The organism is Nonomuraea candida, from assembly GCF_000725485.1.
In the GTDB taxonomy this organism is placed as follows: domain Bacteria; phylum Actinomycetota; class Actinomycetes; order Streptosporangiales; family Streptosporangiaceae; genus Nonomuraea; species Nonomuraea candida.
Map to the genome: position 1 here is coordinate 56,290 of NZ_JOAG01000032.1, position 56,219 is coordinate 112,508.

The following is a 56,219-nucleotide window of genomic DNA, read 5'->3' on the forward strand; positions in this document are numbered from 1 at the left end:
GGGCTCCGGCGTGTCATGCCACGGTCATCGGGCCGCGCAGTCGGTAAGGTTCGCGCCAGCCTTCGGACAAGGAGCCAGCGCCCGCCCCCTCACGCGACTACCTTCGGCGTTCGTCAGATCACCGAAATCGATCGGGGGGACGATCAGTGTCATTCCAGAGGATCCGGAGCACGATTGCGGTGGCCGCTCTGACCGCGGGTGTCAGCTGGCTGTTCGCGAGCTCCTCGACCGCCGAGACCTGCTCCGACCTCGATCCGGGTCTCCTGACTCCCGCCCTGCAAACCAGCTACTGCGACACGCCCGGCGAGCTGCGCCTGAGCGACAACACCGGCGGCAGCCGCATGATCGCCGAAGAGGCCAACCGACTGGCCATGGAGGCCGGGCGACTGGCCAGGCAGCTCGGGCTGACCGGCCTGGCGACGGTCAAGGACGTGATGGGCATGGCCGACCTGGGCGGCGTGGCGGCCACCTGGCACATGCCCTCGCTGACCGCGGCGTCGCCCGCGGTGCTCCCCATGCTGCCGGCGCCGGTCGGGATGGCGGATCTGAACACCATGTCGGCCATGCCCATGCTCCCCACCCTGCCCGCGCTGCCCATCCTGCCGCAGACGCCGCGGCTCCCCCAGCCCCGGTACGAGAGCGCCGAGCCGGGCAAGTCCGCCGCCGACCGGCCCCCCTACGAGGGCAACATCGCCGGCCACGGCATCGGCTCGCCGCTGGACGTCCAGCAGCCGGTCCAGGAGATCGGCGAAAAGGTCCTGAGCGAGCTGCTGCCCAAGGTGGCCGAGGCCGTCAAGGGCAGCTCGGTCCTGCCCGGCGGCGAGGCCATGGGCGGCGGTGGCCTGGGCGGCGGCCTGCTGCCGGATCTCGGACTCGACTGAGCCACCTCGCCGGGCGTGGACCGTGCCTGCCGCGCCCGGCCTCCCTCAGGCGAGGGGCCGCGGTCGCCCGGCCGCGGCCCCTCGCGCCCTGACCACCCGGAACCCGTGCCCGCTCAGGACGTGGCGCGGGACCGGTCCGGCGGGCACGGAACGGGGCGACCACGGGCCACGCCCCCGGGCACGAGACAGGGCCGCCCACGGGCACGTCCGGGCATGGCTCAGCGGGCCCTGCCCGCCGTGGGGCGGGCGGGCCCGGTGCCGGCGGCGGTCGTCAGGAGACCAGCTCGTCCAGCTCGTCCTCGGGGAGACCGAGATCGACCCTGATGCGATAGCGGGTGCGCAGCAGCGCCACCTGCTCCGGGTCGTTCTCGTCACACCGCAGGGCGGCCTGAGTCGCCCATTCGAGCCCTCCTTGGAGGTCTCCGTAGGCGACCAGGGTCTCGGCGATCGTGTGAGCGGTCGCCGTGGAGACGTTCCCCTCCGCGCGTATCGTCTCGATGACCTCCCTGGCCTCATCGGGCCTGTCGAGCTCGAAGAGGGTGTCGGCAATGCCTGCACGCGGGTCGAAGCCCGCCTCGCCGCCGTCCTCGACCGCGCGCTGGAAACACTCCATCGCACGGGCGGGCTGGCCCGCCGCCCGCCACTCCTCGGCGGCCAGGACCAGGATCGATGCCCTGGACACGTCTCCGGAGGAGTAGTCGAGCGCGACGTCGTACAGCCGACTGGCCAAGGAACTGTGGTCGTCGGCCAGCAGGGCCTGCTCGAGCAGATGATCAAGGTGCTCACGGGTCACATGCGCCACACCGCGAGACTACCGAGCCGCCCCGTTCTCCGTCCGGTCAATTGCCATCGCCGGTCTTGCGCAGTTTCGGTCACGGCTTGTGCAAAGATCTGCACAGTACGCGTGTCCGGGCAGGTCACGGGGCATACACCAGTCACTTTGCCGCCACGCGAGCGGAGGGACTGTGATGGCCATGTCCAAGCAGCTGACCTTCATGCTGGCCTGTGCCGTCGTGTTGTCGGCCCTCGTCCCCGGTGTCGCCGGCTATCTGTCGGCCCGGATGGAGTCCATCGAAGCCGCCGAGCGCAACCTGCGGGCGCTGGAGGCGCGGCTGCGGGTCCGGGAGGCCAGGGACGCGCGCCCGATCTCATATCCCGCGCCCTGCCTGCGCACGCCCGGCGCGCCGCTGCCGCCGCGGTTGCAGCAGGTGCCCGCGACGGCGCTCGGGGAGCGCGCGCACGACAGGCGGTGGCTCGGCGACGTGCCCGCCTGGCCGGCCGTCCCGTCGAAGGCCCTGGAAGAGCCCGGCGGCCACTGACCGGCACCACACCGCGCGCCGGCCCGGCCCTGGAGCCCGCTCCAGCGCGGGGATCAGGCCCTGAGCGCGGGGATCCAGGGTGTCAGCGCGGGGACCAGGATCTGAGCTGGCGGGCCAGGAAGCCTCTGATGAGCTGCTTGGCGGCGTCGATCATCTCAGGCCGGCCCTCGGGGTCGCGGCGGAAGGCCAGCTTCAGCACCGCGTCGCCCGCCTCGACGGCCACGAGCACGGCCAGGTCGAGCTCGGGGCTGTCGGCCAGGCCGAACTCCTTCAGCAACAGCCCGCGCAGCCGTCCGGCGATGACGGTGTTGTTGTCGGAGTCGGAGTCGAGCAGGTTGAGGTCGACGGCGTCGCCGAAGTGCAGGCTCTTGAACCCGGCCACCGTCCTGTGCATGTCGACGTAGATGTCGATGATCGCGTCCACGGCCTCCCACCAGCCGCGGTATTCCTCCTCCAGGAACGTGCGGTCGACCCTGCGGACGAACTCCTCGACGTTGCGCCGGGTGAGCTCCTGGGTGATGGCCCGCTTGTCGGGGAAGAACTGGTAGACCGAGCCGATCGCCACGCCCGCCCGCTCGGCTATGCGGGTGGTGGACAGGGCCTCGTAGCCGGCCTCGTCGAGGAGTTCGGCGCACGCGTCGAGCATGCGCTCGACCCGCCGGGCGCTGCGGCGCTGCGCGGGCTGCCGCCTGAGGGCTTTGGGGTGGACGCACTCGTCGTCCATTTGCGGCGAAGACACGGATTCATCTTCTCCTGTATGGGCGATCATTACCCGCCAATTTACGGATTTCCCGGAGGTGCGCTCAACCTGGCCAGCCCGCGCATGATGCGGGGCGATATACGCGATAGGGCATACCCGATTTTCCCCTCCAGATTGACCGGGACGACGGCCTGATTTCTGTGCACGGCCCGCAGAATGTGCGCGGCCACGCGCTCGGGTGGATATCCGCGCCGCGCCAGCGCCCTGACGGCCGCGTCGCGCAGCCCCTCGTCGGTGTACGCGGCGTTGCCCGCGATGCCCGTGGAGACGAACCCCGGGCAGATGGCGCTGACCCCGATGCCCCGCCCCGCCAGCTCGGCCCTGAGACAGTCGCTGAGCATCTTCACGGCGGCCTTGGACACCGAGTACGCGGGCAGCGCCCTGGAGGGCGCGAACGCGGCCAGGGAGGCGACGTTGACGATGTGCCCGCCTTCGCCGCGCTCGGCCATGGCCGCGCCGAAGAGGCGGCAGCCGTGGATGACGCCCCAGAGGTTGACGTCGAGGGTCCTGCGCCAGTCGTCGAGGCTGTGGTCGAGGACCCCACCGGCGACCACGATCCCCGCATTGTTCACCACAATGTCCGGCACGCCATATTCGGAGATGATATTTTGCGAAAAATCTTCCATCTCCTGGGCATCCGCCACATCGACCCGCATCCCCCAGGCCGTACCGCCGAGCTCCCTCTCGATCGCCTCGGCGGCTCTTTTCGCAGCATCAAACGCTATATCTGCGCAAATCACTTCTGCCCCATGCGCCGCGAACGCCCGCGCGGTCGCCCGCCCGATCCCCGACCCCGCCCCGGTCACCACCACCAACCGCCCGCCGAACGCCCCACCGGGTCCCCCGCCGGCCCGCCCGTAGGCGCGCGCCCGCCGCAGCCCCCGGCTCTCGGGCGCGCCCTCGACGTGCTCGACGAACTCGGCGATCATTCCGGCCACCGCCTCGGGCCTGCTCCGGTGCACCCAGTGCCCGGCCGCGATCCTGCGCCGCCAGAGCCGGGGCGCCCACCGCCCCAGCTCCGCCGACAACGCCGGCGTGACGTACGCGTCCCGCGTCGCCTCCACGACCTGCACCGGCACATCGGGCACCCGCGGATCAGACTCATCCCCGCCCGGTACGCCCGCGCCACCCGGCCGGTCCCGCCGCGACCCGTCGCGCCCGCCTCCGGCGCCGCGCCGCCGCCCGTCGCGCCCGCGCAGCAGGCCCGCCAGGTTGCGCCGGTAAAGCCACAAGCCGTTGCGCCCGTCCCGGCCCAGGGTGCCCGCCGGATGCCCGGGGCGGGGCACGACGCCCTCGCGCCGCAGCGCACGGCGTACGATCCCCGGCAGCACCGTGCGCCAGGCCAGCTCGGGCAGCACGGGAAGCTGGAACGCCCCGATGTGCCAGGCCCTGATCCGCTGCGCCATGACGTCGCGCCACCGCCCGTGCCGCATGAAGTGCCCCGCCTGGCGCGGCCCGGGACCGCCGAGGCCGGTGAACGAGGCCAGCCGGTCGCGCGTCTCCTGCCTGCCGAGCGCCTCCCAGCCCTGCATCGAGCCCCAGTCGTGCCCGACCAGGTGCGCCCGGCGCAGGCCCACGGCGTCGAGCACGGCGACCAGGTCGTCCATCAGCCGGTCGAGGCCGTAGTCGCGCCGGTCTCGCGGGACGCTCGACTCGCCCGCCCCGCGCACGTCGTAGCGCACCACGTGGAACCGGTCGCGCAGCAGCGCGGCCACCTCGTCCCAGACGCGGTGCGTGTCGGGATAGCCGTGCAGGAGCAGCACGGCCGGCCTGCCGGGGTCGCCTTCCTCGAAGACCGCCAGCCGCACGTCACCGGACTCGACCCACCGCATGGCGACCTCCTATTGGACGAGTTGTCCAGTAGGATAGATCGTTCAGGGCCGGGCGGCCAGCCCCGTGCAGGCGCGCAGCGCCTTGAAGTCGGCCACCGCCTGGGTCCGCGCGGAGCCCGTCATCGGGATCGGCACGCCGCCCTGGATGGTGGCCGGGGTCCAGGCGTCCTTGAGGATCTTGCGGCCGTTGATCGTCAGCGTGAGCACGCCGGTGCGGCCGGTGGTGTTCGGCGTGGAGTTGTAGAAGACGAAGTTGCCCATGCCGTAATGGACGTAGGCGTTGTCGAGGTAGCCGCCGCCGAGCAGGATGTGCGCGTGCCCGCCGACCACCACGTCGGCCCCGGCCTCGACCAGCTTGGGCGCCAGTGAGCGCTGCGCCTCGTTGGGGCACTTCTGCAGCTCGGTGCCCCAGTGCAGGTGGACGATCACGGTGTCGGAGTTCTTGCGCGCCTGCCGTACCGCGCGCAGCAGGGCCGGCTCGTTCTTCGCCGAGGCCAGCCCGCCCTTGTCGGCGGTGGCCGTCCAGGCCGAGATGAACTCGGCGTCCAGCACCTGGGTGGCGCCGATGATGGCCACCCGGTTGCCGTTCACCGTCTTGCGGAAGGGCCGGTACGCCTGCGCCGCGTTCTCCCCGATCCCCACCACGGGGAACTTGGCCCGCCTGGCCGCCGCCAGCGAGTCGGCCAGGCCGGTCTCCATGTAGTCCATGCCGTGGTTGTTGGCCATGGAGGCGACGTCCACCCCGGCCCCCTTCAGCGCGGTCAGCGCGCTGGCCGGCGCCCGGAACGTGAACTGCTTGCCCGGCGCGGGCGTGCCGCCCGTGGTGATGGCCGTCTCCAGGTTCACCATCGCGAGGTCGGCCTTGCGCAGCACGCCGGCGATGGGCCCGAGCGCCGTGCGCGGGTTGGCCAGCCGCCCGCGCAGCATCCCCTCGAAGTGCACGTCCCCGCCGAAGGCGATCGTGAACGGCCGCCGCTCGGGCGTCGGCTTCTTCGACGGCTCGGCGCTCGCCTGCCGACGGGCCTGCTGCTCGCGCTGAGGCTCCGTCTCCGACGCCGCCGACGAGCACGCGACCAGGGATGCGACGACGGCGATCATCGGGAGGGCACGGGGGAGTCTCATATGCCGCACTTCCGCTCGAATCCTGTTTTACAGAGATTGAGCATGCCATGCAGGTCGTATTACCGTGCAGCCCCCCGGCTGCCCATCAACGCGAGCGGACCCCCCGATCACTCACCAAAGTGGACATCACACGACGGGTCCGGTCGTCGATGGGCGTGTAGACGATCAGCCGGATCTCCGGCACGGCCGTCAGGCTCGTCGTGCTGAAGCGCAGCACCCCGTGCTCCACGTGCTCGAACCCCTTGACCCGCGGCCCCGGGTCCGCCACGTCCTGGCGGGCCCACAACCGGGCGAACTCGGCGCTCTCCGCGCTGAGCCTGCGGATGAAGTCCTGCCAGCAGGGGGAGTCCGCGTGGCGGCTGTAGGCGCCCCTGAAGACGGCCACCATCCGCGCCAGCTCCTGGTCACGCTCCATCAGCCGGGTGGTGGGCGTGCGGTTCAGGCAGGTGTGCCAGAGGGAGTTGCGCTCCCCCTCGGGCGCGCCGACCAGCTCGGGGAAGAGCGCCGCGTACGCGTCGTTCCAGGCCAGCGCGTCGCACCGGCTGTTGGCCACGCAGGCGGGCATCTCGCCGAGCCGGTCGAGGATCTCCCGCATCTCGGGCGTCACCTGACCCGAGTCCGCCGGCACCGGGTCGGCGATCTGCCCGGCCAGCCGGTAGAGGTGGTGCCGCTCGGCGCTGTCCAGCTTGAGCGTGCGCGCGATCGCGTCGAGCACCTGCGTGCTGGCGTTGATCGGGCGGCCCTGCTCCAGCCACGTGTACCAGGTCACGCCCACGCCCGCGAGCTGCGCGACCTCCTCGCGGCGCAGCCCCGGGGTCCGCCTGCGCGGGCCGGGCGCGAGGTCCACCATCTCCGGCGTGATCCGCTCCCGGCGGGTACGCAGGAACGCCGACAGGTCGGTACGCCTTGCCTCTGCCACCGTCATTCCTCCACTATGGGGGCACAAGGCGACATTAACCAGTTACCCTCAATACCAGTATAAAGAGGCTCTCGTTACTGGTACTGACCCTGCGGCAGACTGGCCACCATGTCGCAAACTGCCGCATTCTCCCCTCCTGTGAACACCCAGTCACAGGAGGCGGTTCCCAAGGCCAGCGGCCTGCTCCTGGCGATCATCCTCGTGGGGCAGTTCCTGGCGATCCTGAACGTCAACATCGTGAACGTGGCCACCCCGACCATCGAGGCCGACCTGCACTCCTCGGGCGCCGGACTGCAGATGATCGTCGCGGGATACACCATTGTCTACGCCGTCCTGTTGATCACCGGGGCCAGGGTCGGCGACCTGTTCGGCTACCGCAACGCCTTCCTGGGCGGCCTGGCGGTCTTCACGCTCACCACGCTGGGCGCGGGCCTGGCGCCCACGACGGGCTGGCTGGTGGCCGCGCGGCTGGTGCAGGGCGCCGGGGCCGCGATGATGATGCCGCAGGTGCTGACGCTGATCCAGCGCAACTACCACGGCGCGGCCAGGGGGCGGGCGATCGGCCTGTGGTCTCTGGTGATCAGCGGCGGCATCGTGGTCGGCCAGGCGCTCGGCGGGATCCTGCTGGGCATCGGCCTGGGCTGGCGGATGGTCTTCCTGGTGCTGGTGCCGGTCGGGGCGCTGCTCCTGGTGGCCGGGCTGCGGGTGCTGCCCGCCGACGAGGGCGGCGGCCGGGCCGGGCTCGACCCGCTGGGCCTGGTGACCCTCTCGGCGGCCGTGCTGCTCTTCGTGGTGCCGCTGGTGCTCGGCCGCGACCTCGGCTGGCCCCTGTGGGGCTGGATCTCGATGGGGCTGAGCGTGGTGACGTTCCTGGTGTTCGTGCGCGTCGAGCGGTGGGTGACCGGGCGGGGCGGCCGTCCGCTGGTGGACGCGCGGGTGCTGCGCGCGCCCGGCATGCGGCCCGGCCTCGCGGTCCTGCTGTTCGGCCCCGCCACGTGGGGGGCGTTCCTGTTCACCTCCGCCCTGCACCTCCAGGGCGACCTGCACCTGTCGCCGCTGGCCTCCGGCATGATGCTGGTGCCGTGCGCGCTGGCCTTCGGGCTGGTCGGGCTCGCCTGGCCGCGCCTGCCGCAGCGGCTGCAGCGGCCGCTGGTGCCGTTCGGCTACGTGGTGGCCGCGCCGGCCTACATCGGGCTGGGGCTGGCCGCCGGGGGCGGGCTCGCGTACGCGGTCATGAGCGCCCTCATCGGCGCGGGCCTCGGCGTGCAGGTCGCGGTGACGAACATGGCGACCGAGCGGGTGGAGGACGCGTACGCGGCCGACGCCAGCGGCGCGCTGCTCACCGTGATGCAGCTCGGCCAGGTCATCGGCGTCTCCACCGTGGGCACCCTGTTCATCGCCCTCGACCAGGGCGCGGCCTCGTCGGCCTCGGCCTCGCTGACGACCGCCCTCGCCATGGCGGGCCTGGCCGTGCTGGCCGGCCTGAGCTCGATCTTCCTGGTACGCCGCCGCGCGCCGATCGCCGCCTAGAGTTGGAGAGTTCGTTTTCTTGAATCATTCAGATTTAGGGTAGCCTGGCAGCCATGGGGGACGACGACCTGCTCCGTCAGGCCGGCCTGCGGGTGACCGCGGCCCGGCTGGCGATCATGCGAACGGTCCGCGCCGGCGACCACCCGGACGTGGACGACGTCTATCGAGGCGTGCGTGACCGCGTGGGGCAGGTCTCACTCCAGGCCGTCTACGACTCGCTGCACGCGCTGCACCGGGCCGGTCTCGTACGCAAGATCGAGCCCATGGGCAGCCCGGCCCGCTACGAGGCGCGGGTGGGCGACAACCACCACCACCTCGTGTGCCGGAAGTGCGGCGCCGTCACCGACGTCGACTGCGTGAAGGGCGAGCCGCCCTGCATCACGCCCGTCGACGCGGCCGGCTATGCCGTGGACGAGGCCGACGTCACGTTCTGGGGCGTCTGCCCGAGCTGTCAATGATGATCATTCGGAGGATCGCGCTATGACGACCAGGCCTGTCACGACCGATGACGCGGGCATCCCCGCGCCGAGCGACGCCCACTCGCTCTCCGTCGGCCCGAACGGCCCCCTGCTGCTTCAGGACCATTACCTGATCCAGAAGATGGCCCACTTCAACCGGGAGCGCGTCCCCGAGCGCGTCGTGCACGCCAAGGGCGGCGGCGCCCACGGCATCCTGCAGATCACGGAGGACGTCAGCCAGTTCACCAAGGCCAAGCTCTTCCAGAAGGGCGTCGAGACCCCGCTCTTCCTGCGCTTCTCCACCGTCGCCGGCGAGAACGGCAGCGCCGACACCGCCCGCGACCCCCGCGGCTTCGCGCTGAAGTTCTACACCGAGGACGGCAACTACGACATCGTTGGCAACAACACGCCGATCTTCTTCATCCGCGACCCCAGCAAGTTCTCCGACTTCATCCACAGCCAGAAGCGGCGCGCCGACAACCACCTGCACGACCACAACATGCAGTGGGACTTCTGGACCCTGTCGCCCGAGTCGGCGCACCAGGTCACCTTCCTGATGACCGACCGCGGCACCCCCGCCACCTGGCGGCACATGCACGGCTTCGGCTCGCACACCTTCCTGTGGTACAACGCCGCCGGCGAGAAGTTCTGGGTCAAGTACCACTTCAAGACCGAGCAGGGCATCCAGAACCTCACCGCCGCCGAGGCCCTGGCCCTGCAGGCCACCGACCCCGACTACCACACCCGCGACCTGTTCGAGGCGATCAAGCGGGGCGACCATCCGTCGTGGACGGTCAACGTGCAGATCATGCCGTTCGAGGCCGCCGCCGACTACCGGTTCAACCCCTTCGACCTGACCAAGGTGTGGCCGCACGGCGACTACCCCGAGATCACGATCGGCCGCTTCACCCTCAACCGCAACCCCGGCAACTACTTCGCCGAGGTCGAGCAGTCGGGCTTCGAGCCGTCGAACCTGGTGCCGGGCATCGGCGCCTCCCCCGACAAGATGCTCCAGGGCCGGCTGTTCTCCTACCCCGACGCGCACCGCTACCGGATCGGCCCCAACTACCTGCAGCTGCCGATCAACCAGCCGCGCAACCCCGTCCACAGCTACAACTTCGACGGCCCGATGACCTTCCGCAACCCGCAGGACCCGGTCTACGCCCCGAACACGGCCGGCGGCCCCGCCGCCGACCCGTCGCCGTACGAGGGGGAGCACTACCACGTCACCGGCGAGATCATCCGCTCCGCCTACACCCTGCACGCCGAGGACGACGACTACAGCCAGCCGCGCGCCCTGTGGGAGAACGTGCTGTCCGACACCGACCGCACGAACCTGGTGAGCAACGTCGTCGGTCACGCCTCGGCCCCCGAGGTCACCGGTGACATGAAGAGGCGAGTCGTGGAGTACTGGACCAACATCCACAAGGACCTCGGCCAGCGCGTCGCCCAGGGCCTCGGCCTGGCCTGACCACGACGCGGCGCCCCGGAGCCTCGTCATGGTGACGGCACGACAACGGCCGGCGTCCCCTTTTGCGGGGGACGCCGGCCGTTTCGTGTTCCGGTCGTCGGCCCGGGAAATCCGGCTCCCCGGGAAACGGCGCTTTCCGGTGAACCGCTCGTTCGCGGCCGGGAAAGGATTTCCACCGGAAGGCCGCGCCGCGCTTTATGTGCACGTTATGTGCACGGCCCCGCGAGTCGCGCCCGCCAGGGCCGTCCGGCGTTATGCGCCGGCTACGCGCGCGGCGGCCAGGTCGAACTCGCCACTACGCACCCCGGCCGTGAACGCGTCCCACTCCGCCGGCGTGAAGACCAGCACGGGACCGTCCTTCTCCTTGCTGTCCCGCAAGGCGACATTGCCGTCGGCCAAGGGGGCGACCTCGACGCACGCTGCCGCACCGTTGCAGAAGCTGCTCTTCCGCCAGGCCACCGTCTTAGTGTGGTTGTACATTTGCTCCCCAAATGGTTAAAGGGGCACCGTTGCCCCTTTCTGAGGTTTTGTCGCTAACGTCGCCACAACATGGCTTTACGCTGAATGAGGACGCGCGACTCGTCCTCGTCCAGCGCCTCCGATCGGATGTTATCGAAAGCCGCTTCGTATCCCGCCACCAGCTCGAGGTCTTCGACGAAGTGGGCGCTGTAAAGCTGCTCCAGATAGACGACATCATCAAAACCAGAGAACTTCAGATGAATGAACGCGCCGGTGTTGACCGGATGGAGCGAATCTAGCGTAAGAACCTGCACACTCACATGCGGCAGCATGGAGAGCTCCAGGAGATGCTCCATCTGCTCGCGCATGACCGACGGCTCGCCGAAGCGCCGCATCAGCGCCGACTCGTCGAGGACCACGGTCAGGGCACAGGGATCGGGCCGGCGCAGCACGCGCCGCTGCCTGTCGAGGCGGGCTTCGACCCGGCTCCTGACACCGCTGTGCGTGATGCGGGCGATGCCGCGGGTCGCCAGGATCACTTCCCTGGCGTAGTCCTCGGTCTGCAGCAGGCCAGGCACGATCTGGGGTTCCCAGTCGCACTGGAATGTCGCCTCAGCCTCCAGCCCGAGAAATCTTGTGTACTCCCCGGGCAGGGTGTCCTCGTAATCCTCCCACCACCCACGCTGCTCCGCATCCCGCAGGAAACCGAAAAGCTCGTCAAGCTTCTCCCCGTCCACGCGGTAGAGCTGCGCGAGGGCCTTGATGTCGGCCGAGCTGGGCATGGTCTTGGCGGCCTCGATGCGGCTCACCTTGCTGGGGGACCAGCCGAGGTCCTTGGCGACCTTGGAGCCGGTGAGCTTCCTGCGCTCTCTGAGGAGGCGTAGCTCCTGGCCCAACCGGAGTCGCCGAACTGTTGGACTGCCCTGCTGCGATGGCACCGTCCACACTCCTTCTCGGGAATGAAGGTGTAGCCGGAAGGGACCGTTTGGAGCCCGGCCGTTTGGGCCGTTCGTCCAATCTTACACTGCAAGTTGCATGTACCGTGCCGCACAGCCTTGCCAGAAGGCTTTCATGGGCGGAGCGTAGGAGCAAGGACGAGCTCCACGCCATCGCGAGATCGGGGAGCTTACCCCTGCACAACCCACCCGCGAGGTTTGTCGTGCAAGTTGCACAGCAAGGGACGAAGAAAAGGAAATCTTCCCTTGCTCGATGTATTGCAGCATTGACGGCCACGGGGGACGATCAGAGCGGAAGGTTCATCCAGTGGGGAGGAGGCCGGAGATGACGACACGGCCCACCACGGCGAGCCTTCCCGTCACGCTCGCGCGCCCGCTCCAGGGCCGCATCCCCGGCAACGTCGCCGTCCCGGAAACGAAACTCCACCCCAGGGAGGCCACTTGCCGGAAGGATCTCGACACCGCCTGAAGCACATCGCGCGACGTCGCTCGTACGAGCACACAAAAGCCGGGCCGAGGCTGACCACCACCTGCCGCATCTGGGCTGCCACCCTGCGGCGAGACCGGTCATCAGCCGTCGGACCGGCGAAGAAGCCACCTCTAAATGCCGCGAAAGGGGTCTTCTATGTACACACAAGGTACCAAGGGGCTCAGGCGAATCAAGTCCTGGATCCAGGATCTCGTCGCGTCGGCCGACTACCGCATCTGCGTGGAGCCTGACGAGTTCGCCTATCGCATGAGCTGGACCGTGACCAAGACGGGATTCGGCTCGCGACGCTACCGGGACCCGCGCTTCGACCAGCTCCGCCTGCCGAGCAAGGTGACCGAGGAGGTGTCCTGACATGTCGAGGAATCCGCGCAACCAGATCTACCCGGCCAACGAGGACCTTCCCGCCGCCGGCCGCGCCGGCGGCCCGGTCAGGCTCTGGCGGGCCCGCGCGGAGCTGATGCTGCTGGCCGGGCTGGCGCTGTTCGTCATGACCCTGCTGGGGGCCGCGCAGGAGGGCCGGTGGATGCCCTTCGTCCTGCTGACCAGCGCCGTCTCGGTGCCGGCCGCCACCAGGATCGGCCGCAACTGGATCACGGCCCACTTCTGGTGCGTGGTCTCCCGGCACCGCCTGCAGCGGGTCTGCCTGGAGACCACCATGCACACCAGGGCCGGCCGCATCCCGCTGGTGCTGTGGATCACGCCGACGACCACCGGCGAGAAGGCGCTGATCCTGGTCAGGGCCGGCATCAGCGCCGAGGAGTTCGAGGCGTACGGCGAGGAGATCGCGGCGGCCTGCTGGGCCCGCGGCGTGAACGTCTACCGGCACCGCACGCGCGCCCAGTTCCTGATCGTGGAGATCGTCAGGCGCGACGAGGCGCCGGGCGCGGTCTCCCCCGGGCTGGACCGCCTCTACGGCCGGCGGGCCTGGGTCTCGGTGAGACCCGACCTCGAGGAGCCGCCTGATCTGCGCGCCGGGGTGGCGCTGCCCCAGGCGGGCTGAAGACCGGGGAACCGGGACATTCCCTGGATCGCAAGCCCCGGAGACCGCGGGGGCTCCGGGGCTTGCCCATGCCCGGACACCGGAAGCCTCGCGCCGGAAGCCCGCTGCGCCCGCCGCCGGAGACCGGCCGCCGGAAGTCCCCCCGTGCCCGCCCGCCGGAAGTCTCCCCCGTGCGCGCCCGCCGGAAGTCTCGCTGTACCCGCCCGCCAGGGGCTTCCCCGGGGCCGTGGTCCGCGCCAAGATGAGTTCATCTGGCGAACTCAGGAGTCGTGATGACGTCGACCGTGCACCGGACCTGCCCCCTCTGCGAAGCCGTCTGCGGCCTGACCCTCACCCTCGACGCGGGCGGACACGTGACCAGCGTCCGAGGAGACAAGGACGACCCGTTCAGCAAGGGGTTCATCTGCCCGAAGGGGGCCAGCCTCGGCCGGCTCGACGAGGACCCCGACCGGCTGCGCAAGCCGCTGATCAGGGAGGGCGACCTCTGGCGCGAGGCCGGCTGGGACGAGGCGTTCGCCGCCGTGCGGGCCGGGCTCGACCGCGTCGCCGACCGCGCCTCCGTCGGGGTCTACCTCGGCAACCCGAACGCCCACACCATGGCGGGCGCCCTGTACGCCCGGCCGCTGATCAGGGCGCTCGGCACCCGCAACGTCTTCTCCGCCAGCACCGCCGACCAGATGCCCAAGCACGTGGCCAGCGGGCTCATGTTCGGCCATCCGATGGCCGTCCCGGTGCCCGACCTCGACAGGACCGACCACCTGCTGATGCTGGGGGCCAACCCGCTGGAGTCCAACGGCTCCCTGTGCACCGCGCCCGACTTCCCCGGCAGGCTCAAGGCGCTGCGCCGGCGCGGCGGCCGGCTGGTCGTGGTCGACCCGCGCCGCACGCGCACCGCCGCGCTGGCCGACGAGCACGTCTTCATCCGTCCCGGCACGGACGCGTACCTGCTGTTCGGGCTCGTCCACACGCTGTTCGCCGAGGACCTGGCCAGGCCCCGGCACGAGGTCAACGGGCTGGCCGAGGTGCGTGAGGCGGCCAAGCACTTCCCGCCGGAGGTCGTGGCCCGGCGTACGGGGGTGCCGGCCGAGGTGGTGACGCGGCTGGCCAGGGAGCTGGCCGCGGCGCGCACGGCCGCCGTGTACGCCAGGATGGGCACGTGCACGGCCGAGTTCGGCACGCTGGCCCAGTGGCTCGTCGACGTGCTGAACGTGCTGACCGGCAACCTCGACCGGCCGGGCGGGGCTATGTTCGCCAAGCCCGCGACCGAGTTCGCCGCGCGCCGCCGGCCGTACACGATGGGGCGGTGGAAGAGCCGGGTCAGGGGGCTGCCGGAGGCGAACGGCGAGCTGCCCGTGGCCACGCTGGCCGACGAGATCGAGACGCCCGGCGCGGGCCAGATCCGGTTCCTGCTCACGATCGCGGGCAACCCCGTGCTGTCGGCGCCCCACGGCGACCGCCTGGACGCGGCCTTCCGGGGGCTCGACTTCATGGTGAGCGTGGACCCGTACCTGAACGAGACCACCAGGCACGCGAACGTCATCCTGCCCCCGCCCCGGGTCCTGCAGTCGGGGCACTACGACTTCACGCTGCTCGGCTTCGCGGTGCGCAACTACGCGCGCTACTCGCCGCCGCTGCTCCCGCTGGACGAGCGGCCGTCGGAGGCCCAGATCCTGGCCCGGCTGACCATGATCGCCTCGGGACGGGAAGGCGACCCGGACGCGTTCGTCATCGACGACCTGCTGGACAAGGCCACGCGGACGCCCGGCTCCGGGGTCGAGGGGCGCGACGTCGCGGAGCTGCGCGACCTGCTGGACGGCGAGACGGGCGGCGAGCGGCGGCTGGACCTCATGCTGCGGCTCGGCCCGTACGGCGAGTGGGCCGGCAAGGGCGACCTGTCGCTGCGCAAGCTGCTCGACCACCCGCACGGCCTGGACCTCGGCCCCCTGGAGCCGCGCCTGGACGAGGTGCTCACGACCGCCTCGGGGCTGATCGAGCTGGCGCCGCCGCAGCTCATGGAGGACGTGGAGCGGCTGCTCGGGAAGCTGGCGGAGGAGCCGCCGGAGATGGTCCTCATCGGGCGGCGCCACCTGCGCTCCAACAACAGCTGGATGCACAACGTGGGCCCGCTGGTCGGCGGCAGCAACGCGTGCACGCTGCAGATCCACCCGGCCGACGTCGCCCGGCTCGGGCTGGCCGGCCAGGCGGTGGTGCGCTCGGCGAAGGGCCAGGTCACGGTGCCGATCGAGGCCACCGACACGATCATGCCGGGCGTGGTCAGCCTGCCGCACGGCTGGGGCCACGCGGGCAGCGCGCAGAGCGTGGCGGCCGAGCACGCGGGCGTCAGCGCCAACGCGCTGACCGACGAGAGCGCCGTCGATATCCCCAGTGGTAACGCAGTGTTCAACGGAGTTCCGGTCACGATTTCACCAACCGGGGTGATCACCGCACATTAGGGTGTCGCGCGTGACTATCGCACCAGAAGAGGACCGCCTGAACGCCCAGATCGCCTTCGCCATCGAGATCGACAAGTTGAAGCGGATCATCCGCCGCAACCATCTCATCGACGGCTCGCGACGGGAGAACACCGCTGAACACTCCTGGTACGTGGGCACGTTGGCGATGGTCCTCGGAGAGCACGCCCCACCCGGCACGGACCTCCAGCGGGTGGTGGCCATGCTCCTGGTGCACGATCTGGTCGAGATCGACGCCGGTGACACCTTCATCTATGACGCGGTGGCGGTGACGGCCCAGGCCGAGGCCGAGCGGGCCGCCGCCGACCGCATCTTCGGCTTGTTGCCCGCCGAGCAGGGCGCGTGGATGCGCGAGTTGTGGGACGAGTTCGAGGCCAGGAAGACGCCGGAGGCGAGGTTCGCCAAGGCGCTTGACCGTTTTGCCCCGATCCTGGCCAACCACCACACCGACGGCGGCACGTGGCCGCTGTTCAAGGTGACGGCGACGCAGGTCAAGGAGAAGGTGCGGATCATCGAGGAGGGCTCGCCGTCGCTGGGCGCGTACGCGCTGGAGCTCGTCGAGCTGTCCGTGGCCCGGGGGCACCTGTCCGAGTGATCCCCACATGGCGGGGGTAGGGGACTTGTCGTGAAAGAGACAGTACGAGCGAGACGTCGGCAATTGCGGGGTTTCGCCGGGCCGGTTGCCATCGCCGATCGGCTCGAGAAGTCGAAGGTCATGGACAAGCCGATCAGAGGGCTGGCCAAGGCGGTGCGCCAGCGGCTGCGCCAAGGCCGCCTGCGCGACCTGCTGCACGGCGTGCCACTCGGGGAGCCCGTGCACCCGCCGCTGGCCACCGTCAGCCTGGGGTGCTGGCTCTCCACGGCCGTGCTGGACCTGGCGGGCGCCGATCCGCGCGCGGCCCGGCTGCTGCTGACCACGGGCCTGGTCAACGCGCTGCCCACGGCGGCGGCCGGGCTGACCGACTGGTCCTCCCTGCACCGGGAGCAGCAGCGGGTGGGCTTCGTGCACATGGCGGCGAACCTGACCGCGCTCAGCCTCTTCTCCGCCTCCCTGGCGGCCCGGCTGCGCGGGCGGGAGCGGCCCGGACGGCTGCTCTCCTACGCCGGCCTGGCCGTGGGCGGGCTCGGCGCCTACCTGGGCGGCCATCTGGCCTACCGGCAGGCGGCCGGGGCCAACCACGCGCCGCAGGTGACCCACCTGGTGCCGCTGGGCTGGCACGACCTGTGCCCGCTCAAGGACCTGCCCGACGGCCGTCCGGTGGCCAGGCGGCTGGGCTACATCCAGCTCTTCGTGCTGCGCCAGGGTGACGGCGTGAGCGTGCTGGCCGACCGGTGCCCGCACCTGGCGGGCCCGCTGCACCAGGGCCGGCTCGTCATGGAGGACGGGGAGGCGTGCGTGGTGTGCCCGTGGCACAGCAGCACGTTCCGGCTGGCGGACGGCTCGGTCAAGCACGGCCCGGCGACGGCGCCCGCGCCCGTGTTCGAGACGCGGATCAGGCGCGACGGCACGATCCAGGTGCGGCCGGGGTTGACCTGAAGTTTAGTTGAGGTCCTACGGTCGTCGCATGGGCAAGATTCTGGTGACCGGCGCGACCGGCAATGTTGGCAGGCATGTGGTGACCCAGCTGGCGCGGGCCGGGCTGGAGGTGCGGGCGCTGGCCAGGCGTCCCGAACGGGTCCCGGCGGGCGTCGAGGCCGTGCAGGGCGATCTGACGGTCCCCGAGACGCTGGAACCGGCGTTGAAGGACGTCGAGAGCGTCTTCCTGCTCTGGCCGGGGCTCTCCACGGGCAACGCCGCCGAGGTGGTCTCGGCGATCGCCGGGCAGGCGCGGCGGGTGGTCTACCTGTCGGCGCACGTGCCCGGCGGTGAGAACGCCGCCGGCCACTATGGCGACATCGAGCGGCTCATCCGGCACTCGGGGCTCGGCTGGACGTTCCTGCGGCCCGGCGGTTTCGCGGCCAACACGCTGGGGTGGGCGGAGCAGATCAGGACGTCCGGGGTGGTGCGCTGGCCGTACGGGGAGGCGTCCCGGGCGCTGATCCACGAGAAGGACATCGCGGCGGTGGCCGTGCACGCGCTCACCTCGGCCGGGCACAACGGGGCCGCCTACACCATCACGGGCCCCGAGGAGCTGACCCAGGCCGAGCAGGCGCGGGTGATCGGCGAGGCCATCGGGCGCGAGGTGCGCTGGGAGGAGCAGCCCGCGGAGGAGGCCCGCGAGCGGCTCCTGGCGGCCTGGGGGGACGCGGAGTTCGTCGAGAGCGCGCTGAGCGCCTGGAAGAGCTTCGTGACCAGCCCCGAACGGGCCACCGACACCGTGCGGCTGCTGCTGGGCAGGCCCGCGCTCTCCTTCCGCCAGTGGGCCGAGGACCACGCCGCCGACTTCCGCTGAGCCGGCTTCCCCTGAGCGGGGAGGCCCGGCTGCGGACAGGCCGGCTGTGGGGAGGCCCGGCTGTGGGGAGGCCCGGCTCTGGGGAGGCCCGGCTGTGGGGAGGGTCAGCTCTCGTCGGCCGGGTGCTCGACGAGGGCGAGGACGCGGCTGGACATGAACCGGGCGGTGCGCACCGGCGTGCCGCTCCGGGTGACCTCGCTCACCTCCACGAGCCCCCGCCGGGTGGCCACCTCGACCCGGCGGCCGGCGCGGGTGGCCGTGATCTCGTAGGTGCGGGGCGACGATCCTCCCGCGTCGATGACGATCTCCACCCGGTCACCCTTCATGCCGGATATATACCCATCGACGGCTATCCGTACACCAGTACGATAATCGCCGCGACCCCCACGCAGACGATGACCGCACGCAGGATCAGCGGCGGGATGCGCCGGCCCAGCCGCGCCCCCAGGAAGCCGCCGACGATCGCGCCGAGCGCCACGCCCGCCACGGCCTGCCAGTCCACCTCGGCGACCACGATGAAGAAGGCCGCCGCCACGCCGTTGACGATCAGCGCCAGCACGTTCTTGGCGGCGTTCACGCGCTGGATGCCGTCGTCGAGGAAGATCCCGAGCAGCCCGATCAGCAGCACGCCCTGGGCGGCGCCGAAGTAGCCGCCGTAGACGCCCGCGCCGAGCACCCCCAGCCACAGGGCCGCGCCGCCGTGCGGGCGCGGCTCGGCGCGCCGCGCGGCCACCCAGGCGTTCAGCCTGGGCTGCGCCACCACCAGCACGCAGGCCAGCAGGATCAGCGCCACGACCACGACCTCGAACACGTCGGGGTCGAGGAACAGCAGCAGGATCCCGCCGATGAGCGCGCCCACCGCCGAGGCCGCGCCCAGGCGCAGCAGCCGCTCGCGCTGCCCCCGCAACTCCGCGCGGTAGCCGTAGGCGGCCGTGAACGAGCCGGGCACGAGGCCGACGGTGTTGGAGACGTTGGCCGTGACGGGATCGACGCCCAGCGCCACCAGAGTGGGGAACGTGATCAGCGACCCCGAGCCGACCACCGCGTTGATGGCGCCGGCCACCACGCCGGCGAGACACACCGCGGCGAGCTCCCACGCGGTCAAGAGACCCTCCTGCTGCCGCCGGTGCCATCCGGTCAGGGACCGCGGCGGCGGGCGGGGTTCTACCGGTCGTCCTGTCCCTTGGGGGGAGTGAACAGGCCGCCCAGGTTCTCCAGGACCTTGCCCATTTCAGAGGGGACGATCCAAATCTTATTGGCGTCGCCCTTGGCGATCTCCGGCAGGGTCTGAAGGTATTGGTAGGCGAGGAGGTGCTGGTCCGGTTTGCCCTCGTGAATGGCCCTGAACCCCACGCCGATCGCGTCCGCCTGGCGCTGCCCCTCCGCGGCCGGCACGGCGGCCCGCCTGTCGCGGTCGGCGCGCATCTGCTTCTCCATGGAGTTGGTTTCAGTTATGAACGACTTTATCGGGATAAATGACGCTTCAGTGCGCGCGGGCGTACCAGCGGCCCTGCGCGCCGCGCTCCAGCGAGAGCGGCACCCCGAACGTCTGCGAGAGGTTGTCGGAGGTCATCACGTGCTCCAGCGGCCCCTGGGCCACCACGGAGCCGTGGCGCAGCAGCAGCCCGTGCGTGAACCCGGCGGGCACCTCCTCGACGTGATGCGTCACCAGCACCAGCGTCGGCGAGCGGTAGTCGCCCGCCAGCACCGACAGGCGGCGCACGAGGTCTTCCCTGCCGCCCAGGTCGAGCCCGGCCGCCGGCTCGTCGAGCAGCAGGATCTCGGGGTCGGGCATGAGGGCGCGGGCGATCTGCACGCGCTTGCGCTCGCCCTCCGACAGAGTGCCGAAGCGGCGCCTGATCAGATGGGCCGCGCCCATCATGTCGATCAGCTCGACGGCCCTGGTCACGTCGTTGGAGTCGTATTCCTCCGTCCAGCGGCCCATGATCGCGTATGAGGCCGTCAGCACGAGGTCTATGACCTTCTCCTCCGGCGGGATGCGCTCGGCCAGCGCGGCGCTGGCCAGCCCGATCCTGGGCCGCAGGTCGAACACGTCCGCCTGCCCCAGCCGCTCGCCCAGCACCTCGACCACGCCCTCGGTCGGATACAGCAACGTGGCCGCGACCTGCAACAGCGTGGTCTTGCCCGCGCCGTTCGGGCCGATGACGACCCACCGCTCGTCCTCGTTGACCGTCCAGTCGATGCCGCGCAGGAGGGCCGCTCCGTCGCGCCTGACGGCGACGTCCTGGAGCCGCAGCACCTGACCACCCATCCCCGAACCTCCTTTTGGAGTCACCCTCGGGACAAACCTATTGCAGGGCGAGCGCTTATCGTGGACCGGTGCGCCCTGAATCGACTGTCTGTCCATCCCTGGTCGCCTGGGGGAACGCGTGGCTGGCCGGTCACGTGGGCCTCGACGAGGCGGCTGACCACGTCGAAGCCGCCGGCGGGCCTGCCGTCGCGGGCGACGAACCCCTTCGTAAATACCTCGCAAACCTGCGCTCCGAGGGGCTGCGCGAGTTCCGGCTCGCGCTGCCCGCGCCCGGAGACCCGCTGGGGCTTTCCGGGCCGCCGCCGTTCAACGCGGCCGCGCTCGACGCCGGCCAGGCCGTGATCGCGGTGCTCGCCGACCGCAACCTCGGGCTGGTGCCCCGGCCCGACCGGCGCGGCTCGTCCTACGTCGGTGTGCTGCTGGAGGTGCACGACGCCGGGCCCGTCCGCCACGACCTGCCCTCCCTGGCGGAGGCCGAGCGGGAGCTGTCCGACGCGATGCGCTCGGCCACCGAGGCGCTGACCTCGGTGGAGGGGCCCGCGCAGAGCCGCCCGGAGGGGGTGGCGCGCGGCGGGGAGCTCGCGCCCGGCTATCCGGGCCGCGCGCACCGGGTCTCCACCCTGGCGACGCGGCTGGGCTCCGTGCTGCGCCTGGCCGACGACCGGGGGCTCACCTCGGGGCAGCTCGCCGTACGCGACGCCGCCCTGCGCGAGCTCGACCGCGCGGTACGCCGTGCGCTCGTCGCCGCCCACCACGCCATCTTCGAGCCCGTCAGGAACCAGTAGGCCCACGCGTCCGCGGGTGCGGCGGGGCCGGGCCAGCCGTGGCGGGTGCGGCGGTCAGGCCAGGCCGTGGCGGACGGCGTACAGCGCGGCCTGGGTGCGGTCCTGGACGCCGAGCTTCATCAGCACGTTGGAGACGTGGGTCTTGACCGTCTTCTCCGCCACCGCCAGGCTCCTGGCGATCTCCCGGTTGGAGCGGCCCGCCGCGATGAGCGCCAGCACCTCGCGCTCGCGCTCGGTCAGCGGCACCGGCGCGGGCGCGGCGCCGCCCGCCGGCGCCGCCATCATCGCCTCGGCGGCCTCGGGGGCCAGCAGCACCTGCCCGCCGTGCACCGCGCGGACGGCCTGCACCAGCGCGGGCGGATCGACGTCCTTGTAGAGGAACCCGGCCGCCCCCGCCCGCATCGCCGGCCCCACGTCGGACGGATCGCTCACCGAGGTCAGCACCACGATCCTGGTCGCCACGCCGGACAGCCGCTCCAGCGTGCCGAGCCCGTCCAGCACCGGCATCTTCAGGTCCAGCAGCAGCACGTCGGGGCTCAGCTCCCCGACCAGCTCCACGGCCTGCGCGCCGTCCGCCGCCTCCCCGACGACCGTGATGTCGTCCTGGAGGTCGAGGAACGTCCGCAACCCCTGCCGCACCACCGGATGGTCGTCGGCGATCAGCACCCGGATCACCGGCTCACCTCCCGGCCGGCCCGTCCCCGGACCGCGCGCCACCGCTCCTGGATCACACGCCCACCTCCACGCGTACGGTGGTGCCCGCGCCGCGGATCGACTCCACCGCCATCACTCCCCCGACGGACTCGGCCCTGTCACGCATCGACACCAGGCCGAGCCCGTGCGAGTCCGCCTGCTCGAACCCGCTCCCGTCGTCGTGCACGCTCAGCGCCAGCTTGCCGTCCTCGCAGGCCAGGCGGACCGAGACCGTGCCGGCGCCGGAGTGGCGCAGCGCGTTGTGCAGCGCCTCCTGCGCCACCCGCAACATCGCCACCTCGACGGCCGACTCCAGCGGCGGCAGCTCGTCGCACTCGAACGTGACCACCGCCGGATGGAGCCGGTCCAGCATGCGCACGTGCTTGCGCAGCGTCTCGGCCAGCCCGTGCCGGTCGAGCTCGGCCGGGCGCAGCTCGACGATCACCGCCCGCAGCTCCGACAGCGCCTCACCGGCCAGCCGCTGGACGCGTTCGAGCTCGGCGGCGGCCTGGCCGGGGTCCTTGTCCAGCAGGGCGCCGGCGGCCTGCGCGGTGAGCCGGAGCGAGAAGAGCTTCTGGGTGACCGCGTCGTGCAGCTCCCTGGCCATCCGGTTGCGCTCCTCCAGCATGGCCAGCTCGCGGCCGCGCTCGTAGAGCCTGGCGTTGATCAGCGCGATCGCGGCGTGCGCGGCGAACAGCGTGAGCAGCTCCTGGTCCTCCTGGGTGAAACCGCCCGAGGTGCGCTTGTTGGCCAGGAAGATGATGCCGAGCACGCACTCGCCGTCGCGGATCGGCACCCCGAGGAAGTCCTTCATCACCGGATGCGCCTTGGGCCACCACTCGAACCTGGGGTCCTTGCGCAGGTCGGGCAGCCTGACCGGGGTGCCGTCGCGCAACATCGCGCCGAGCATGCCGTGCTGCCTGGGCAGCGGCCCGATCGCGTCCCACTGCTTGTCGGTGAGGCCCTCGGCGACGAACTCGGCGAACGAGCCGTCGTCGTCGGGCACGCCGAGCGCGGCGTAGCGGGCGTCGAGGAGGCGCTGTGCCGAGCGTACGATGACCTGGAGCACCTCGCGGACCGACAGATGGCGGGTCACCGCCAGCACGGCGGAGCTCACCGCCTGCAAAATCTCGTCCCGGTCGGAGGTCACTGCCCCACTCTATGGGGCCGTGACCGGCGGCCGGCCGGTCCTAGGACGATGTGCCGAGGCGGGCGCGGGCCCTGAGGCCGATGTGCGGCGCGGGCGGCGAACCTAGCGTCGGTGACATGACGAACACCGCAATCATCACCGGCGCCTCCCGGGGGCTCGGCCTCGCCTTCGCCAGGGTGCTGGCGGGCGCGGGCTGGCACCTCGTGCTGACCGCCCGCGGGGCCGAGGAGCTGCGGCGGGCCGCCGACGAGCTGGGCGCGACCGCGATCCCCGGCGACGTGACGGACCCCGGGCACGTGCGACGGCTGGCCGAGGCGGCGCCCGGGCTCGACCTGCTGGTCAACAACGCCAGCGACCTGGGCGTGACGCCGCTGCCGCCGCTGGCGGGCTATCCGCTGGAGGCGTTCAGGGCGCTGCTGGAGACGAACGTGACCGCGCCGCTCGCCCTCGTCCAGGCCACGCTGCCCGCGCTGCGCGCCGCCGGCGGCTCGATCGTGAACATCACCTCCGACGCCGCCACGGGGGCGTACGAGGGCTGGGGCGGCTACGGCGCCACCAAGGCCGCGCTGGAGCAGCTGTCCAACGTGCTGGCGGCCGAGGAGCCCGGGGTGCGGGTCTGGTGGGTCGATCCGGGCGAGATGAACACCCGGATGCTCGCCGACGCCGTGGGAGCGGAGGAGGCCGCCGGCGCCGCCGACCCGGCCAAGGTGGCGGCCGCGCTGCACGACCTGGTCGCCTCCCGTCCCGCCAGCGGGAAAGTGAGCCTGCAATGACCCCCGCACTGGACCGGCGGGAGAGCGAACCCACGACGCCCGCCGCCTTCGACCGGCGGGAGAGCGAGCGCGCGACGCCGGCCGCGTTCGACCGGCGAGAGAGCGAACCCGCGACGTCGGCAGGCTTCTCCGGGTTGGAGCGGCGGGGGGCCGGGCCCGAGGTGGGCGGGGGGCTGGACTTCGTGCTGCCGCCGGGGCTGTCCGCCCGCGAGCCGCCGGAGGCCAGGGGCATGGCCAGGGACGCGGTGCGCCTGCTGGTCTCGCGCGGCGACCAGGCGCCGAGCCACCACCACTTCGGCGACCTGCCGGAGCTGCTCGAACCCGGCGACCTGATCGTGGTGAACAACTCGGCGACCCTGCCCGCGGCCGTCCGGCTCGACCGGCTGGCCGTGCACTTCTCGACCGCCAGGCAGGACGGCACGTGGCTGGTCGAGCTGCGCCGCCGCACCGCCAGGGCGTCGGAGCCGTACGCCGGAGGCGAGCCCGGCGAGTGGCTGCCCCTGCCGGGCGGGGCCACGCTGCGGCTGATCGAGCGGGAGACGCCACGGCTGTGGCGGGCGGCGCTGGATCGGGACGTGGAGGCGTACCTGCAGGCGCACGGGGCGCCGATCCGCTACTCGTACGTGACGCGGGACTGGCCGATCGAGGCGTACCAGACCGTGTTCGCGACCGTGCCGGGCAGCGCGGAGATGCCGAGCGCGGCGCGGCCGTTCACCGACAGGCTGGTGACGGCGCTGGTGGCGCGCGGGATCGGGATCGCCCCCATCACGCTGCACACGGGCGTGGCCTCGCCGGAGAAGGACGAGCCGCCCTACGCCGAGCGGTACGAGGTGCCGCCCGCCACCGCGCGCCTGGTCGACCTGACCAGACGGAACGGCGGCCGGGTGGTGGCGGCGGGCACCACCGTCGTACGGGCGCTGGAGACCGCCGCGGGCCCCGACGGCCGGGTCAGGCCCGCCCGCGGCTGGACCCGGCACCTCGTGACACCGCGGTCCGGCGTGCGCGCCGTGACGGGACTGATCACCGGACTGCACGAGCCGCGCTCCAGCCACCTGCTCATGCTGACCGCGATCGCGGGCGAGCCGGCGCTGGCCCGCGCGTACGAGGAGGCGCTGCGTGCCGGATACCTGTGGCACGAGTTCGGCGACACGCACCTGATCCTGCGGAAATAACCTTTACCCGATCTTTGCGGAGGCGATGCGGAGCAGCGCGGGGCCGTCGCCGCCCGCCGCGCCGCGCACGCTGCGCCCGTGGCGGAAAGCCCAACCTGCTTCACGAGCATCGACCCGGGCGCAGTACCGTGGCTGGATGTGGACCAGCGCACCCTCCTGATCACACTCACCGGCCCCGACCGCCCGGGCGTCACTTCCCGGCTTTTCTCCGTCCTGTCACGCTTTCCGGTGACAGTCTCGGACATCGAGCAGGTCGTCATCCGCGGCCGGCTCACGCTCGGCGTGCTCGTCACCTACGCGGGCGGCCCCTCGACCGGCACCGGCACCACGCTCGGCGCCATGTGGACCGCCGTCGAGCGGGTGGCCGAGGACCTCGGCATGGAGGTGGAGCTCTCCACCGGATCGCAGGCCAAGGAGCAGCGCCGCCGCGGCCGCCTGTCCGTCAGCGTGCTCGGCGCCACGCTCCAGCCCGCCGCCATCGCGGGCATCGCCGGCCGCATCGCCGCCGCCGGCGCCAACATCGACCGCATCGAACGCCTCGCCCAGTGGCCCGTCACCTGCATCGAGCTGTCCGTGTCCGGGGCCGACCCCGACGCGCTGCGCGTGGAGCTGGCCGCCGAGGCCGCCGCGCAGGAGGTCGACGTCGCCGTCCAGCGCACCGGCCTGTCCCGCCGGGCCAAGCGGCTGATCGTCATGGACGTCGACTCGACCCTCATCCAGGGCGAGGTCATCGAGCTGCTCGCGGCCCACGCCGGCTGCCTCGACGAGGTCGCCAGGGTGACCGAGGAGGCGATGCGCGGCGAGCTCGACTTCGCCGAGTCGCTCAAGCGCCGCGTGGCCCTGCTCGAAGGGCTGCCCGCCGAGGTGTTCGAGCAGGTGCGCAAGGAGGTCGTGCTCACCCCCGGCGCCCGCACGCTGGTGCGCACGCTCAAGCGGCTCGACTACCGCTTCGCCATCGTCAGCGGCGGCTTCACCCAGATCACCGACGGGCTGGTGCAGGAGCTGGGCATCGACTACTCCGCCGCGAACGTCCTCGAAGTCGTCGACGGCCGGCTGACCGGGCGCGTCGTCGGCGAGATCGTCGACCGGCCCGGCAAGGCGCGGGCGTTGGAGAGGTTCGCGCGCGAGGCCCGCCTGCCGATCTCCCAGACCGTGGCCATCGGCGACGGGGCCAACGACCTCGACATGATCGCGAGGGCCGGGCTGGGCATCGCCTTCAACGCCAAGCCGGTGGTGCGGCAGGCGGCCGACACCGCGGTGAACACGCCGTACCTCGACTCGATCCTCTACCTGCTGGGGATCTCGCGGGACGAGGTCGAGGCGGCCGACGCGGAGGACGGCGTCCTGACCCCGCGCTGAGCGCTCCTCGGGTCAGCGCTCCTCGGGTCAGTTTTCCTCGGGGCGCTCCTCGGGTCAGCGCTCCTCGGGCTCGTGCTCCTTGGGGTCCCAGTGCGTGACGAGGTGTCCCTGGCCCGGCCAGAGGTCCTCCCACGCCGGCTCCACCCGGATCACCGCGAACGCGCCCGGCCGGAACACGTAGTCGCCCCCGGCCAGCCCCAGGGCCAGCTCGTGCACGCCCGGATTGTGCCCGCACAACACGACCGTGCCCAGGTCGGGATCGGCCCGCCGGACGATCTCCAGCAGCTCCTCCGGGTACGCCTCGTAGATGTCGCGTTCGTAGCTGATCTCCACCCCGGGGAAGGCCAGCTCGGCGGTGCGCCGGGTCCTGAGCGCCGGCGAGCAGAGCACCACGTCGGGGTCCAGGCCGGCCGCCCTGATCTCGTCGCCGGCCCGCGCGGCGTCCCGCTCGCCCCGGTCGGTCAGGGGACGCTCGCGATCGGCCAGGCCGGGCACCTGGGCGGCTTTCGCGTGCCGCAGCAGGATCAAGGTACGCACGCGCTCATCCCGTCCTCGACGCCCAGATGGACAGGGCGATGATCACGGCCAGGACCCCGACCATCGCCAGGAGGATCAGGCCCAGGGTCTTGCCGCCGCTGGGCCGGTTCTCATCGTTCACGCAGCCCAGTTTCCCACCGGAACCCTCCGGTCCCCACGCCCACCCTCAACCGGCCTTCACCACGAACCCCGGCCGGCCGTCACGCGGCGAACGTCCGACCGTTCGGCCCCCTTCGCGCACGCGAACGCCCGCTCCCCGAAGGGCCGGGAAGCGGGCGTCGGTCGAACCGGGGCCGGGGCTACGAGGCCACGGGCTCGTGCTCGCGGTTGTTGTCGCTGGCCGGCTCGCTGGCCACCGACCGCCGCTTGGAGACGATGATGGCGCCGACCACGACGGCCACCGCGGCCACCGTGATGCCGATGCGCAGGGCCGGGTTGCCCGCGTACAGCACCACGGCGGGCGCCACCAGCAGCGCGACCAGGTTCATCACCTTGATCAGCGGGTTGATGGCGGGACCGGCGGTGTCCTTGAACGGGTCGCCGACCGTGTCGCCGATGACCGTGGCGGCGTGCGCCTCGGAGCCCTTGCCGCCGTGGTGGCCGTCCTCGACGAGCTTCTTGGCGTTGTCCCAGGCGCCGCCGGAATTGGCCAGGAAGACGGCCATCAGGGTGCCGCAGGCGATGGCGCCCGCCAGGAACGCGCCCAGCGGCGCGTACCCGAGCGCGAACCCGACCGCGATCGGCGTCATGACCGCGAGCAGGCCGGGCGTGGCCAGTTCGCGGAGCGAGTCGCGGGTGCAGATGTCCACGACGCGGCCGTACTCGGGCTTCTGGGTGCCGTCCATGATGCCCGGGTTGTTGCGGAACTGGTCGCGTACCTCGAAGACCACCCGCATCGCGGCGCGTCCGACCGCCATGATCGCCAGGCCCGAGAACAGGAACACGACCGCGGCACCGATGATCAGCCCGACGAGCACGCTGGGGTTGTCGATGCCCAGGTTGAAGTTCTGGAACTCGCCCAGAGCCCCCTTGATCGCCGCGTCCGCCCTGGTCAGCTCCGTCTCCACCGCGGTGCGGAAGGCGCCGAACAGCGCCGTCGCCGCCAGCACCGCGGTGGCGATGGCGATGCCCTTGGTGATGGCCTTGGTGGTGTTGCCCACGGCGTCGAGGCTGGTCAGCACGCGGGCGCCCTCGCCCTCGACGTCACCCGACATCTCCGCGATGCCCTGGGCGTTGTCGGAGACGGGGCCGAAGGTGTCCATCGAGACGATGACGCCGACCGTGGTCAGCAGGCCGGTGCCGGCCAGGGCCACCGCGAACAGGGCCAGCGTGACGTTGCCGAAGCCCAGCAGGAACGCGCCGTAGACCGCGCCGCCGATGATCAGGGCGGAGTAGACGGCCGACTCCAGGCCGACGCTGATGCCGGCGAGGATGACGGTCGCCGGGCCGGTGCGCGAGCTCTCGCCGATCTCGCGTACCGGGCGCCGGTTGGTCTCGGTGAAGTAGCCGGTGAGCAGCTGGATCGCGCTGGCCAGCACGAGGCCGATCAGCACCGCGCCGATGGCGATGATCCTGGGGTCGGCGTCGGACTGCACGGTCGCGCCGGTCAGGCCGGCGAAGCTGCTCGGCAGGTACCAGAACGCGGCCGCCGTCACCAGCACGGCCGAGATCGCCGCGGAGATGAAGAAGCTGCGGTTGATCGCCGCCATGCCGTTGCGGTCGCGGTCGCGCATCCCGGTGACGAAGATGCCGATGATCGCCGTGATGACGCCGATCATCGGGACGATCAGCGGGAAGATCAGCCCTTCCTCGCCGAAGGCCGCCCTGCCCAGGATGAGGCTGGCGACCAGCATGACCGCGTACGACTCGAACAGGTCGGCCGCCATGCCGGCGCAGTCGCCGACATTGTCGCCCACGTTGTCGGCGATGGTCGCGGCGTTGCGCGGGTCGTCCTCGGGAATGCCCTGCTCGACCTTGCCGACCAGGTCGGCGCCGACGTCGGCGGCCTTGGTGAAGATGCCGCCGCCGACTCGCATGAACATCGCCAGCAGCGCCGCACCGAACCCGAACCCTTCGAGTACGGCGGGCGCGTCGCCCTGGTAGATGAAGACCACCACGGCCGCGCCGAACAGGCCGAGGCCCACGGTGAACATGCCGGCCACGCCGCCGGTACGGAAGGCGATGCGCATGGCGCGCTTCTCGCCCGAGTCGTTGGCCGCGGCGGCCACACGTACGTTTCCGCGCACGGCCAGCCACATGCCCATGAATCCGGTCAGTGCGGAGAAGACCGCCCCGACCACGAAGAAGATGGAACGCCCGATGCGTTCGTCCATCTCTCCGGGCAGCAGGAGCAACAGGAAGGGGATCACGACGACGAAGATCGCCAACGTGCGGAACTGTCGCGCGAGATAGGCCGCGGCGCCCTCTTGCACGGCGCGCGCGATGTTCTGCATTCGTTCGGTGCCCTGGCCGGCGGACAGCACCTCGCGCACCAGCCCGCCTGCGACGGCTAGCGCGATCAGTGCGACCGCGGCGACCACGATCACGATGGTGAGATTGTTTCCGCTCAGAACCAGATTGGACGCTGGCTCCGCTGCCAGCATGTGCCTGCTCATCGTTCTCCTCGGCAAGACCGGTCGTCCTGCCCGGGCGGTGCTGCAGTTTTCCTCGGCGGGTGTTGCGGCACCATCCGGGTTGTGGGTGCCGCTTCCGGTTGAATCCGCGTTCCGCCGGATCACCTTGGCCGGTGCCGGGAGTCTACGCAGGCACTCCACGGATATGAAGGCTCTCGCGGTCGCTAATTGTGCGAGTGTCCGGCAATCCCCTGCCAGCGACCCGGTTTGGGTTCTGACAAGCGGAATTTCCGCGTGTTTACGGTCAATGCAAGATCGCGAATCGGCCTGACCGGAATCAGGTTTCAGGTGAGGATGGTTCGAAGGTCTGGTGGTTTATGGGCGGGAAAGCGCGCAGGCGGGGAGAACGCGCGACACCCGCTCCGCCCCACGTCGTCGCCGCGGCCGCCGGCGCTCCTGGTCCCACGCTGCGGCCCCAGAGAACGAGGCTTCTCTAGGAGCTGTTTCGTGGATCCGTTATCGCCGCCTCCGGCGCAGCGCCGGAGGCCTTGTCTTCGCCTCGGAAGGCCGGCGCCAGCGCCAGGAGGAACACGGCGCCCGCGATGGGCGCCCGTGGCAGGCTGAGCGACGGAAGGAAGCTCGCCTCGAGTCCTGCCCGGTCGAGCACGGCCTCCACGGCGCGACCGGACAGCACGGGACCGAGCACATTCGAGACGAGCACAAGAGCGGCGACCCAGGCGATCCGGGCAGCGTTGCCCCTCCCGAAAGACCACCCGCGTACCAGAGAACTCAGCAGAAGGGCGGCCACGCCTGCGCAGACAGCGCTCGGCAGACGTCTGCGCGGGAGAGCACCTGTTCGGTGACGGTGGAGTCCCATACGTTCAGGGAGAGCTCTCCCTCGCCGAGCACGACGCCAGGGGGAAGCTTCACCCGTTCACCCGCAGGCGATCAGCGGCTTCCAGCGTGGGCACGACGCGTATGGTGATCTGTCCGGGAGCCTGGGTGGCGCCGTTGACTGGCCCAATGCCCCCTGGCCCCAAACCCAGGCAGCACTCAGGGCACCAGACACTCACGCAGCCAACCAGCCAGCCAGCCACCCAGGCACCGCCGGGCGGTGACCCGGCCGCCGAACGCGATAGACCCGACCGCCAAGCGCGGTGCCCCGCAGAACCCATGACACGGGTTCAAGGACCGCAGGACCCTGCGGACGCGCCTCGACGGGCCCACACAAGCCTCAGGGAGTCGGGCACCTTCATCCCTGCGGAAACCGCAGACGACGCTCCAAACCTGACAGGGGACTCATCAGAGGCCGTTCTGAGGCCGGGAGGCCCCCCGCGCCCTACGGCCGCGTCACCAGATCACTCGGCCCCTCACCACCGAGCCCTCACGGCCGGTCTCCCGTGGTCGGCCTCCCATGGTCGGACCAGACCCCATGGTGACATCGCGAACGACTGCCACCAAGACCATGAGAGACCACGAGGAGACGCGGCAGCACGCCTGGCGTACCCCATCGGGCGCTCGCCTACGGCGGCGGCCAGGCACGGAGGCGCCACCAGCGGCGGCGGTCAGACACCGACGGCGGCCGGCCAGCTCATGCGGATGTTCGTCCCCTTAGGGCTGGGAAACACCTCGACATCGTCGGCCAGACCTTCGATGACGGCCAGCCCGAAGTTCGACATGAACGAGTCGGAGAGCATGCCGAGATCGAGGGGCCGCTCCTGCTTGATCTCATCGCTGGGGGCTTGGTCACTGACCGTGACCTCGAAACGCCCGGAATCGTCCCGCAGCTCGATGCGGATGGGCTCGCCCGGACAGTGGGCTCGATGTGCCTCGACTGCCCGGGAGCACGCCTCACCCACGGCGAGCCTGACCTCGTCCAGCAGGGACTCCTCCACGCCGGTGCGGCGGGCTATCGCCGTCGCCACCAGCCGGGCGGTCCGCACATGCGCGGGGAGAGCGCTGAACGTCAGCTCGACGGTAGCCATGCTACTTGTCTTTGCCGTGAGCTTCCTTGGCCTCGTCGACCGAAGCGTAGATCCCGAAGACCTTGGTCAGACCGGTGATCCGGAAGATCTTGAGGATGCGCTCCTGCGTGCAGACCAGCTCCAGGGAGCCGTCGTGCGCGCGTACCCGCTTGAGCCCCCCGACCAGGACACCGAGGCCCGTGGAGTCGAGGAAGTCGACCTTCTCCATGTTCACAAGAAGGTGGAAGTTGCCCTTGTTGACCAGGTCGATGAGGAGCTCACGCAATCTCGGCGCCGTGTAGACATCGATCTCACCCTCGACCTCCACGATGGTGAGTCGGTCTTCGGTGCGGTGATCCAACTTCAGATCCACAGATCCTCCAGCGCCTCGCCTGCGAAAGTACTCTTGCGGGCCTGGCAATCTGGAGCGTGGCCCCAGACTGTCCGACCCTGACGCGCGGCATTCAACCACGCGCCTGGCTTGTGTCTATACGAAATCACGATTCCCGGCGACTTTGCCCATCGATGCAAGACTGGAAACAGTGACTTCCTCCGCATCCTCCCCACAACAGGCAGGTCCACTCCTCCACCACCTGCTTGGCGTTCCCGCACGTCATGAGCGTGTCACCCATGTGGAGCATGTTCCAGCACGTCAGGCGGGTCAAGTCCGTTGGCCCAAATGGACGCCTGAAGTCCTTGTTACGCGCTTGGCGAACCGCGGGGTGACAGGACTCTGGCCCCACCAGTACGAAGCCGCGGACCTGGCCCACCGTGGCCGAAACGTGATCATCTCCACGGGCACGGCGTCCGGGAAGTCGCTGGCGTACCTCACGCCGGCGATCGCCTCCTGTCTCGACGGCGGCACGATCCTTTACCTGACGCCGACCAAGGCTCTGGCCGCCGACCAGCTCCGCAGCCTGCGCGAGCTGCGCATCACCCAGGTGCGCGCGGCCTGCTTCGACGGCGACACCCCCTTCGAGGAGCGCGCCTGGGTCCGCCGGCACGCCAACTATGTGCTGACAAACCCGGACATGCTCCACCGCAGCATCCTCCCTCGTCACGCTCAGTGGTCGTCGTTCTTCCGCCGGCTGCGCCTGGTCATCGTGGACGAGTGCCACGGCTACCGCGGCGTGTTCGGCTCGCACGTCGCCCAGATCCTGCGCCGCCTGCGCCGTGCCTGCGCCCGTTACAGCGCGCACCCCACGTTCCTGCTCGCCTCGGCGACGGCAAGTGAGCCGGGGGTGTTCGCGACGAGGCTGACGGGGCTTGAGATGGACGAGGTGACGGTGGACGCCTCGCCCAAGGGCTCCACCACCATCGCGCTGTGGGAGCCGCCCCTGACGGAGCTCCGGGGCGAGGGAGGCGCTCCCGTGCGCCGGACGGCGACGGCCGAGGCCGCGGACCTCCTGGCGGATCTGGTGCTCGCGGACGTACGCACGCTCGCCTTCGTACGTTCCCGCCGAGGCGCCGAGACGGTCGCCCTGTCCGCCCGCGCCAAACTGGCCGACGTAGCCTTCTCGATCTCCGCCCCTTTCCCGCCCCACCACCCGAGCCCGCAAACCACCACGCAGGCTCCGAAGCACTACGAAGGCCCCGCCACCGGCGAACCGGCCACCTCCAGCGCGCCCACCACCCAAACCCCAGCCCAGAACGAACCCACCACCCCACCCAAAGCCCCCGCACAACCCCTCACCCGGAACGAAGCCGCCGCAACCGGCAAACCCGCCCCACAGACGACCACTCAGAACGAAGCCGCCACCGCTGGCGAAACCACCCCACCAGCAACCGCCCGGAACGAAGCCGCCACCATCGGCCAAACACCCCCTGGAACAACCGCCCAGAACGAAGCCGCCACCACCACCAGAGAAACCGCCGCACAGGCCGCCATCCACCACGAAGTCGTCACCAGCGCGAACGAGGCCGCCGCTCAAGCACCGTCGCCCGCCCGGAGCGAAACGACCTTCACGCGCGAGAGCGCCGCACAAACCCGGGCTCGCGACGGCCTCGCCACCACGCCCTCAACACCACCTACGGCACATCCAGGACAAACCACACCGGCAGAATCGGCAGCTCCCGAGGCCCCGGCCTCGGCCCTCACGTGGGCGCTCCCGGAGCCTCCCGACTCAGACCTCGCCGATCTTCCGAACAAGATCGCCGCCTACCGGGCGGGCTACCTCGCCGAGGACCGCAGACTCCTCGAAAAGGCACTCCGCGCCGGCACCATCATGGGCCTGGCCACCACGAACGCCCTCGAGCTCGGCGTCGACGTCTCCGGTCTGGACGCCGTGCTGATCGCGGGCTGGCCCGGCACCCGAGCCTCGCTGTGGCAGCAGGCCGGCCGGGCGGGCCGCGACGGCCAGGACGCCCTCGCCGTACTGATCGCCAGGGACGACCCGCTGGACACCTACCTCGTCCACCATCCGGAGGCCCTGTTCGGCAGGCCCGTGGAGGCGATCGTCCTCGACCCGGACAACCCGTACGTCCTGGGGCCCCACCTCTGCGCCGCGGCGGCCGAGATCCCGCTGACCGAGGAAGATCTGCCGATCTTCGGCCCCACCACGCCGAAGGTCCTGGCGGACCTGGTCGCCCAGAACCTGCTCAGAAAGCGTCCGGCGGGCTGGTTCTGGACCAGGCGCGAGCGCGCCACCGATCTCGCCGACATCCGGGGCGGCGGGGGCAACCCGATCCAGGTCGTGGAGGCGTCCACGGGCCGTCTCCTGGGCAGCGTGGACGAGCCCTCGGCGCACACCACCGTCCACACCGGCGCGATCTACCTCCACCAGGGCGAAACCTTCCTGGTTGAGCTCCTGGACCTGGAAGCCGGGGTGGCCCTGGTCTCAAGCGCCAATCCGGACTACACGACGTTCGCCCGGGACATCACCGACATCTCCGTCCTCTCCACCGAACGCTCCCAGTCCTTCGGCCCCGGCACGCTGCACTTCGGCGAGGTCGAAGTGACCCGCCAGGTCGTCTCCTACCTCAAACGCCGCCTCCAGTCAGGCGAAATGCTCGGCGACGAGCCCTTGGAGCTGCCGCCCCGCACCCTTCGCACCCGCGCGGTCTGGTGGACGCTGCCCGCCTCGTCCGTCGCCCCGCTCGCCGAGGCCGGCATCGACCTGGGCGGCGCGGCCCACGCCGCCGAGCACGCCGCCATCGGCCTGCTCCCGCTGTTCGCCACCTGCGACCGCTGGGACATCGGCGGCGTCTCCACGGAACTGCACGCCGACACGGGTCTGCTCACCGTCTTCGTGTACGACGGCCACGAGGGCGGCGCCGGCTTCGCCGAACGCGGCTACGCCCGGGCCACGGACTGGCTGACGGCCACCCGCGAGGCGATCCTGTCCTGCGAGTGCGAACGAGGCTGCCCTTCCTGCATCCAGTCCCCCAAGTGCGGCAACGGCAACGAACCCCTGGACAAGCGCGGCGCCATCCACCTCCTCAACACCCTCCTGTCCCCGCAATAGACAAAGCCGGCGGCGGCGACCGAGCCAGCAGCATTGCCCAACCCAACGGCATTGCCCAACCCGACGGCATTGCCCAACCCAACGGCATTGCCCGACCCGACGACGTTGCCCGACCCGACGACGTTGCCCGACCCGACGACGTTGCCCGACCCGACGACGTTGCCCGACCCGACGACGTTGCCCGACCCGGCCCAGCCGACGACATTTCCCAGCCGACGGCATTGCCCAGCGGCCCGGTGAACTCTCCCGAGAGCCCATGGGGCTTCAAGGGCATGTCTTGACCGGATTGGGCTCGAACACCGGTGAACCCTACCGACAGCCCATGAGCCCCCACTCGGGCCTAGAACCCGAACGCAACAAAAGCACTTTGCCCACCAAAGAGAGCACTTACCTGCTACCAGCGAAGAACTACCCGGCACACCCACGCCACAGAAATTTCCGCTCTCAGTACGTGACAGGAGCCGATTACCTGGCCAAAGAATGCTTTGACCACCACGCGCAGAAGAACTGTATAAGCCTTCTGCGCACCACCGGCCTGTCCCCTCGGTAAGGCGACAGCGCCATCCGTCTGCAGCGCGACAGCCCGCTTCACGGCAACGACACCACCGTCACAAGACAGCCACCCCGCTCCTTTCCTGAGCGACAACGCCCCCGTTACAAGACGGCGACCCCGCCTCCTTCCAGAGCGACAGCGCTACTCGTCCACAGGACGATGACCGGCACCGCTCTCGTCGTTCTCCTTGCCTGCACCGTCACGACCGCCGTGGCCATGGCGATCCCCGTGACCGTAGGCGTCGTCGTAACCGGGAGCGTGGCGGTCACCTTGGGCGTGGCGGTCACCTTGGGCATTGTCGTCATCGTCAGGAGCCCAGAAGTCGGTTGCTCCAGGTTGGGGGCGTTCCCAGAACCCGCTGTCCTCCATCGACCGCGGCGACGGCGGCAGATAGTCGTCCCACCGCTCCTCCAGGCGTACGGCGGGTGTGACCCTTGGAACTGCATGCCCGGGAACATCCGTGACCGCCGAGCTCGGCAGCGCGATGTGAACCGGCCCGGGAGGTGCGCCCTGCGCCTCCCGGCCTTCCCGTCCCCCTCGTAAGCCGTCCGCCTGGTCACCGCGCGGAGGCCCCGGCAGTCCCTCCGGCGCGGGCGACGACGGTCCGGCAGCCGGCAACGAATGCCAAGCCCGGGAACGCGATGCCAAGCCGGCAGCCGATGCCGCATCGGCACGCTCAGGCGCCAGATTCCGACCGCCAGACTCTGAGCCGATCCTCCTGGAGGTCGGTTCCCCCTCCCCGCTGAGCGCCGTCTCCATCCGCCGCTCAGTCCTCCCCCGGCCATCGAGCCCGAGTCCCGTCTCCCCCTGAGACGGGTCTCGGCCATCGAACGCCGACCCCATCTCACGATCAGGCCGCCCCGGGCTCTGAAGCCCGGACCTCGCCTCTCCCCACTCGGACCGTCCGCCACCATCGAGCGCCGGCCCCCTCACACCATCAGGCCGCCCTCCGCCGCCAAGCCCGGAGCTCGCCTCCTCCCGCTCAGAACGCCCTCGGCCATCGAGCGCCGGCCCTGTCGCACGATCAGGCCGTCGCCGTCCCGCAAGCTCGGAACCCGCCTCTCTCCGCTCGGACCGTCCTGGGCCGTCGTGGGTGAGGTCCGGCTCTCGGCCGGGTTGGGCAGGTTCGCCAGGCAGTGCTGGACCGAGTGCCCGGCCGGGCCGCCGCTCCCGATCGTCGTGGGAAGGTGACGGATCCGGTTGGTGGTACGGCCGGCGGCCCGAGTGCCGGGATGGCCGCTCTGGCGGAGACTTGGGGTGATCGGATTGACCGGGCTGGGCGGGGGCTCGGGTCTTGGCTACGGCCAGGATGACAGCGGGTCGGCGTACGACTGCCGGAGTCTGCGAGGTGGTGCCGTCCACCGGCTTGACCTGTGCCCCGTGGGTGGTCTTCAGGTTCTGTGCGCCGGCCGGTGTACCCGTGTCGGGGGAGGACGAGGTCGCGGGGGCAGGGCCTCCTGACTCGGGGGCGAGCGAGCGGCGTCGGGCCCAGGCGCCGGCGTGCGCGCCGAGCAGCAACAACAGGATGCCTCCCGCGACGTAGAGGCCGTACTGGCCGAGGTTGCCGATCGGTGACTCGTTCGACTGGGCCTTCACCCCGTCGCTGCGCACCGGAGCCGAATCGGCGCCTTCCTTCGCGTCCGCCGGAACCAGGTCCTGGTTCTCGCCCTGCTCATCAGCGCTGGGAATCGGAAGGTTGCCGCTGGGATCGGCGTCGGGTATGTCCGGGAGTTTCGTGGTGGCCGGCCGGCTCGTGGCCGGTTTGCGCTTGGTCGGCTTGCTCGAAGGGACGGCCTGCTTCTTGGCGGGCAAGGTCGGCAGCGCTTGGACGCCCCTGGTGTCCTGGTTCTTCGGTGCCTGCTCGCTTTCGGTCGCCTGCTTCCTGGTCGGCTGGGCCGGAGGCGCGGCGGGGAAGGAGATGTACGCGGGCGCCGAATCGTCCGATCCGAGCGATCCGCCATCCCCATCGCCCCTGAACGCCCTGACCGTGAACCCCACCTTCTGCCCCGTCGCCTTGGCCGGCACGGCGAGCACCGCCTTGCATGACGAGCCGGCGCACGCGCCGTCGGCCGGCAGCCTCCCGACCACTCCGGACTGGGTGTTGGAGACCTCGTACGACTGAAGGTCCGGCTCCGATCCCTTGCTCCAGGTCACGACGACCTTGGTGGTGCCCTGTCTGCTCGCGTTCACGTTCCCCGGCGCCTGTGCCGGCCGGCGCAGCTTGAAGGTGCTGCTCGCGTACCTGGTGCCGGTGATCTCTCCCTTGAGGGTGACGGTGAAGGTTCCGTTGGAGGCGTCGCCCGCGTCGAACGTGCCGGAGATCGTCTCGTTCGCCCCTCCCCCGGCGACCTTCTGGCTGGGCGTGGCGGGGCCTTCGACGTACAGGCCCATCTTGAGTTGCATCAGTCCCGTACGCGCGGAGATCACGACGGACGAACCTGAAACCACCTGGCCGTCGGCGGGCGAGGTGATCTGCCCGGAGGAGTTCGTCCCTTGCGAGGACGATCCGGCCCGGCCGGCGGACCTGGCCGTCCACAGAGCGGGGATCCCTCCTGAGGAGTTCGCCATCCACAGGGAGGTGGCCCCGCCCGAGGAGTTCGCCGTCCCCAGGGTGGCGGTCGCGTTTGAGGACCTGGCCGTCCACGGGGAGGTGGTTCCGGCTGAGGAATCCGTTCGCCGGGGCCATCCGGGGTGGCTCGAATAGAGTCCGGAGTGACCGGTCTGCGACACGAGCTGGGGCTGGGCTGTGTAGTCGGTTTGTCCCGCCGTCACGGCTGCCTGTGCGGTACCGCCAAGGGCGATGGGCACGGTCAGGATCATTCCCGCGGCTACGACTCTGCCGACTACCGTCACGACGCTTCCCTCCATCGAGAGCCTCGCGCCGCCTGAGCACCCTCAGGGCGTTCATGCGACGAGCGGAAGTGCAGTACGCCCGGCCGATACGGTCACCGACCGTCCCCGGACCCGCACCTGGCGACTGTGCTCCTGCTCTCCCAGGCTCCCCGTCACGTACGGCATGGACCGAGGGTAAGCGGAACCTTACGGGAGTCATCCCACTCTTGGACACCATGTCTAAGAAGTCGTGACTTGATTGCGACATTGCCCCGCTGGTACCTCAACCGCCCCATATCACTCAATCGTTCAGATGCGCTCTTTCAACTGCGCTTATCTGGACGCTGTGTACGTCCGTTGTTCGCCCAGTCAGGCGCCTGTGGTGGTCGTTCGTCGCCTTCTTGACTGACGGATCTCTTGTCGGCGCGGGCGTGCGGATGATCGTGAGGATTGATCGGCGCTTCGGCCTTTGAGTCGTACGGGAGAATGCGTCACGCGGTCGAGCGCATTGCCTTGGTGTCCGCTGGTGGCGTCGTTGTTCCGATGGGGATGAGCGATCGTCGTTCCGGTGACGACGAGCGGTCATCGTCGAGCGGGATGGTCTCCGCCGGGCCGGCCCGCGATCTTCCCCGTACGGTGCGGGAGCCTAATAAGGGCAGCGAGATCGACAGCTCGGTCCAGACGTCGGCGACATCTTCGTTGATCTTGCAGTCGGTCAGCTCGACGCCGTTCTCTATGGCCAGCTCGGCGGCCTTGGCGCAGGCGCCTTCCGGGTCTATCAGCGCGAGCCTGGCCGCTGCCAGGGCACCGAGGTCGGCGGCGCTGTTGACGCGATGACCGGCCACTCGAACGGAGCCCACTGTGGCAAGCGCGGTGGCCACCGCCAGCAACAGGCCCATGAGCGCCACGCCCCACAGGGTGGCCGAGCCGCGTTCTCTGGGATTGATCGCCGCCTCCTTGGTTCGGTGAAAGGGATGGGGTGTTCGGGCGCCGGCACAGGTCCGAGCGGCGGCGCTCGTTGTGGTTCGGAGTCCTCAGCGGCTCAGACCAAGTCCTGGTCCGATGGGAGGAACGGACGTTGGGGGCGCGGTGACGCGAGAGGAAGCACCCGTCGCCGTCCGGGACCTGCCGCACCCTGGCCCGGCGGGAGGAATGAGTGTTCCGGCAGCGACGTGAGGCGAAACCTCCGTCGCTGTCCGGGGACCGCGGCGGTGGGTGATCTTGGCCCGGCGGGAAGGATGCGTGTTCGGGCGGTGGTGTGCGGGGAGGTGTCGGTCATCGTTCGGTGTCCGCGGTGGCTGAGGCCGATATCTGGACGGCGGGGAGGGACTGCCCCCAGGAAGGGCGCACTTCTACGGTGATCTGCACTTTGGTGAGCTCCGGGTCGCGGGTGATGGCTACTTGCGCGTTCGGACTGGTGGCGGTCTTGGCGAATTCGCGGACCTGATCGAGTGATTCGCCTCTGGCCGCCGCCCGGGCGGCCGCACGCGCGGCGTCCACGCATTCGAGTTGCACGCTGACGGCCTGAATGGCCCACAGGGCGGCTGCCAGTACGACCATGAGGGCGGGCAGCATCACGGCGGTCTCAGCTGTTACCGAGCCCCGTGATGCCGGCCGCCTGGTGCTCATGGACGTCCGCGCATGGCGGGGCGTCATTCTGTGGTGGTCTTGAGCGCTCGGTCGATGAGTGCCGTCAGCATTTGCTGGACCTCAGAACTGCTCACGACCTTGAAGAGAAGCGCGGCGAAAGCGCAGGCCGCGATGGTGCCGACCGCGTATTCGGCGGTTGACATGCCACGTTGCCGGTTGAGGGCCGCGTAGTGGAGCCATTTGCTCATGCGAGGTTGACGGATTCGGATTCGCCGGTTGCGCACCGGTCGTGGGCAGGGAATGGGTGACTGCCCATGCAACGGCGTTTGCGGATCTTTTTCTTGATGTTCCCGGCTGTGGCTCGGGCTCAAGCTGGTGGGGACGGCGATGGGAGTGGCGGCGATGGGAAGAGCGGCGGCGGTGGGCGGCTTGTGAGCGCTTCCAATGGTTGCGCTTTCGTAGGTGCTTCTGCTCGTTGCAACTTGGCGGGTGTTGTGGATACGAATGGGCTCAGCTTTGGGCTTGTTGCGGGTGGCTTGGAGTCTTGTGGTGACGTGAGTGGCTTTGCGGGTGGCCACTCGGTCGATCGGCTTGGGCTGGGCGAGTGCGGCCGAGGCGGGGGCCGGTGGGATCTTTACGGTTGGCTTGGCTGCTCGGGTCAATGCTGTGGCGGCATCGGTGGGGTGAGCGATTTCGATGGTGCTGCTGACTGTGAGGGCGGTCGCGGGGACGCCGGTCGGACTCCTGATGAGTCGGCTTCCCGGTTGCTCGGTTGATTGGGCGCTGCCGCCTACGTGCCTGGTCGATGTGGTGCGGTCTGCATACCTGGTTGATGTGATGCCGACGGCAGGTGTTGGAGTGGCTTTGATGTCGTCTGGCATGGTGGCGGGACTGGGCATCTGGCCTCCAGAGGTTGGCGCCGGGATCTTGGCCGGCGGGAGTTCAAGGGTCGCCGAAGCGGGGTGGGGGCCGGAGGGCCGAATCGCGTTCTGTGGATAACTGCGACAGGGAGTGGCGCGTTGTGGATGGCGCGAAATGGCCGGCTGGTCGTTGATCTTCAGACGATGGCTGATTTCGCGTTATGGAGACACTTCGCACGATGGATGCATTCGGATGGTGATTACGCTTTGAGTGGTGGATAAGCTTCGGACCCGGACGCACTTCGCGCGATGGACGCATTTCACGCGATGGATGCACCTCTGACTGGTTGATGCTTTCGGATGGTAGATGCATTCTGGAGGGCTGCTGTACCTCAGATGGCTGCTGATTTACCGGGTGTTCTGTGACTCGGTACGAGATGCGTGGTGTGTTGCGGTGTGATGAGTGCGGTGGCGGGACTTCCAGATGGAGGGCGGGCCGTGCCTCGGTGTCGTCGACCGGGGCGCGGTCAGGGGATGACGATGGTGGAGGCGAGGCCGGCCACCACCGGGATGATGCCGAGCAGGACGAATGCGGGCAGGAAACACAGGCCCAGGGGCGCGACCGCCTTCACGCCGACGCTCCTCGCCGAGGCGACCGCCGCGGCCCTGGCCGCTTCTCTGGCATCGTCGGCCAGGCGGGTCAGGACGTCGGCCACGGGGGCGCCGCTTTGAGCTGCGCGGCTCATGGCTCGGGACAGTTGGCCCAGGGCGGGGTCCCCTACGAGGGCAGCCCAGGTCGGTTCAGGGTCGGCGCCCAGGCGTAGCTGGCTGCTCACCCACGTCAGGCGTTCACCCACGGGGCCGCCCATCGCCTTGGCGGTGATGTCGGTGGCACCGCTCACTGGATGGCCCGCGCGCAGGCATGCCGTCATCAAGTCGGCGGCGAAAGGCAGGTCAGCTGCCATTCGGCGACGGTCGTGCTGGGACTGCTGGGGCTCCTGCCTGTGGAGGAACAGGGCTATCACGGGGGTGATGAGGACGCCCGCGACCACGCCCGTACTGCCGCCGATCAGGAGCGCGAAGAGCAGGCCGGTGGCCGTGGCGGTTATCGCCGTTCTGCGGGTGAGGCGAGGTGGGGGGTGGTGCTGGGGATGGAGCCAGGGCGGCTGGTGCGCGTTCTCTTCGGTGATTCGTTGGGGCAGGCGGTTTTTGTGCTCTTGCGAGGTGCGCGGGTGGAAGGGGGACGAGGGCGAAGGAGGTTTACCGGCCGGGCGTAGTCGGGCTAGGCGATCTTTCGGGGATCTGGACGAGAACCACAGCCAGGCGGACATGGCGGCACATAGTGCGGACAGCAACTGGAGCATGTGTGAATCCGATCGGTACTTCGGCCCGGCGGCTCGGCCCGGTGGTTCAGGCCGGTGGTTCAGCCGGGTGGTCGGTCCCGTCGTCAGGTGTGTGAGCGATCCGGGTGATACAGGCCCGGGAAGCGGGACCGGTGACTGTTTCGAGGGCGGAGTTCGTGTTGGTTGCCGGTGTTTGGGTGTCTTTGGTTGGTGTTCGGGCGTTTGTTGGGGTTGGTGTTCGGGGGTGTTGATGGTGTTCAGGGTTGGACCTGGTTCGACATGGTGTTCGTCCACCACAAGCCGCAGACGTCGAGTGCTACTCCGGCTATCAGGCACATGAGGCCGGGGAGGCTGCCGAACAGGAAGTGCAGGGGATTCATGTTCAGGGCGGCGGCCATGAGGATGCCCAGGACAGGGAGCGCGGCGAGCATTCTGGCCGTGGTGCGTGGTCCTGCCAATTGCGCTGCGACGTCCTGGCGGTGAGCCTGGGCGGCTCGTAACGTCTGGGCCGCCCGGTCGATCAAGGTGGCCATGCCCGCGCCTACCGTGGTGCCGACCTCCCAGCACGCTGCGAGCTGGCGCAGGCCTTCGCCTCCTTGCTGGGGGGCGGCTGTTCTGAGGGCCGCAGAGACGTCACCGCCGTCCCTTGCCGCCGCCAGCACTGGACGCAGGAGGTCCGGCTCGGGGAAATCCACTGCTGTCATAGCTCTGACCAGGGACTCGCTTGGTGTGCGGCCGGCGGACAGTTCTGCTGAGAGGGACTGGCACAACTCGATCGATGCCTGGCGCCAGGCTTCCGCGCGGCGGGCCGGGGTGGAGTTGGGGGCTTTGAGCAGTTTGGGCAGCGATTTCCATTGTGGCGGAAGGTTGTCTGATCTCAGCAACCTGGTCAGGCGGGTGGTGGCCTGGTCAGGGCCTGTCCACAACCAGATCGCACCGGCTGTGGACAACGCGGCTATCAGGGCGCCCGTCATCGTTCTCCTTGTGCTGGGTTGGTTTGTGGTCGTTGGGGTTCGGGTCGTTGAGGGTTCGAGTCGCCGGGATTCGGATCGCTGGGGTCCGAGGTGGCGAGGTCCGAAGCGGTGGGGTCCGAGGTGGTGGGGCCCGGAGTGGCGGTTTGGGGGCGTGGGTGGGTTTTGTGGTGCTTGTTCTCGTGGGTGACTGGGGTTTTCACTGGCGTGCTCTTTGGGCCAGGGCGTTGTAGCCGGGGCCTGGTCTGGTGTGGCCCTCGGTGTCGAAGGTCAGGGCCGGGACTGACTCGACGAAACCGGTCGGCGTTCTGGAGAGGAGGCAGATCTCGGCTATGCGGCGGCGGCCGTCCGCGCGGCTGCGCGTCAGGTGGACGACCGCATCGAGGGCCGCCGCCAACTGGCTGTGTACGGCCTCTCGGCTCAACCCCGCCGCACAGCCGAGAGCCTCCAGGCGAGGAGGTACGTCGGCCGCCGTATTGGCGTGCAACGTGCCGCATCCGCCCTCGTGACCTGTGTTGAGAGCGGCCAGCAGATCGACGACCTCGGCTCCGCGTACCTCCCCGACCACCAGGCGGTCGGGGCGCATTCTGAGCGCCTGCCGTACGAGGTCGCGCAGGCCCACCCCGCCCGCGCCCTCCAGGTTGGCCGGGCGTGTCTCCAGGCGGACGGTGTGAGGGTGGAGAGGGCGTAGCTCGGCCGAGTCCTCCACGAGCAGAAGGCGTTCGCCCGGGTCTGCGAGGGAGAGGAGAGCTGACAGGAGCGTCGTCTTACCGGAAGTCAGGTTAAGACATCATAACTTTTCAAGATCATCTAGCATGATGGCGGCGGAGCGGATAAGGGACGATTCGGCGGGCGATAGCCGCGCTATTCCCGTGATGCGCCGTCAGGCCAAATGACGGTCACGGGCAGACCGCGCTCTCGCGCCTCGGCCACCACCTCGGCAGTACCGCCTCGCCCGGTGCCAGGCTGGCCGTCCCACACGGCCACCAACTCGTCGATCGACGACAGCACGGCCTCGTTCGCGGCCTCGTACGCCTCCCGGTTGGCGTGGTCGAAGTCCATGACCCGGACGGACGCCGCCGCCATGAGCCGTTCGAACTGCTCGACGTGGTCCGGCTTCACCTTCGCCTCCCGGTAGTCCCGAGACGGCAGCACCACCTCCAGCGCGCCGCCGGCCTCAAGGATCGCGTCAGCGAACAGCGAGTCAGCGCCGCGGGCGATGCAGGACACCCCCACGAGTTCGTCACCACTCATGGTGGCCAGATGCGCGCGGATCGCGTCGGAGACGAGCTGAGCCGTCTCGGGATTGAGGTTCATGTGGCCTGTCACGCCGATACGCATCATCGAGTCCCTTTCCGTTAGGTGTCGGGGTTCTAGCGTGCCAGCGTTTCCTGGATGTGCTGCCGTAGTGGAGCCACGACCGGATCGCTGCGGGTCTCGATCTCCAGGTAGAACTCGCGGAGCTGCACCCGTACGCGGTCCGACTGGATGTGCCCGGCGGTGTCGGCCGCCGTACTGCCTACGGCCACGGCCTGGTCGAGATCGCCGCTGATGAGGTGCGCGTACGCGAGCCCCACCTGATCGAGTGCGAGGCTGCGCATGCTGGACCGCTTCCGCAGCTCAATCGCGCGCTGGATGTGGCCAAGGGCGTCGCTCGCGAACCGGTTGTCCTGCCGGGACAGCTCCAGATACCGGCCGCCGGTCACCCCGGCCAACTCAGCCTCGTTGAAGTAGCCGATCCAGTCCGGGTCTGGGTCGCCAGAGCTGATCTCGGTGAACGCCTGCTCTGCGGCACCGGTCGCCCGCTTGAACGACTCCGGTCGCCCCAGCTTCGCGTACGACCACGCCTCCCGGGTGTGCAGCATCGCCCGCAGCCGAGGCGTGGCCGTCGACCTGACGCCGTCGAGGGCAAGCCGGATAAGCTCCAGCGCGTCCTGAGGCTGGTCGAGGTAGAGGAGCTGACGGGCCATGGACGCTAGAACACTCGCGCCGAACGGCTTGTCGCCAGCAGGCTTGGACGCCTGCAGCGACATGACGTAGTACTTCTGCGCGGCGGTCTGCATGCCGCAGTCCCAGGACATCGTGGCAGCGATCTTGCTGAGCTGGGCCATCACGTTGAACAGGCGGACGCTGATCTCTCGCGGGTGGTTGTCGCGGAGCAGGTCGGCGACCTCGTTGAGCTGCCCGATGACGGCCTTGCGGGCGAGGCCGCCGCCGTGCTGGTCGTCCCAGGTGCGGAAAACGGTAGTGGCCGCTTCGAGCTGGGCGACCTCGTCCGGACCGATCCGACTCGGGTCTGCCGAGGCTGGCGCCGGTGACGTCACGGCAAGCCAGCGCTGCACCGGGTCAACGAGGGGTATTCCTGCCGTGATGGCCAGGGCCTTTACTGCTTGGCGACGGTCGAGCATGAGGTCACTCTTGGTGATGTCGTAGATCGCATCGGCTGTTGGTCCTGCTTCCCAGAGCCAGGGGAGTGCGGGCGATGTGACCGTGTTCGCGGCGTCGTCGGCGCTCTCGTCGGCCGTGACCTCCGGCAACGCTGGGGCCTCGAACAGCTTAGCTTCTGGGATCTCGAAGGCGCGGGAGTAGAGAAGGGGATACGGGTCACGGGGACGCCCCTTGCCTCCTTCGTGGTCTTTAACCCTCCGCACGACCGACTCGAACTCGACCATCGCGATGTCGTCACCTGCGGCTTTGAACAGGGCAACGGCCACTTGTTTCTGGGACCAGCCGCGTTTTCTGCGCTCGTGCCGGAGGCGTTCCGCGTACGCCGGGAGGGGCTTCTTTCGGCCAGTCTCGTCTGTCATGTCGTCGCACCTCATCGGAGGGAAGGTGACACGCTCGCATCACCCAGTGTCCCCCAACCGCACCTGTTCCTGCGGTGTTACTCAGCGTTGTGATGAACTTGTGCACCCGGATACAGAAAGTTTCTACGTTTGGACGGCCCGTGATGGCCTGACCTGCGACGTCACGGTGGAACATTTCTCCGCGATGCGCGACCGTTTGCCGGGCGTTCGGGGGTGCGTCCGGCTGCTGCGGCTCGCGGGCGGTGGTTGAGATGGTCACGGCCACGGCCGATCCCCAAAAGCTCCGCAAGTTGCACCCGGTCGAACGGCATCTCGACGTGCTGCGCCGCGCCTATCCGCAGTGGCGCATCTGGTACGAGCGCACCCCGCAAGGGCTTGCCTGGAGAGCTATACCGGGCTGGGAGCCCACGGTGGAGCAGGTGACGGCCGGTGTGCTGCCACGCCTGCAGCGGTGGAGCCCGGTCGATCTCATGGCGGACCTGAGCGACCAGACGAAGATCTTCACCGGTCCCCGCGCTTAAGCCTCCCTGGCCCGTCGTTCGCGCGCGGCGTTCGGCGGGTCAGGGGATCCAAGCCGGGCTACAGCGCCCGGCACAACCCGAAGAAGATCAACCCGAGGAGAACATGATGTCGGCCAGGATCGAACCCGACCTGCACCGGGTCGAGGTGCCAGAGGACAAGTGGGCGCTGCTCGAAGGAACCCGCTTGGAGTACGCGCCGATCGGGGACGTGGACGACTACGCGGTCCGCGTCAAGGACCGGCCGGAGGACGAGATCCGCCAGGCCGGTGACGCCTTCCGCAAGCTGGGCGCGGTCCTCGGCAGGGGTGTCGGCGTCGAGCAGGTGACCGACGGCGTGGACCTGTACGAGTACGACGTGGACGAGGGCGTGTACCAGGCGGTCGAGGGGATGGGCCTGGAGTACGCCCCGGTCAACGACCACGACGCCTACTCCGTGCGTGACCAGGAACACCCGGGCGATCTCCGGGCGTCCGGCGACGACTGGCGCAAGCTCGGCATGATCCTCTAGCGCTCCGACCGTAAGACTCCCCGGGGCCGGAAGGTCAACCCTCTCGCCCCGGGCCTCCGATCAGGCGCGGCGGTCCCTTCCCGGCTCACACCCCTTCAGGTCAGGCCGCCGCGCCGCTGGAAGTGATCTGATCCCCGTGCGATACGTGTGGAAACCGTACGTCCCACGCAGAGACGCCACGTGCTGGGTGCTGGAAACCTCGCGGTGCGGCGTCGCCGAGTCCTGCCGCAGAGAGTTCTCCCTCATCCGCGAAGATCGTCACTACGCCGTCACGATGTGGGGCAGTTCCGGACGCCTCCTGGAGACCGCCCGAGGCACCTACCGGCAGGCCCTCGCAGCCTGGGAAGAGCTGTCCAACCTCCACCGGTCCAGGCACCGGAAGCGCAGGTTCGCGTCATGAATCCCCTCCTGATGCTCTTCCTCGCTGTCTCGACCGTTCACGGCCTGGGGCTCATCGCGACCATGGAAGTCCTGGAACGGCTTACCGGACGCGACCCCGAGCAGATGTGCGAGGCATGCCGCGCCCGGCTCACTCTTCACCAGGAGCGCGAGGCGGCTTGGACTGCTGAGTGCGGCCCCGCCGGGCCGGTCCTGATGCTTCAGCACGACGCCATGTTCTGGTGCTTCAGGCCGCTGACCGACTTGGTGCGGCGGGTCAGGCACTTACCGAGCCTTCCCCGGTGCGCAGGCCCGTTCTGCGTCGCCAGCAAGCGGTACACCCACGCCGCGACCTGAACCAACCCGATGGGAACACGCCATGCACAAGCTCATCGTCAGCCCCTACCTCGACCACGAGTACCTGGTCCTGTGCCCCGGCCAGGGAGGCGGGCTGCGCATCTCGCCCGCCAAGTACGCCGAGCTGGTCCACGCCACCGCCCCGCCGGCGTGGCTGTCCGAAGCGGTCGCCACCCTGTGGGGTGCTGACCTGTCACTGCGGCCGTTCCGCCAAGCCGTGCTCGTCCGCCCGGTCACCGGCTACGACTACGTGCGCGCCACGTACGAGCTGAACCTGGGCTGCAACTACGACTGCGAGCACTGCTACCTCGGGCTGAAGAAGTTCGAGGGCATGGACTGGCCCGACCGGGAACGGATGCTGCACATCCTGCGCGACATCGGCGTGCTGTGGCTGCAGCTCACCGGCGGCGAACCGACGATCGACCGCCTGTTCGTCGAGACGTACGGCCTGGCCTACGAGATGGGCATGATGCTGTCCCTCCTGTCCAACGGCTCCAAGCTGCACGACCCGAAGGTGCTCAACCTGCTCACCGAGCACCGCCCGCACGAGATCACCATCAGCGTGTACGGCGCGACCGAGGCCAGCTACGACAGCCTCACCCGGCGGCCCGGCTCCTTCCGGAAGTTCCACAAGGGCGTTAGCGCCGCCGTCGAAGCGGGGCTGCCGCTGAAGTTCAGCCTGATCGTCACCAACCACAACAGCACCGAAGTCCAGCTCATGGAGAAGCTGGCGGACCAGTGGGGCATCCCGTACGCGACGTTCGTCAACATGAGCCCGACCATCTACGGCGGGGGTGAGCCGCTGCCCACGCAGTCCATGGAGCACCTTCGCAAGCGCAAGGTCTTCACCGGCTGCAACGCCGGGCACACGTTCTTCCACGTCAACCCGCACGGCAAGGCGTCCATCTGCAAGGTCGGACGGGAGCCGAACGTGGATCTGCTCGCCGAGGGCGCCGCGGGGCTGACCCGCCTCGGGCAGATCGCGGACTCACTTCTGCTGCGGCAGGGCGGCTGTACCGGATGCACCTTGCAGGGCTCGTGCGGCACCTGCATGCCGCTCGTGCAGCTCTACCGCAAGGCCAAGTCGCCGCTGGCGCGCTACTGCCAGCACCGAGAGCGGGAGGAGGTGAATGCCACGTGACTGCCGTGTTCGTTGATCTCGTACCGAAGCCCGCACCTCAGCCGGAGGTCGAGATCGTCTTGGACCTGGAGGATCTCCTGAGTCCGCAGAAGTGCTCGTGCGACGCGAGTGACGACCAGCCCTACTAGAAGGACACGCAGGTGAGGGCCGCCCTACGGCTATCGTGGGGCGGCTCCCCTCTTGCAGAACGGAGGAACCATGGCGGTTGCGCGTACGAACTGGGACGACCTGCCCAGCGAAACCAGGGCGGCCGTGGAGAAGCGCACCGGCCCCGTACTTTCCGCCCAGACGGTCTCGGAGGGGCTCAACTCGGCCGTGGCGATGGTCCTGAAGACGGAGGTCAACTCGTTCTTCTTCAAGGGCCTGAAGCAGGCTTACCCAAGGCGCTGGACGCAGGACATGGAATGGATGATCGGCCCGTACGTGGCCGGCATCTCCCCCAAGGCGCTGTGGCGCGTCCAAGATGACGAGTGGGATCTGATCGGGTTCGAGGCCGTCGAGGGCAGGCACGCCAGCTACGATCCGGGCTCACCGGACGTGAGCCTGGTGACCGACACCATGACCATGCTCGGCCGCATACCCTGCCCGAATCTGCCGGTGAAGACGGCCGAGAGCCGATGGAAGCCCTACATGGACGACCTTGCCGACGTGCACTGGCTGATCGGGGATCGGCTCCTGCACACCGATTACAACCCGCTCAACATCCTCATCGCGGACGGGCGAGCCCTCCTCATCGACTGGGCGTGGCCCACCCGGGGGGCGGGGTGGATCGACCCGGCATGCCTGATCCTGCGGCTGATGGCGGGCGGGCACACCGCAGAGGAGGCGGACAAAGTCTGCATGGACCTGCCCGCATGGCGTAAGGCCCCCGCCAAGGGCGTGAAGGCGTTCGCGGGCGCGTGCGCGAACATGTGGGACGAGATTGCCCAAGCAGACAGCGCCCCTTGGAAGGTGGCGATGGCCGAGGTGGCCGAGAAGTGGCTCCAGTACCGAGCCTGGCACCGGGGTTGATGAGGCGTCCGGCGGGCGATGCGGGGAAGGCCCGCCGGACCCTACCCGTACTCGCCATCTGGGAGATCGCGAATGACAACCCATAAGCTCAGCCACGTGGTTCGTCCGAGCCTAGAAGCATGTTCGGCTTGGTGGGCCGCCCCATAAGGTGGGCTACGGGGCAGTAGCGGTCGGCTGGGCCAAAAGTTGCCGCTGTCCGGCCTGGCACGCACTGGCACGCGGTCAATCACGTCTTGACGCGTACGCGGACGATGAGCATGGCTCGTTCTCTGGAGAACGTGGCGAGGACGGACCTGCGAATGTATGCAAGGGGAACCGCAATGTAGCGGAGCGCGTGCCAGCGCGTGACACCCGCTTTGCGATCTTGTTCATAAACCATCGTTATTGAGACGCTTAACGATCTTGATGTTCTCGCAGGTTTTTCGTTAGCGATCTTGTCCAAAACACGTCTCATAACCTCACCAAAAGTCTCAAAGTTTTGAGACGGTTATGAGACAATTGAACATGACCAAGACCGCATCAACCCTGGTGGGGCTCGCCCGCGTCTCGACCAACGCCCAGGACTCCCAACTCCAGCGCGACGCCTTGAATGCCGCTGGGTGTATCCGCATCTTCGAGGAGAAGATCTCCACCAGGAAGGCCGACCGCCCCGGCCTCGCCGACGCGCTGGACTTCCTGCGCCCCGGAGACACCTTGGCCATATGGAAGCTCGACCGGCTGGGCCGCTCGGTCAAGGAACTCCTCACAATCGCTGACGATCTGCATGAGCGCGGTGTCGGCTTGCGCATTCTGACCGGACGGCTGGCGGGCACCTACACGCCGACCGGTGAGGGGAAGTTCTTCTTCACGATGATGGCGGCGTTCGCCGAATTGGAGCGCGACCTGATCCAGGAGCGCACCATGGCGGGCCTGGTCGCAGCCCGTGCTCAGGGCAGGGTCGGCGGACGCCCGTCCGTGATGGACGATGACAAGCTGGCCGCCGCGCGAGCCCGTCACGCTCGCGGGGAGTCCCCCACGCAGATCGCCAGAGCCCTGGGGGTCAGCCGCGCCACGCTCTACCGGCACCTTGGGCTTAGCCCAGCCGACTCAGCGGCCGAAAGCACTACCCAATGAAAGAAACAACGCACATGAGCGCTCTCGCGCGCTCAAAGCGAATCTGAGACGCAAACTCAAGCAAGGTAACAAAAGGTACCTGGACGCTTAATCAACCCCTTAGAAACGATTTCAGCGCTTTAAGCACGTCAGGGGCCCTGTCTCGATCGAGACAGGGCCCCTGGTCTGTCTGGTCACCTAGTCGTGGTGAAGTCGCCCCCCGAGCGCGACCCACGGACCTGGAGCACGCCGTTCACGACGGAGAAGCCAGAGGAGTTCTGCTCCACGTCGGCGAGCCGAGCCGCGCGCCGGAGTCGTCCTGCCGGGTCCGCCTCCAGCGCGGCGACGTGGTCGCGTCCGGCCTGGAGGGCCGTCTCGATCTCCTTCCACTGCCGATCGAGCTTGAGCCGGTGCCGCTCGGCAATCCCCACGTCACCAGGGAGCAGCTCGGCCAGGGCGCTCTCCAGCCGGGTCAGCGCGGCGGCCATGCCGATGGTCGCCGGGCCGCTCGTGGTCCGCTCGAAGATCGGGAGTTCGATCCGCAGCGCGGTCAGCGTCGCGAGGTCGCGCCGCTTCACGGCCTCCTCCACGATCTCGGCCACGTTGACGCCGTGCCGGAGCTGGTTCTCCGCGCGCCGCCATGCCTCGCGCTGCTTGGTGATGTCCGCCAGCTCTCGCGCCGGGTCCACGGCCGGAGCCGTGGATGCCTCGTCGATCCAAGCGCGTACGGTGTCGCGCCCTTGCTCGGCCTCGCGGCGGATGCCGTCGAGGCTCTGCCGGGCGGCGGCGAACAGCGCGCCCATCAGTTCCTGCCGGTACTCGGGTGAGTAGCGCCCGTCGCTCATGAGGTTGCCGACGTCCTGGAGCAGGACGCCCCGGAACTTGGAGATCTTGTCAGGGATGCTCGCCAAAGTGAGTTCGGCGAGCATCGCGCCAGTGGAGATGGGCATATTGCCCTCCTATCTGGATCAGGCGGCGGCCTGGAGGCCCCGGGCCGCCGATTAGCTCGGGTTGGTCGGCCAGTCGTCGTCGGATGCGCAAGTCGGGTGTGTGAGCCAGCCAGCGCGCAGGGCGGTGTCGTCGAGCCGATTCCCACACGCCCTGCACTCCTGCTTGAACCTGATCCCCGAGTACAGCCGCTCGCGCCGCCCGTCCGGGGTCCGCACCTGCTTGACGGCGATCTGGGGCACGACATCGCGGAGATCCTGGCCGAAGGTCTGGATGTTCGTGGCGTAGGCCGTGATGCCGTTGCGCTGACACCAGTTCTCCCACGCCTGGAAGAGGAGCTTGCACGGCACCGTGTGGCCGGGGCCGACCTCGCAGAACTCCCGCAGGAACGGCGACAGCGGGTTGGCCGCGTCCTTCATCGCGTTCACGGCCTCCTCCGAGGAGGGCGGCACGGTGAACCGCCCCTGCTCCGTCAGCCGGTCGAGCCCGTCGAGCGCCCAGTTGAGCACTCCCGGCAGCTCGGCCAGCAGTTCTTCGGTCAGGTTGGTGTTCTCCTGGCCGAGCCAAGACGACTTCATGGTGAGGACGATGAAGCGGCTGGCTATCGCCCCGGAGGCGTCGTCGAACTTGGGGAGCACGTTGGAGCAGATCATGAACCGGGTGGGAAGTCGTCCGGTCCACGGCTCGCGGTACTTGCGGTCCACGTCGATGGTGTCCTCACCGCTGATGGTCAGCAGGCGTTCGACGACCTGGGTGGAGTTCCGCCCGTCGAGGCGGGCGTCCGAGATGATGGCGAGCGGCTTGCCGATGAGCGGGGCCAGGCCGAAGTTCGTGGCCAGGCTGGCGAGGGTCGGCCCGGCCATGTTCCCTTGGCCCACGAGGGCGGTCAGGATGCGGGCGATGGTGCCCTTGCCGGAGCGGGGCGGGCCGACCATGAGCAACATCTTGTGCAAGTCCGTCCGTCCGCTGAGCACGTAGCCGAAGAACTCTTGCAGGGCCGCGATGGACTCGGGGTCGTCCGCCCAGACCTGGTTCAGGAACTCCAGCCACCTGCTCGGCCGCTGCGCGCCGGGGTCGTAGTCGAACGGCACGGAGACGAGGTTGAAGAAGCGCGGGTCGTGATCGAGAAGCTTCAGATCTGCTACCCGGAGCAGCCCGTTGGCGCAGGCCACGATGGGGCCGTCGTCCTCGTCCTGATTACCGTCGATCCAGGTCGGCGCGTCGGTGGTAGCCCTCAGGAAGGTGATGGCCGTCAGGGCTTCGAGGAGGTCGGCGATCTTCCGCTTGGACGGCGACCACGGCTTGGTCTTCTGCATACCGGTCGCGGTGGGCTCCAGGTACACCCCGTGCTCCAGCCGCCGGTAGACGGTCGCCCGGATGTCCTGCTCCTCGGCCTCCGCCCAGTGGGTGCCCTGCCACCGCATCCACGAGGCCCGCCAGTAGCGCAGCACGGCGTGGTCGTGGACGGTCCAGGTCGGCATGAGCTGCCGGGCCACGGCCATGGGGTTCGAGGGCGGGGGGAACTCCTCGATGTCGTTCGGGTTGGTCACGCGCTCCTCCGAGTGGTTCGCAGCGCGGACCGCACCACCTGGCGGGCCTCGCGCTCGGTCAGACCAGCCGTGAGGGCGGCGGCGATGAGATCTTCAAGGTCGTACTCGCTCGCGCCGTTCTCCAGCGCGCGGTTGGCAGCCCAGTAGAGGAACCGGTTGCGGTTGCCCTCGGGTTGCCTGGCAAGGTGATGGGACAGTCGGGAGACTCCTGTGCCGCTGCTGCCGCAGGTGACCCACCTCTTGGCCAGCGGCGGGTCGAGCAGCTCCTTGGCGTCCTCCCAGACGAGGACCTCCTGGGGCGTGTGCCTGGTCACGTACTCGTACGAGGTGCCGTTAACCACGGACGGCGGCACGAGCACGTAGCCGCCGGACGCCTTAAAGTCGATGAAGTGCTTGGGCAGGGCACCGGACCTCTGGTTGGTGCCCCTGTAGTAGCAATGGAGCCCACCCGAGGGCGTCGTGACGAACGTGGCCGGCGCGCTCACCACACCCGCGCCGAGCAGGCGCTCGACGGCGGAGAACCCTGCCCCGGCGGGCTTGTTGTCCACGTCGAGTACGTCAACGGTGGCGATCCCGGTGGGGATGGCGATGTTGGCGCTGGGGAACCGCGTCCACCACCGGCGGGCCTGCTCAGGGTCGCGCGTCGCCCCGAGGTAGCCGTTGGGGACACACCGAGCCAGCGGGGCTTTCCCGCCCGGTACGCAGGGGAAGACGTCCCACCCATGGCTGATGAGTTCCAGGGCGGCGGTGAGCATGTTTGGTACGCTCGTGGTGTCGTTGATCGCCCTGATGGGTGTCATGTTCGAGGGCCGGGCGTAGGCGCGCCCGGCCCTCGGCTTGTCAGGCGGCATGTGTCTTGATCTCCTCCATGGGGTTCGGGCTCGTGATCGACGTCTGGAAGATGTTGGCGATGACCGCCCGCTGCTCCGGGGTGAGCGGCGGCATCGCGTCCACGAGCTGGCGCACGCGGTCGGCGTGGATGTACTCGGTCATGCGCCCGCCCGGTAGGAGTTGTTCAGCCAGTTCTCTACGTCGGCCAGGCGGTACCGGACGTAGCCGCCTTCGATGCGGATGTAGGCGGGTCCCTTGTTACGGGTCCGCCAGGTCTCCACGGTCCGCCTCTTGACCTTCACGTAGTGCGCGAGTTCCTCGGACGTCAGCAGCATGTTTTCGTCGGCGTTGCCCATCCCCCTCCTTGCAGTGCCGCGTCAGCGATATGCAGGCAACGAGGCCAGCTTACATGCATATGCGCGTCAGGGGCATGCACCTACGCGCCGGTGCGTATCGTTGACGGCACCCTGCACATCACCGAGACTTGCCGGGGTGGGGACCAAAATCACGACGTACAAGTCCGATAGCGAGCGCGGACGCCAGAAGGTCGAGCTAGCACCGGGCCTTTTCGTGCCAGGAGAAATTCCCGTTGCTCATCGGGACTCGCACGGCTTCGACGTCGAGGCGATCGTGATCCCGGAGCGTGGACGGCTCGTTGTAGAGGAAATCACCGTCCGCCGTCGGCCAGGGGGACCGCCAGTGACCGCCGGGACGTTGAGAAGGGTGACGGTAGGACCTCTGGTGAAGGGTGCGCTTGCGCAGGCACGGCACAACTTGCCGAGCGGGAGATCTGGGCGGGCAGTGGCCTGGGGTTTGCTGGATGTCGAGGAGCGCGACCGGTTGAAAGAGGCTGGTCCGGTGCCCGAGACGCTGGAGTGGGTGGCGCTGCTCTACCGCGTGGCGGTAGCCCTGGCGGAGCCGCCCGTGAAGAGCATTCAGGGGGTGTTCGGGACGTCCCAGCGCACGGCCTTCAACTGGGTGGCGAAGGCCCGCGCGCTGGAGCTCCTGGAGGCCGAAGAGGCCGCTATCGAGTAGCGCGCTCCTTGGGCTCGATTTTGATCATGTCCGGATCGAAGTAGCTGCCGTCACGCCCTCGCCCGTGGGGCGCGTGGAGGATGGTGACGGTGAACAGGGCGTTGAGCATGGCACGCTGCTGACCCAACTCCAAGCTGAACCATTTCGCCCGCACATCGGGCACACCTACGATGCCCGCGAAGATGTTGGTGGATCCCGCTTTCTCGATCTTCTGCTCGACGGCGTCGAGTTGTCCACGGAGTACTTGCGTGCCCGCTGCGAGTTGACGGGTGTCGATGATCTTTTTCGCGTGCAGGATGGCCTGTTCATCCAGAAGCGCCCGAAGCTCGTCGGCCTCCTTCTGGAGGGCGGCCAGGTTTTCTGTGTGTTGTCCGTTCGCGAGGAGGTCCACCGCGTCGTCTCGGCTGAGCCGCTCGATGATGACTTCCTGCACGTACTCGTCCACCTCGGACGCCTTACGGCTGACGTGGGGTCCCGGCTTCCGCGTGGCACCTCGGGGCGGACGGCAGCGGTAGGTGGGGGGTCGCTGCGGTCCTGAGCGGCTGCAGATCACCGTGTCGCTGCAGGGGCACAGGTAGATTCCGCTGCCGAGCCATCGTCGCTGGTTGCCGGGCGAGGTCTTTCGCGTGGGGTCGGCGAAGAGGGCGCACACCGCCCTCCACGACTTCTCCGGGACGATCGCAGGCCATACCGCGTCGCCGACGACCTCCCCCTTGAAGACGGTCTTCCCGGCGTTCCTGGCTCTGCGCAGCATGTCGCGCATCTCGATCGTGCTCCACTCGTTGCCGAGTGAGGTCCGGACACCGGCGTCGTTGATCGCCTTGACGACGGCACGAAGGCTGACTCCGGCGAGGATGTTCTCGGTGCTGCGCGCGATCCACTCCGCCTCGGCCGGCCTGATGGTGACGCCGTCCCCCTCGAATCCGAACGGCCTGATGCCGCCCGACCAGGTGCCCGCAAGCGCATCGCGCTCGCGGGCGGCGGAGATCCGGCGGGCCTTGTCCCGGCTCTCCTTGTTGCCCACCGCAACCATGATGCGGGCCATGGTGATGTCGGCGTCGTTGGCGAGCCTTAGCGATCCCGTCACC

The 56,219-nt window shown here is 69.5% G+C and carries 56 protein-coding genes and 1 pseudogene (1 of these 57 running past the window's edge); 26 read left to right on the plus strand and 31 right to left on the minus strand.

Translation table 11 applies throughout. From position 1 onward, the window contains the following. Positions 1–179 precede the first annotated feature (179 nt). A complete protein-coding gene (locus tag IO39_RS29440) occupies positions 180–881 on the plus strand; it encodes a hypothetical protein (RefSeq protein ID WP_043629781.1) in 702 nt (233 codons plus the stop codon). Positions 882–1,152: 271 nt separating this feature from the next. Here IO39_RS29440 and IO39_RS29445 read toward each other — a convergent pair whose 3' ends face one another. Beyond that, positions 1,153–1,683 carry a tetratricopeptide repeat protein gene (locus tag IO39_RS29445; protein ID WP_245642345.1) on the minus strand — a complete coding sequence of 177 codons (531 nt, stop codon included), beginning with the start codon at positions 1,681–1,683 and terminating at the stop codon, positions 1,153–1,155. A 172-nt stretch (positions 1,684–1,855) separates the two neighbouring features. Here IO39_RS29445 and IO39_RS29450 point away from each other — a divergent pair, with 172 nt between their 5' ends. Beyond that, on the plus strand, positions 1,856–2,200 hold the full coding sequence (locus IO39_RS29450; RefSeq protein WP_157549036.1) for a hypothetical protein: 345 nt from the start codon (positions 1,856–1,858) through the stop codon (positions 2,198–2,200). Positions 2,201–2,282: 82 nt separating this feature from the next. Here IO39_RS29450 and IO39_RS29455 read toward each other — a convergent pair whose 3' ends face one another. The 4 genes from IO39_RS29455 to IO39_RS29470 form a co-directional block, all read right to left on the minus strand. After that, the gene (locus IO39_RS29455) at positions 2,283–2,924 is read right to left on the minus strand and encodes a TetR/AcrR family transcriptional regulator (RefSeq protein WP_043629787.1); all 642 of its coding nucleotides are present in this window, start codon (positions 2,922–2,924) and stop codon (positions 2,283–2,285) included. 56 nt (positions 2,925–2,980) lie between these two features. Beyond that, complete coding sequence (locus tag IO39_RS29460) at positions 2,981–4,792, minus strand: SDR family oxidoreductase (protein WP_043629790.1); 1,812 nt, start codon at positions 4,790–4,792, stop codon at positions 2,981–2,983. Between the two features lie 42 nt (positions 4,793–4,834). Further along, on the minus strand, positions 4,835–5,914 hold the full coding sequence (locus IO39_RS29465) for a CapA family protein (protein WP_043629793.1): 1,080 nt from the start codon (positions 5,912–5,914) through the stop codon (positions 4,835–4,837). 85 nt (positions 5,915–5,999) lie between these two features. Further along, on the minus strand, positions 6,000–6,833 hold the full coding sequence (locus IO39_RS29470; RefSeq protein WP_211267214.1) for a helix-turn-helix transcriptional regulator: 834 nt from the start codon (positions 6,831–6,833) through the stop codon (positions 6,000–6,002). A gap of 138 nt (positions 6,834–6,971) precedes the next feature. On the opposite strand from IO39_RS29470, the gene IO39_RS29475 reads away from it, so the two are divergent. The 3 genes from IO39_RS29475 to IO39_RS29485 are packed head-to-tail and all read left to right on the plus strand — an operon-like array spanning position 6,972 to position 10,292. Then, entirely contained in the window at positions 6,972–8,363 is a 1,392-nt protein-coding gene (locus IO39_RS29475) for an MFS transporter (protein ID WP_043629799.1), read from the plus strand. A gap of 53 nt (positions 8,364–8,416) precedes the next feature. After that, complete coding sequence (locus IO39_RS29480) at positions 8,417–8,821, plus strand: Fur family transcriptional regulator (RefSeq protein WP_043629802.1); 405 nt, start codon at positions 8,417–8,419, stop codon at positions 8,819–8,821. Positions 8,822–8,843: 22 nt separating this feature from the next. Next, a complete protein-coding gene (locus tag IO39_RS29485; RefSeq protein WP_043629805.1) occupies positions 8,844–10,292 on the plus strand; it encodes a catalase in 1,449 nt (482 codons plus the stop codon). A 252-nt stretch (positions 10,293–10,544) separates the two neighbouring features. Here the strand turns inward: IO39_RS29485 and IO39_RS29490 are convergent, their stop codons facing one another. After that, positions 10,545–10,772 carry a DUF397 domain-containing protein gene (locus IO39_RS29490; RefSeq protein ID WP_043629808.1) on the minus strand — a complete coding sequence of 76 codons (228 nt, stop codon included), beginning with the start codon at positions 10,770–10,772 and terminating at the stop codon, positions 10,545–10,547. A gap of 53 nt (positions 10,773–10,825) precedes the next feature. After that, on the minus strand, positions 10,826–11,689 hold the full coding sequence (locus IO39_RS29495) for a helix-turn-helix domain-containing protein (RefSeq protein WP_043629812.1): 864 nt from the start codon (positions 11,687–11,689) through the stop codon (positions 10,826–10,828). 343 nt (positions 11,690–12,032) lie between these two features. Between IO39_RS29495 and IO39_RS54950 the strand changes: the two genes are divergently transcribed. The 7 genes from IO39_RS54950 to IO39_RS29525 all read left to right on the plus strand — a co-directional run bounded on the left by IO39_RS54950 (position 12,033) and on the right by IO39_RS29525 (position 18,061). Beyond that, complete coding sequence (locus IO39_RS54950; protein WP_157549038.1) at positions 12,033–12,176, plus strand: hypothetical protein; 144 nt, start codon at positions 12,033–12,035, stop codon at positions 12,174–12,176. 156 nt (positions 12,177–12,332) lie between these two features. Next, positions 12,333–12,548 (plus strand): hypothetical protein, encoded by a 216-nt coding sequence (locus tag IO39_RS29500; RefSeq protein ID WP_043629815.1) that lies wholly within the window; start codon positions 12,333–12,335, stop codon positions 12,546–12,548. Between the two features lies 1 nt (position 12,549). Next, positions 12,550–13,197: a hypothetical protein gene (locus IO39_RS51110; RefSeq protein WP_052423532.1), complete on the plus strand. Its 648-nt coding sequence runs from the start codon at positions 12,550–12,552 to the stop codon at positions 13,195–13,197. Positions 13,198–13,469: 272 nt separating this feature from the next. Continuing rightward, positions 13,470–15,650 (plus strand): molybdopterin-dependent oxidoreductase, encoded by a 2,181-nt coding sequence (locus tag IO39_RS29510; protein ID WP_043629818.1) that lies wholly within the window; start codon positions 13,470–13,472, stop codon positions 15,648–15,650. Between the two features lies 1 nt (position 15,651). After that, positions 15,652–16,263, plus strand: coding sequence for an HD domain-containing protein (locus IO39_RS29515; RefSeq protein ID WP_084773687.1), 612 nt, complete (start codon positions 15,652–15,654; stop codon positions 16,261–16,263). 120 nt (positions 16,264–16,383) lie between these two features. Beyond that, entirely contained in the window at positions 16,384–17,205 is an 822-nt protein-coding gene (locus IO39_RS29520) for a Rieske (2Fe-2S) protein (RefSeq protein WP_169789139.1), read from the plus strand. A 28-nt stretch (positions 17,206–17,233) separates the two neighbouring features. Further along, entirely contained in the window at positions 17,234–18,061 is an 828-nt protein-coding gene (locus IO39_RS29525; RefSeq protein WP_043629821.1) for an NAD(P)H-binding protein, read from the plus strand. A gap of 104 nt (positions 18,062–18,165) precedes the next feature. Here the strand turns inward: IO39_RS29525 and IO39_RS29530 are convergent, their stop codons facing one another. From IO39_RS29530 to IO39_RS29545, 4 genes are read right to left on the minus strand one after another with little or no spacing between them, the layout of a single operon-like run. Further along, on the minus strand, positions 18,166–18,387 hold the full coding sequence (locus IO39_RS29530) for a DUF8836 family protein (RefSeq protein ID WP_043629823.1): 222 nt from the start codon (positions 18,385–18,387) through the stop codon (positions 18,166–18,168). 23 nt (positions 18,388–18,410) lie between these two features. Continuing rightward, the gene (locus tag IO39_RS29535) at positions 18,411–19,166 is read right to left on the minus strand and encodes a sulfite exporter TauE/SafE family protein (RefSeq protein WP_043629825.1); all 756 of its coding nucleotides are present in this window, start codon (positions 19,164–19,166) and stop codon (positions 18,411–18,413) included. A gap of 59 nt (positions 19,167–19,225) precedes the next feature. After that, entirely contained in the window at positions 19,226–19,498 is a 273-nt protein-coding gene (locus IO39_RS29540; RefSeq protein WP_052423533.1) for an SPFH domain-containing protein, read from the minus strand. A 46-nt stretch (positions 19,499–19,544) separates the two neighbouring features. Continuing rightward, positions 19,545–20,333, minus strand: coding sequence for an ABC transporter ATP-binding protein (locus tag IO39_RS29545; RefSeq protein WP_043629826.1), 789 nt, complete (start codon positions 20,331–20,333; stop codon positions 19,545–19,547). 68 nt (positions 20,334–20,401) lie between these two features. Between IO39_RS29545 and IO39_RS29550 the strand changes: the two genes are divergently transcribed. Further along, entirely contained in the window at positions 20,402–21,118 is a 717-nt protein-coding gene (locus IO39_RS29550; RefSeq protein WP_043629828.1) for an Rv1486c family protein, read from the plus strand. Positions 21,119–21,172: 54 nt separating this feature from the next. Here the strand turns inward: IO39_RS29550 and IO39_RS29555 are convergent, their stop codons facing one another. Then, entirely contained in the window at positions 21,173–21,793 is a 621-nt protein-coding gene (locus IO39_RS29555) for a response regulator (protein ID WP_084773691.1), read from the minus strand. A 52-nt stretch (positions 21,794–21,845) separates the two neighbouring features. Next, positions 21,846–22,961, minus strand: coding sequence for a GAF domain-containing sensor histidine kinase (locus tag IO39_RS29560; protein ID WP_211267215.1), 1,116 nt, complete (start codon positions 22,959–22,961; stop codon positions 21,846–21,848). 116 nt (positions 22,962–23,077) lie between these two features. Between IO39_RS29560 and IO39_RS29565 the strand changes: the two genes are divergently transcribed. The 3 genes from IO39_RS29565 to serB all read left to right on the plus strand — a co-directional run bounded on the left by IO39_RS29565 (position 23,078) and on the right by serB (position 26,265). After that, positions 23,078–23,734 carry an SDR family oxidoreductase gene (locus IO39_RS29565; protein WP_043629832.1) on the plus strand — a complete coding sequence of 219 codons (657 nt, stop codon included), beginning with the start codon at positions 23,078–23,080 and terminating at the stop codon, positions 23,732–23,734. Then, positions 23,731–24,906: an S-adenosylmethionine:tRNA ribosyltransferase-isomerase gene (locus IO39_RS29570; protein WP_084773693.1), complete on the plus strand. Its 1,176-nt coding sequence runs from the start codon at positions 23,731–23,733 to the stop codon at positions 24,904–24,906. Before IO39_RS29565 ends, IO39_RS29570 begins: the two co-directional genes overlap by 4 nt. A 138-nt stretch (positions 24,907–25,044) precedes the next feature. Then, on the plus strand, positions 25,045–26,265 hold the full coding sequence (serB, locus tag IO39_RS29575; RefSeq protein WP_043629834.1) for a phosphoserine phosphatase SerB: 1,221 nt from the start codon (positions 25,045–25,047) through the stop codon (positions 26,263–26,265). A 54-nt stretch (positions 26,266–26,319) separates the two neighbouring features. On the opposite strand, the gene IO39_RS29580 is transcribed toward serB, so the two are convergent. The 4 genes from IO39_RS29580 to IO39_RS29600 all read right to left on the minus strand — a co-directional run bounded on the left by IO39_RS29580 (position 26,320) and on the right by IO39_RS29600 (position 31,712). After that, positions 26,320–26,802 (minus strand): SixA phosphatase family protein, encoded by a 483-nt coding sequence (locus tag IO39_RS29580; RefSeq protein WP_043629836.1) that lies wholly within the window; start codon positions 26,800–26,802, stop codon positions 26,320–26,322. A gap of 299 nt (positions 26,803–27,101) precedes the next feature. Then, the gene (locus tag IO39_RS29585; protein WP_043629839.1) at positions 27,102–29,417 is read right to left on the minus strand and encodes a sodium-translocating pyrophosphatase; all 2,316 of its coding nucleotides are present in this window, start codon (positions 29,415–29,417) and stop codon (positions 27,102–27,104) included. Positions 29,418–30,940: 1,523 nt separating this feature from the next. Then, positions 30,941–31,360 (minus strand): ATP-binding protein, encoded by a 420-nt coding sequence (locus tag IO39_RS29595; RefSeq protein WP_043629844.1) that lies wholly within the window; start codon positions 31,358–31,360, stop codon positions 30,941–30,943. Position 31,361: 1 nt separating this feature from the next. Then, entirely contained in the window at positions 31,362–31,712 is a 351-nt protein-coding gene (locus IO39_RS29600; RefSeq protein ID WP_043629845.1) for an STAS domain-containing protein, read from the minus strand. A gap of 409 nt (positions 31,713–32,121) precedes the next feature. On the opposite strand from IO39_RS29600, the gene IO39_RS58075 reads away from it, so the two are divergent. The 3 genes from IO39_RS58075 to IO39_RS29620 all read left to right on the plus strand — a co-directional run bounded on the left by IO39_RS58075 (position 32,122) and on the right by IO39_RS29620 (position 38,060). Next, entirely contained in the window at positions 32,122–34,803 is a 2,682-nt protein-coding gene (locus IO39_RS58075; RefSeq protein WP_043629847.1) for a DEAD/DEAH box helicase, read from the plus strand. A gap of 2,114 nt (positions 34,804–36,917) precedes the next feature. Then, complete coding sequence (locus tag IO39_RS29615; protein WP_157549040.1) at positions 36,918–37,478, plus strand: hypothetical protein; 561 nt, start codon at positions 36,918–36,920, stop codon at positions 37,476–37,478. Between the two features lie 18 nt (positions 37,479–37,496). Further along, positions 37,497–38,060, plus strand: a complete 564-nt coding sequence (locus tag IO39_RS29620) for a hypothetical protein (RefSeq protein WP_043629853.1) — start codon at positions 37,497–37,499, stop codon at positions 38,058–38,060. Between the two features lie 619 nt (positions 38,061–38,679). On the opposite strand, the gene IO39_RS53070 is transcribed toward IO39_RS29620, so the two are convergent. The 8 genes and pseudogenes from IO39_RS53070 to IO39_RS56920 form a co-directional block, all read right to left on the minus strand. Then, the gene (locus IO39_RS53070; RefSeq protein WP_281200194.1) at positions 38,680–39,135 is read right to left on the minus strand and encodes an Rv3654c family TadE-like protein; all 456 of its coding nucleotides are present in this window, start codon (positions 39,133–39,135) and stop codon (positions 38,680–38,682) included. 328 nt (positions 39,136–39,463) lie between these two features. After that, positions 39,464–39,763 (minus strand): TadE family type IV pilus minor pilin, encoded by a 300-nt coding sequence (locus tag IO39_RS29630; RefSeq protein ID WP_245642361.1) that lies wholly within the window; start codon positions 39,761–39,763, stop codon positions 39,464–39,466. Positions 39,764–39,840: 77 nt separating this feature from the next. Continuing rightward, positions 39,841–40,659, minus strand: coding sequence for a DUF4244 domain-containing protein (locus IO39_RS58080; protein ID WP_245642349.1), 819 nt, complete (start codon positions 40,657–40,659; stop codon positions 39,841–39,843). A 506-nt stretch (positions 40,660–41,165) separates the two neighbouring features. Further along, complete coding sequence (locus tag IO39_RS29640; RefSeq protein WP_245642351.1) at positions 41,166–41,603, minus strand: type II secretion system F family protein; 438 nt, start codon at positions 41,601–41,603, stop codon at positions 41,166–41,168. A 635-nt stretch (positions 41,604–42,238) separates the two neighbouring features. Next, positions 42,239–42,955: a type II secretion system F family protein gene (locus IO39_RS29645; RefSeq protein ID WP_043629858.1), complete on the minus strand. Its 717-nt coding sequence runs from the start codon at positions 42,953–42,955 to the stop codon at positions 42,239–42,241. Between the two features lie 196 nt (positions 42,956–43,151). Beyond that, positions 43,152–43,727: pseudogene (locus IO39_RS53075) on the minus strand (ATPase, T2SS/T4P/T4SS family); the annotation flags it as partial. Positions 43,728–43,816: 89 nt separating this feature from the next. After that, a complete protein-coding gene (locus IO39_RS29655) occupies positions 43,817–44,296 on the minus strand; it encodes a hypothetical protein (protein ID WP_043629861.1) in 480 nt (159 codons plus the stop codon). A gap of 29 nt (positions 44,297–44,325) precedes the next feature. Further along, positions 44,326–45,759: an NsdA family TPR-like regulatory protein gene (locus IO39_RS56920; RefSeq protein ID WP_211267216.1), complete on the minus strand. Its 1,434-nt coding sequence runs from the start codon at positions 45,757–45,759 to the stop codon at positions 44,326–44,328. A 251-nt stretch (positions 45,760–46,010) separates the two neighbouring features. Between IO39_RS56920 and IO39_RS29665 the strand changes: the two genes are divergently transcribed. The 6 genes from IO39_RS29665 to IO39_RS29695 all read left to right on the plus strand — a co-directional run bounded on the left by IO39_RS29665 (position 46,011) and on the right by IO39_RS29695 (position 50,788). Then, entirely contained in the window at positions 46,011–46,280 is a 270-nt protein-coding gene (locus IO39_RS29665; RefSeq protein WP_043629863.1) for a hypothetical protein, read from the plus strand. Between the two features lie 106 nt (positions 46,281–46,386). Beyond that, a complete protein-coding gene (locus IO39_RS29670) occupies positions 46,387–46,788 on the plus strand; it encodes a hypothetical protein (protein WP_043629865.1) in 402 nt (133 codons plus the stop codon). Between the two features lie 396 nt (positions 46,789–47,184). Then, positions 47,185–47,523, plus strand: a complete 339-nt coding sequence (locus IO39_RS29680; protein WP_157549042.1) for a hypothetical protein — start codon at positions 47,185–47,187, stop codon at positions 47,521–47,523. Between the two features lie 22 nt (positions 47,524–47,545). After that, positions 47,546–48,664: a radical SAM protein gene (locus IO39_RS29685; RefSeq protein WP_043629870.1), complete on the plus strand. Its 1,119-nt coding sequence runs from the start codon at positions 47,546–47,548 to the stop codon at positions 48,662–48,664. A gap of 252 nt (positions 48,665–48,916) precedes the next feature. Then, positions 48,917–49,675, plus strand: a complete 759-nt coding sequence (locus tag IO39_RS29690; protein WP_157549044.1) for an aminoglycoside phosphotransferase — start codon at positions 48,917–48,919, stop codon at positions 49,673–49,675. A gap of 504 nt (positions 49,676–50,179) precedes the next feature. Further along, a complete protein-coding gene (locus tag IO39_RS29695; RefSeq protein WP_043629874.1) occupies positions 50,180–50,788 on the plus strand; it encodes a recombinase family protein in 609 nt (202 codons plus the stop codon). Positions 50,789–50,961: 173 nt separating this feature from the next. Here the strand turns inward: IO39_RS29695 and IO39_RS29700 are convergent, their stop codons facing one another. Genes IO39_RS29700 through IO39_RS29715 form a run of 5 tightly spaced genes read right to left on the minus strand, consistent with a single transcriptional unit; the run spans position 50,962 to position 54,452 of the window. Then, complete coding sequence (locus IO39_RS29700; RefSeq protein WP_043629876.1) at positions 50,962–51,717, minus strand: hypothetical protein; 756 nt, start codon at positions 51,715–51,717, stop codon at positions 50,962–50,964. Between the two features lie 51 nt (positions 51,718–51,768). Further along, a complete protein-coding gene (locus tag IO39_RS29705) occupies positions 51,769–53,265 on the minus strand; it encodes a DNA primase family protein (RefSeq protein ID WP_063765365.1) in 1,497 nt (498 codons plus the stop codon). Beyond that, positions 53,262–54,116 carry a bifunctional DNA primase/polymerase gene (locus IO39_RS29710; RefSeq protein WP_052423535.1) on the minus strand — a complete coding sequence of 285 codons (855 nt, stop codon included), beginning with the start codon at positions 54,114–54,116 and terminating at the stop codon, positions 53,262–53,264. The genes IO39_RS29705 and IO39_RS29710 overlap by 4 nt, the downstream gene beginning before the upstream one ends. Next, positions 54,106–54,258 carry a hypothetical protein gene (locus IO39_RS54965; RefSeq protein WP_157549046.1) on the minus strand — a complete coding sequence of 51 codons (153 nt, stop codon included), beginning with the start codon at positions 54,256–54,258 and terminating at the stop codon, positions 54,106–54,108. The genes IO39_RS29710 and IO39_RS54965 overlap by 11 nt, the downstream gene beginning before the upstream one ends. Then, entirely contained in the window at positions 54,255–54,452 is a 198-nt protein-coding gene (locus IO39_RS29715; protein ID WP_043629878.1) for a helix-turn-helix transcriptional regulator, read from the minus strand. The genes IO39_RS54965 and IO39_RS29715 overlap by 4 nt, the downstream gene beginning before the upstream one ends. A 136-nt stretch (positions 54,453–54,588) precedes the next feature. Here IO39_RS29715 and IO39_RS54970 point away from each other — a divergent pair, with 136 nt between their 5' ends. After that, complete coding sequence (locus IO39_RS54970; protein WP_157549048.1) at positions 54,589–55,131, plus strand: hypothetical protein; 543 nt, start codon at positions 54,589–54,591, stop codon at positions 55,129–55,131. Here IO39_RS54970 and IO39_RS29725 read toward each other — a convergent pair. Beyond that, on the minus strand, positions 55,121–56,219 hold the 3' portion of the coding sequence (locus IO39_RS29725) for a recombinase family protein (protein ID WP_052423536.1). Its footprint extends 518 nt past the window's final position; only the last 1,099 of its 1,617 coding nucleotides appear in the window; the start codon falls outside the window, past its right edge — the gene reads right to left on this strand; the stop codon is at positions 55,121–55,123. The two genes, IO39_RS54970 and IO39_RS29725, sit on opposite strands and share 11 nt — an antisense overlap.

What these genes read in the sequence shown, in the direction of transcription:
- IO39_RS29545 (WP_043629826.1), bottom strand. Translation starts at nt 20,333, where the DNA reads ATGGGTGGTCAGGTGCTGCGGCTCCAGGACGTCGCCGTCAGGCGCGAC.
- IO39_RS54965 (WP_157549046.1), bottom strand. Translation starts at nt 54,258, where the DNA reads ATGACCGAGTACATCCACGCCGACCGCGTGCGCCAGCTCGTGGACGCG.
- IO39_RS29565 (WP_043629832.1), top strand. Translation starts at nt 23,078, where the DNA reads ATGACGAACACCGCAATCATCACCGGCGCCTCCCGGGGGCTCGGCCTC.
- IO39_RS29490 (WP_043629808.1), bottom strand. Translation starts at nt 10,772, where the DNA reads ATGTACAACCACACTAAGACGGTGGCCTGGCGGAAGAGCAGCTTCTGC.
- IO39_RS29485 (WP_043629805.1), top strand. Translation starts at nt 8,844, where the DNA reads ATGACGACCAGGCCTGTCACGACCGATGACGCGGGCATCCCCGCGCCG.
- IO39_RS29585 (WP_043629839.1), bottom strand. Translation starts at nt 29,417, where the DNA reads ATGAGCAGGCACATGCTGGCAGCGGAGCCAGCGTCCAATCTGGTTCTG.
- IO39_RS58080 (WP_245642349.1), bottom strand. Translation starts at nt 40,659, where the DNA reads ATGCCAGACGACATCAAAGCCACTCCAACACCTGCCGTCGGCATCACA.
- IO39_RS29715 (WP_043629878.1), bottom strand. Translation starts at nt 54,452, where the DNA reads ATGGGCAACGCCGACGAAAACATGCTGCTGACGTCCGAGGAACTCGCG.
- IO39_RS29670 (WP_043629865.1), top strand. Translation starts at nt 46,387, where the DNA reads ATGTCGGCCAGGATCGAACCCGACCTGCACCGGGTCGAGGTGCCAGAG.
- IO39_RS54950 (WP_157549038.1), top strand. Translation starts at nt 12,033, where the DNA reads ATGACGACACGGCCCACCACGGCGAGCCTTCCCGTCACGCTCGCGCGC.
- IO39_RS29700 (WP_043629876.1), bottom strand. Translation starts at nt 51,717, where the DNA reads ATGCCCATCTCCACTGGCGCGATGCTCGCCGAACTCACTTTGGCGAGC.
- IO39_RS29595 (WP_043629844.1), bottom strand. Translation starts at nt 31,360, where the DNA reads ATGGCTACCGTCGAGCTGACGTTCAGCGCTCTCCCCGCGCATGTGCGG.
- IO39_RS29680 (WP_157549042.1), top strand. Translation starts at nt 47,185, where the DNA reads ATGAATCCCCTCCTGATGCTCTTCCTCGCTGTCTCGACCGTTCACGGC.
- IO39_RS29465 (WP_043629793.1), bottom strand. Translation starts at nt 5,914, where the DNA reads ATGAGACTCCCCCGTGCCCTCCCGATGATCGCCGTCGTCGCATCCCTG.
- IO39_RS56920 (WP_211267216.1), bottom strand. Translation starts at nt 45,759, where the DNA reads ATGACAGACGAGACTGGCCGAAAGAAGCCCCTCCCGGCGTACGCGGAA.
- IO39_RS29655 (WP_043629861.1), bottom strand. Translation starts at nt 44,296, where the DNA reads ATGATGCGTATCGGCGTGACAGGCCACATGAACCTCAATCCCGAGACG.
- IO39_RS29460 (WP_043629790.1), bottom strand. Translation starts at nt 4,792, where the DNA reads ATGCGGTGGGTCGAGTCCGGTGACGTGCGGCTGGCGGTCTTCGAGGAA.
- IO39_RS29665 (WP_043629863.1), top strand. Translation starts at nt 46,011, where the DNA reads ATGGTCACGGCCACGGCCGATCCCCAAAAGCTCCGCAAGTTGCACCCG.
- IO39_RS29645 (WP_043629858.1), bottom strand. Translation starts at nt 42,955, where the DNA reads ATGACGGGCGCCCTGATAGCCGCGTTGTCCACAGCCGGTGCGATCTGG.
- IO39_RS29500 (WP_043629815.1), top strand. Translation starts at nt 12,333, where the DNA reads ATGTACACACAAGGTACCAAGGGGCTCAGGCGAATCAAGTCCTGGATC.
- IO39_RS29540 (WP_052423533.1), bottom strand. Translation starts at nt 19,498, where the DNA reads ATGGAGAAGCAGATGCGCGCCGACCGCGACAGGCGGGCCGCCGTGCCG.
- IO39_RS51110 (WP_052423532.1), top strand. Translation starts at nt 12,550, where the DNA reads ATGTCGAGGAATCCGCGCAACCAGATCTACCCGGCCAACGAGGACCTT.
- IO39_RS29530 (WP_043629823.1), bottom strand. Translation starts at nt 18,387, where the DNA reads ATGAAGGGTGACCGGGTGGAGATCGTCATCGACGCGGGAGGATCGTCG.
- IO39_RS29450 (WP_157549036.1), top strand. Translation starts at nt 1,856, where the DNA reads ATGTCCAAGCAGCTGACCTTCATGCTGGCCTGTGCCGTCGTGTTGTCG.
- IO39_RS29685 (WP_043629870.1), top strand. Translation starts at nt 47,546, where the DNA reads ATGCACAAGCTCATCGTCAGCCCCTACCTCGACCACGAGTACCTGGTC.
- IO39_RS29455 (WP_043629787.1), bottom strand. Translation starts at nt 2,924, where the DNA reads ATGGACGACGAGTGCGTCCACCCCAAAGCCCTCAGGCGGCAGCCCGCG.
- IO39_RS29640 (WP_245642351.1), bottom strand. Translation starts at nt 41,603, where the DNA reads ATGGCAGCTGACCTGCCTTTCGCCGCCGACTTGATGACGGCATGCCTG.
- IO39_RS29525 (WP_043629821.1), top strand. Translation starts at nt 17,234, where the DNA reads ATGGGCAAGATTCTGGTGACCGGCGCGACCGGCAATGTTGGCAGGCAT.
- IO39_RS29480 (WP_043629802.1), top strand. Translation starts at nt 8,417, where the DNA reads ATGGGGGACGACGACCTGCTCCGTCAGGCCGGCCTGCGGGTGACCGCG.
- IO39_RS29570 (WP_084773693.1), top strand. Translation starts at nt 23,731, where the DNA reads ATGACCCCCGCACTGGACCGGCGGGAGAGCGAACCCACGACGCCCGCC.
- IO39_RS29710 (WP_052423535.1), bottom strand. Translation starts at nt 54,116, where the DNA reads ATGCCGCCTGACAAGCCGAGGGCCGGGCGCGCCTACGCCCGGCCCTCG.
- IO39_RS29630 (WP_245642361.1), bottom strand. Translation starts at nt 39,763, where the DNA reads ATGCTGCCCGCCCTCATGGTCGTACTGGCAGCCGCCCTGTGGGCCATT.
- IO39_RS29510 (WP_043629818.1), top strand. Translation starts at nt 13,470, where the DNA reads ATGACGTCGACCGTGCACCGGACCTGCCCCCTCTGCGAAGCCGTCTGC.
- IO39_RS29520 (WP_169789139.1), top strand. Translation starts at nt 16,384, where the DNA reads ATGGACAAGCCGATCAGAGGGCTGGCCAAGGCGGTGCGCCAGCGGCTG.
- IO39_RS29695 (WP_043629874.1), top strand. Translation starts at nt 50,180, where the DNA reads ATGACCAAGACCGCATCAACCCTGGTGGGGCTCGCCCGCGTCTCGACC.